This window comes from Mesorhizobium sp. M1322 (assembly GCF_040318085.1).
In the GTDB taxonomy this organism is placed as follows: Bacteria; Pseudomonadota; Alphaproteobacteria; order Rhizobiales; family Rhizobiaceae; genus Mesorhizobium.
In genome coordinates this window covers 1-57,671 of the sequence record NZ_JAMYLP010000010.1, presented here as the reverse complement: position 1 = coordinate 57,671, position 57,671 = coordinate 1, and the positions used below count along the sequence as shown (strand labels likewise).

Annotated in this window: 44 protein-coding genes and 2 pseudogenes (1 of these 46 running past the window's edge); 16 read left to right on the top strand and 30 right to left on the bottom strand. The window is 61.1% G+C overall.

The features are described 5' to 3' along the window. On the top strand, nucleotides 1–57 hold the 3' end of the coding sequence (locus NKH12_RS06240) for a hypothetical protein (RefSeq protein WP_352952328.1). It extends 216 nt beyond the left edge of the window; the window shows 57 of its 273 coding nt (coding positions 217–273); its start codon lies off the left edge, out of view; its stop codon occupies nucleotides 55–57. 184 nt (nucleotides 58–241) lie between these two features. Here NKH12_RS06240 and NKH12_RS06235 read toward each other — a convergent pair whose 3' ends face one another. Continuing rightward, on the bottom strand, nucleotides 242–838 hold the full coding sequence (locus NKH12_RS06235; RefSeq protein ID WP_352952327.1) for a response regulator: 597 nt from the start codon (nucleotides 836–838) through the stop codon (nucleotides 242–244). Between the two features lie 364 nt (nucleotides 839–1,202). On the opposite strand from NKH12_RS06235, the gene NKH12_RS06230 reads away from it, so the two are divergent. From NKH12_RS06230 to NKH12_RS06215, 4 genes are all read left to right on the top strand, one after another. Beyond that, nucleotides 1,203–4,295 carry a CheR family methyltransferase gene (locus NKH12_RS06230; protein WP_352952326.1) on the top strand — a complete coding sequence of 1,031 codons (3,093 nt, stop codon included), beginning with the start codon at nucleotides 1,203–1,205 and terminating at the stop codon, nucleotides 4,293–4,295. After that, on the top strand, nucleotides 4,292–4,651 hold the full coding sequence (locus NKH12_RS06225; RefSeq protein WP_352952325.1) for a response regulator: 360 nt from the start codon (nucleotides 4,292–4,294) through the stop codon (nucleotides 4,649–4,651). Before NKH12_RS06230 ends, NKH12_RS06225 begins: the two co-directional genes overlap by 4 nt. 197 nt (nucleotides 4,652–4,848) lie before the next feature. Beyond that, entirely contained in the window at nucleotides 4,849–5,067 is a 219-nt protein-coding gene (locus tag NKH12_RS06220) for a hypothetical protein (protein WP_352952324.1), read from the top strand. 1,344 nt (nucleotides 5,068–6,411) lie between these two features. Beyond that, nucleotides 6,412–8,931, top strand: coding sequence for a caspase family protein (locus NKH12_RS06215; protein WP_352952374.1), 2,520 nt, complete (start codon nucleotides 6,412–6,414; stop codon nucleotides 8,929–8,931). A 758-nt stretch (nucleotides 8,932–9,689) separates the two neighbouring features. On the opposite strand, the gene NKH12_RS06210 is transcribed toward NKH12_RS06215, so the two are convergent. Continuing rightward, a complete protein-coding gene (locus NKH12_RS06210) occupies nucleotides 9,690–10,271 on the bottom strand; it encodes a DUF6931 family protein (protein ID WP_352952323.1) in 582 nt (193 codons plus the stop codon). Nucleotides 10,272–10,459: 188 nt separating this feature from the next. On the opposite strand from NKH12_RS06210, the gene NKH12_RS06205 reads away from it, so the two are divergent. After that, entirely contained in the window at nucleotides 10,460–10,990 is a 531-nt protein-coding gene (locus tag NKH12_RS06205) for an OmpA family protein (protein ID WP_352952322.1), read from the top strand. Nucleotides 10,991–11,090: 100 nt separating this feature from the next. Here NKH12_RS06205 and NKH12_RS06200 read toward each other — a convergent pair whose 3' ends face one another. From NKH12_RS06200 to tagH (NKH12_RS06165), 8 genes are all read right to left on the bottom strand, one after another. Beyond that, a complete protein-coding gene (locus tag NKH12_RS06200; protein WP_352952321.1) occupies nucleotides 11,091–13,424 on the bottom strand; it encodes a M23 family metallopeptidase in 2,334 nt (777 codons plus the stop codon). Then, nucleotides 13,421–13,927 (bottom strand): DUF1036 domain-containing protein, encoded by a 507-nt coding sequence (locus NKH12_RS06195; protein ID WP_352952320.1) that lies wholly within the window; start codon nucleotides 13,925–13,927, stop codon nucleotides 13,421–13,423. The genes NKH12_RS06200 and NKH12_RS06195 overlap by 4 nt, the downstream gene beginning before the upstream one ends. 11 nt (nucleotides 13,928–13,938) lie before the next feature. Next, on the bottom strand, nucleotides 13,939–16,500 hold the full coding sequence (locus NKH12_RS06190; protein ID WP_352952319.1) for a serine/threonine-protein kinase: 2,562 nt from the start codon (nucleotides 16,498–16,500) through the stop codon (nucleotides 13,939–13,941). Between the two features lie 5 nt (nucleotides 16,501–16,505). Further along, on the bottom strand, nucleotides 16,506–17,273 hold the full coding sequence (locus tag NKH12_RS06185) for a PP2C family protein-serine/threonine phosphatase (protein WP_352952318.1): 768 nt from the start codon (nucleotides 17,271–17,273) through the stop codon (nucleotides 16,506–16,508). 18 nt (nucleotides 17,274–17,291) lie between these two features. Next, nucleotides 17,292–17,429: a hypothetical protein gene (locus NKH12_RS06180; RefSeq protein ID WP_352952317.1), complete on the bottom strand. Its 138-nt coding sequence runs from the start codon at nucleotides 17,427–17,429 to the stop codon at nucleotides 17,292–17,294. 1 nt (nucleotide 17,430) lies between these two features. Further along, complete coding sequence (gene tssM / locus NKH12_RS06175) at nucleotides 17,431–20,994, bottom strand: type VI secretion system membrane subunit TssM (RefSeq protein ID WP_352952316.1); 3,564 nt, start codon at nucleotides 20,992–20,994, stop codon at nucleotides 17,431–17,433. Between the two features lie 22 nt (nucleotides 20,995–21,016). After that, nucleotides 21,017–22,525, bottom strand: coding sequence for a type VI secretion system protein TssL, long form (gene tssL, locus NKH12_RS06170; RefSeq protein WP_352952315.1), 1,509 nt, complete (start codon nucleotides 22,523–22,525; stop codon nucleotides 21,017–21,019). Nucleotides 22,526–22,820: 295 nt separating this feature from the next. Next, complete coding sequence (tagH, locus tag NKH12_RS06165) at nucleotides 22,821–23,879, bottom strand: type VI secretion system-associated FHA domain protein TagH (RefSeq protein ID WP_352952314.1); 1,059 nt, start codon at nucleotides 23,877–23,879, stop codon at nucleotides 22,821–22,823. A gap of 202 nt (nucleotides 23,880–24,081) precedes the next feature. Between tagH (NKH12_RS06165) and NKH12_RS06160 the strand changes: the two genes are divergently transcribed. Genes NKH12_RS06160 through NKH12_RS06150 form a run of 3 tightly spaced genes read left to right on the top strand, consistent with a single transcriptional unit; the run spans nucleotide 24,082 to nucleotide 28,016 of the window. Beyond that, entirely contained in the window at nucleotides 24,082–26,409 is a 2,328-nt protein-coding gene (locus NKH12_RS06160; protein WP_352952313.1) for a type VI secretion system Vgr family protein, read from the top strand. Between the two features lies 1 nt (nucleotide 26,410). Beyond that, a complete protein-coding gene (locus NKH12_RS06155) occupies nucleotides 26,411–26,845 on the top strand; it encodes a DUF6484 domain-containing protein (RefSeq protein ID WP_352952312.1) in 435 nt (144 codons plus the stop codon). Then, nucleotides 26,823–28,016: a hypothetical protein gene (locus tag NKH12_RS06150; RefSeq protein ID WP_352952311.1), complete on the top strand. Its 1,194-nt coding sequence runs from the start codon at nucleotides 26,823–26,825 to the stop codon at nucleotides 28,014–28,016. Before NKH12_RS06155 ends, NKH12_RS06150 begins: the two co-directional genes overlap by 23 nt. 29 nt (nucleotides 28,017–28,045) lie before the next feature. Here the strand turns inward: NKH12_RS06150 and NKH12_RS06145 are convergent, their stop codons facing one another. The 18 genes from NKH12_RS06145 to tssA are packed head-to-tail and all read right to left on the bottom strand — an operon-like array spanning nucleotide 28,046 to nucleotide 48,004. Next, a complete protein-coding gene (locus tag NKH12_RS06145; protein ID WP_352952310.1) occupies nucleotides 28,046–29,104 on the bottom strand; it encodes a beta-ketoacyl synthase N-terminal-like domain-containing protein in 1,059 nt (352 codons plus the stop codon). After that, the gene (locus NKH12_RS06140) at nucleotides 29,092–30,180 is read right to left on the bottom strand and encodes a DUF2169 family type VI secretion system accessory protein (RefSeq protein WP_352952309.1); all 1,089 of its coding nucleotides are present in this window, start codon (nucleotides 30,178–30,180) and stop codon (nucleotides 29,092–29,094) included. The genes NKH12_RS06145 and NKH12_RS06140 overlap by 13 nt, the downstream gene beginning before the upstream one ends. 3 nt (nucleotides 30,181–30,183) lie before the next feature. Then, nucleotides 30,184–30,675 (bottom strand): hypothetical protein, encoded by a 492-nt coding sequence (locus tag NKH12_RS06135; RefSeq protein ID WP_352952308.1) that lies wholly within the window; start codon nucleotides 30,673–30,675, stop codon nucleotides 30,184–30,186. Continuing rightward, the gene (locus NKH12_RS06130; protein WP_352952307.1) at nucleotides 30,675–31,067 is read right to left on the bottom strand and encodes a hypothetical protein; all 393 of its coding nucleotides are present in this window, start codon (nucleotides 31,065–31,067) and stop codon (nucleotides 30,675–30,677) included. The genes NKH12_RS06135 and NKH12_RS06130 overlap by 1 nt, the downstream gene beginning before the upstream one ends. Nucleotides 31,068–31,077: 10 nt before the next feature. Continuing rightward, nucleotides 31,078–31,926: a DUF4150 domain-containing protein gene (locus tag NKH12_RS06125; protein WP_352952306.1), complete on the bottom strand. Its 849-nt coding sequence runs from the start codon at nucleotides 31,924–31,926 to the stop codon at nucleotides 31,078–31,080. A 2-nt stretch (nucleotides 31,927–31,928) separates the two neighbouring features. Then, nucleotides 31,929–32,471: a type VI secretion system-associated protein TagF gene (tagF, locus tag NKH12_RS06120; protein WP_352952305.1), complete on the bottom strand. Its 543-nt coding sequence runs from the start codon at nucleotides 32,469–32,471 to the stop codon at nucleotides 31,929–31,931. Continuing rightward, nucleotides 32,453–35,989, bottom strand: coding sequence for a type VI secretion system membrane subunit TssM (tssM, locus tag NKH12_RS06115; protein WP_352952304.1), 3,537 nt, complete (start codon nucleotides 35,987–35,989; stop codon nucleotides 32,453–32,455). Before tssM (NKH12_RS06115) ends, tagF begins: the two co-directional genes overlap by 19 nt. Nucleotide 35,990: 1 nt before the next feature. Beyond that, a complete protein-coding gene (gene icmH / locus NKH12_RS06110) occupies nucleotides 35,991–37,313 on the bottom strand; it encodes a type IVB secretion system protein IcmH/DotU (protein WP_352952373.1) in 1,323 nt (440 codons plus the stop codon). Between the two features lie 4 nt (nucleotides 37,314–37,317). Next, the gene (tssK, locus tag NKH12_RS06105) at nucleotides 37,318–38,652 is read right to left on the bottom strand and encodes a type VI secretion system baseplate subunit TssK (protein ID WP_352952303.1); all 1,335 of its coding nucleotides are present in this window, start codon (nucleotides 38,650–38,652) and stop codon (nucleotides 37,318–37,320) included. A gap of 39 nt (nucleotides 38,653–38,691) precedes the next feature. Next, nucleotides 38,692–39,144 (bottom strand): type VI secretion system lipoprotein TssJ, encoded by a 453-nt coding sequence (gene tssJ, locus NKH12_RS06100; protein WP_065006842.1) that lies wholly within the window; start codon nucleotides 39,142–39,144, stop codon nucleotides 38,692–38,694. Nucleotides 39,145–39,148: 4 nt separating this feature from the next. After that, entirely contained in the window at nucleotides 39,149–40,612 is a 1,464-nt protein-coding gene (gene tagH / locus NKH12_RS06095) for a type VI secretion system-associated FHA domain protein TagH (RefSeq protein ID WP_352952302.1), read from the bottom strand. Further along, entirely contained in the window at nucleotides 40,609–41,694 is a 1,086-nt protein-coding gene (gene tssG / locus NKH12_RS06090) for a type VI secretion system baseplate subunit TssG (RefSeq protein ID WP_352952301.1), read from the bottom strand. The genes tagH (NKH12_RS06095) and tssG overlap by 4 nt, the downstream gene beginning before the upstream one ends. Then, a complete protein-coding gene (gene tssF, locus NKH12_RS06085) occupies nucleotides 41,658–43,532 on the bottom strand; it encodes a type VI secretion system baseplate subunit TssF (RefSeq protein WP_352952300.1) in 1,875 nt (624 codons plus the stop codon). Before tssF ends, tssG begins: the two co-directional genes overlap by 37 nt. 1 nt (nucleotide 43,533) lies before the next feature. Next, entirely contained in the window at nucleotides 43,534–44,289 is a 756-nt protein-coding gene (gene tssE, locus NKH12_RS06080; protein WP_352952372.1) for a type VI secretion system baseplate subunit TssE, read from the bottom strand. Beyond that, nucleotides 44,276–44,731 (bottom strand): Hcp family type VI secretion system effector, encoded by a 456-nt coding sequence (locus NKH12_RS06075; protein WP_095519759.1) that lies wholly within the window; start codon nucleotides 44,729–44,731, stop codon nucleotides 44,276–44,278. Before NKH12_RS06075 ends, tssE begins: the two co-directional genes overlap by 14 nt. A 48-nt stretch (nucleotides 44,732–44,779) precedes the next feature. Then, entirely contained in the window at nucleotides 44,780–46,285 is a 1,506-nt protein-coding gene (tssC, locus tag NKH12_RS06070) for a type VI secretion system contractile sheath large subunit (protein ID WP_352952299.1), read from the bottom strand. 3 nt (nucleotides 46,286–46,288) lie between these two features. Next, nucleotides 46,289–46,828, bottom strand: coding sequence for a type VI secretion system contractile sheath small subunit (gene tssB, locus NKH12_RS06065; protein WP_145722232.1), 540 nt, complete (start codon nucleotides 46,826–46,828; stop codon nucleotides 46,289–46,291). A 6-nt stretch (nucleotides 46,829–46,834) separates the two neighbouring features. Next, nucleotides 46,835–48,004 carry a type VI secretion system protein TssA gene (gene tssA / locus NKH12_RS06060; RefSeq protein ID WP_352952298.1) on the bottom strand — a complete coding sequence of 390 codons (1,170 nt, stop codon included), beginning with the start codon at nucleotides 48,002–48,004 and terminating at the stop codon, nucleotides 46,835–46,837. A 332-nt stretch (nucleotides 48,005–48,336) separates the two neighbouring features. Here tssA and tssH point away from each other — a divergent pair, with 332 nt between their 5' ends. After that, nucleotides 48,337–51,087 carry a type VI secretion system ATPase TssH gene (tssH, locus tag NKH12_RS06055; RefSeq protein ID WP_352952297.1) on the top strand — a complete coding sequence of 917 codons (2,751 nt, stop codon included), beginning with the start codon at nucleotides 48,337–48,339 and terminating at the stop codon, nucleotides 51,085–51,087. Here the strand turns inward: tssH and NKH12_RS06050 are convergent. Both NKH12_RS06050 and NKH12_RS06045 read right to left on the bottom strand, forming a co-directional pair. Next, nucleotides 51,072–51,566, bottom strand: coding sequence for a hypothetical protein (locus NKH12_RS06050; RefSeq protein WP_352952296.1), 495 nt, complete (start codon nucleotides 51,564–51,566; stop codon nucleotides 51,072–51,074). The genes tssH and NKH12_RS06050 overlap by 16 nt on opposite strands. 236 nt (nucleotides 51,567–51,802) lie before the next feature. Beyond that, nucleotides 51,803–52,276, bottom strand: a complete 474-nt coding sequence (locus NKH12_RS06045; protein ID WP_352952371.1) for a MarR family winged helix-turn-helix transcriptional regulator — start codon at nucleotides 52,274–52,276, stop codon at nucleotides 51,803–51,805. A gap of 110 nt (nucleotides 52,277–52,386) precedes the next feature. On the opposite strand from NKH12_RS06045, the gene NKH12_RS06040 reads away from it, so the two are divergent. From NKH12_RS06040 to NKH12_RS06015, 6 genes and pseudogenes are all read left to right on the top strand, one after another. Beyond that, on the top strand, nucleotides 52,387–52,833 hold the full coding sequence (locus tag NKH12_RS06040) for a VOC family protein (RefSeq protein WP_352952295.1): 447 nt from the start codon (nucleotides 52,387–52,389) through the stop codon (nucleotides 52,831–52,833). A gap of 23 nt (nucleotides 52,834–52,856) precedes the next feature. Further along, nucleotides 52,857–53,459, top strand: coding sequence for an alpha/beta fold hydrolase (locus NKH12_RS06035; protein WP_352952294.1), 603 nt, complete (start codon nucleotides 52,857–52,859; stop codon nucleotides 53,457–53,459). A gap of 209 nt (nucleotides 53,460–53,668) precedes the next feature. After that, nucleotides 53,669–54,316 carry a class I SAM-dependent methyltransferase gene (locus NKH12_RS06030; RefSeq protein ID WP_352952293.1) on the top strand — a complete coding sequence of 216 codons (648 nt, stop codon included), beginning with the start codon at nucleotides 53,669–53,671 and terminating at the stop codon, nucleotides 54,314–54,316. Nucleotides 54,317–54,714: 398 nt separating this feature from the next. Beyond that, nucleotides 54,715–56,199 (top strand): annotated as a pseudogene (locus NKH12_RS06025) (ATPase domain-containing protein). A 24-nt stretch (nucleotides 56,200–56,223) separates the two neighbouring features. Continuing rightward, nucleotides 56,224–57,239, top strand: a pseudogene (locus NKH12_RS06020) (sensor histidine kinase). 86 nt (nucleotides 57,240–57,325) lie between these two features. Continuing rightward, on the top strand, nucleotides 57,326–57,671 hold a 346-nt coding region (locus tag NKH12_RS06015), incomplete at its 3' end, for a PAS domain-containing protein (RefSeq protein WP_352952292.1).

The window sequence follows — 57,671 nt, the reverse complement described above, 5'->3', positions numbered from 1 at the left end:
GGTGGGGGGAAAACCAGCCGATTTAACAAGTTCGTCGACCGCAACCAGAAAGGCTGAGGCTGCTTTAGTCGGCGGAGTCGGGCAGCTTGTAAAGCGCCTCACATTCTGACAGAGAACTTTACTCTAGCTTCCTGTTTGCACGACTTTTTTCGGAGTTTGAAAAACCAACCGGTCTTTCCAAACATTCAGACCTGGAAAGGAACCATAGTTAACGCTCGGCGGTTGCGGAACGGTCGCAGCATCAGTGCAACAGGCTCGGCCCACCAGATTTGGCAATGTTTCGCATGATGCCGTTCAGCCAATCTTCGGTCGACACGCCGGCCCGCCTCCTGTCAATCTCGCCGATGGCGCGCTCCAGCGTTCGTTCGACGAGCCGGTCGGAAGCACCGACGTCGCCGAGAAGCAGACGCGCCGCGAGCCTGAGCTTGGGCAGAAGTGAAAAGACATTGTCGGACAAGTTCACGCGAGGGCCACCAGCCAAGCCCAATCTTTCCGGAGGAAACAAGGCATCGAAGATGGCGTCGCTATCCGACGATTTTCGAAGACTGCTAGCGTGGCGCAGACGTTCGGGAATGACGATGTCCTCGTCACCGCTGAAAAACACGAAGGGAACGCCGCGGCGCATCAGTTCGTCTGCGATCGGAAACACCCGCCGGCCGTTCAGGTTGACGTCGAGGATCGCGGCCTCAGCCACCTCGGTATGCATAGACGCGTGTTCGACTGTAGCTGCCGGTCCGAGGACGACCGCGCCCATATTACCAAAATACCTCGCAAGATCCCCGGCCAATACCCAGTCATCCTCGACGATCAGGATGTGCACCCCTCTCAGATCGCGCACCTCATCGTCCTCTCTTCGAGCGAAATTTCCAATCCCCCGCATGGGCTTGTTCAGAATGTTCTCGCAAGGCTTCCTGCAATCGTTTCGCCAGAACGAGCATGCGGGGCGGAATGGATTCGTTTCCCGGCAAGCCCAGATAATCCGAGGAGTGCAACAACGCTCGTTTTGTCAGCTTTAGGTCAGGTGTGCGTTTTGTCATTGGAGTTCCACAATGGTCCGACGTTAACGCCGTCTGCACGGACTTGTTCCGGCCCTCTTGCACGTTATATGCTGGATGTTGCGTTCAGCCCAGTCGTGGGTTTTGGGTCGATTTGGCGGCCTGTCGTCTAGGCTGTTCAACCGAGGGCTTGCGGTGACATCCCAGATGAAGAGATTTCCCATTGTGGGCGTCGGCGCGTCAGCCGGCGGCATCCCTGCAATGGAGGGTCTGTTCAAAGGCATCACCGGCCAGCCCGGCATGGCGTTCGTCATCGTGACCCATCTCAGTCCCGGGCGCGAAAGCCTGCTTCACGAGGTCGTCAGACGTTACACGCAAATGCCGGTTGTCGTCGTCGAGGACGCCACCACTGTCCTGTCTGACCACGTCTATGTGATGCCGCAAAACGTCGTTCTCACGATTGAGAAGGGAGTGCTGCACCTGCGGCAATCCAACGTGCTCAGCCGCGAGCGTAAACCGATCGATATCTTCTTTAGCGCGCTGGCCGAGGATCAGGGCGAATACGCGGTGGGGGTCATCTTGTCGGGCGGCGATTCCGACGGCACGCTGGGCGCGAAGGCAATCAAGGAGCGTGGCGGCCTGACGGTCGCCCAGGCCCCCGACGGCTACGGTCCGCGCAACCCCGATATGCCGAAGAGTGCGATATCCAGCGGGCTGATCGATATTGCGGCGCCCGCGGAGGAAATCGGTGGGAAGCTCGAGGGATTCGCCCGCAGCTTCGATCTGCTGAACGGGGTTGCCGAGGACGGCCGCCAAGAGACAGCAGACATGGGTCGGATTCGCGATGAGATCTACGGCATTCTGCAGGGCCAGTCCGGCCACGATTTCTCCGGCTACAAGACCAAGACATTCCTGCGTCGCATAAAGCGGCGCATGCAGATCGCACAGCTTGATTCGATTGAAGAGTACGTCGAATGGCTGAAGAAAGACGCTCGCGAGGTGATGCACCTCTTCCGCGATCTTTTGATCAATGTCACCGATTTTTTCCGTGATCCCGATGCGTTCAAGCTGCTCGAGGAGAAGATCATACCGCAGTTGTTCGAGGGCAAGACTGCTAACGACTCTGTCAGGATCTGGGTGCCTGGCTGCGCCACCGGGGAGGAAGTGTTCTCCATCGGCATGCTGTTGCGCGAACACATGGAGACGCTTTCGGTCGTGCCACGGGTCCAGATATTTGCGACTGATATCGATGAGCCCGCACTTGCGGTGGCGCGCGCGGCGCGTTACCCAGCGGCATTGCTGCAAGGGCTCTCGGCAGAACGCAAGCAGCGTTTTTTCAGCAGCGACGGCGAGAGTTACGTGCTTGCCAACGAGGTACGGGAGCTGTGCGTCTTTTCTTCCCACAGCGTCGTTCGCGACCCGCCCTTTTCACGCATGGACATGGTTTCATGCCGCAACCTACTGATCTATTTCGGCTCGGACATCCAGAACCGGGTCATTCCGATCTTCCATTACGCGCTGAAGCCGGGTGGTTATCTTTTCCTCGGCACGTCCGAAAGCGTCGGCCAGCACGACGTCCTCTTCGCCACCGTCGACAAGAAGAAGCGCATTTTTCAGGCGCGCGAACACGCCTCGCCACACATAAGACTGCCGATGCTGATCGGCGAAGGCCGTTCGGGTGCCTTCCTGGCCGCGGAGCCGAGGAAGGGGACCGCCAGCTACCCGCTTCGGCAGACGGTCGAGGCACACGTGCTGGAGCGTTTCGCGCCGCCGCATGTTGTGGTGAATGGCGATGGTGACGTCGTCTACTATTCGGCGCGGACCGGCCGATATCTCGAAGCGCCGCAAGGCATTCCGAGCCGGCAAGTGCTGACTTTGGCCCGCGCCGGGCTAAGGCTCGACTTGCGCGCCGCGTTGCGGGAAGCCACCACGACGCGCCGCACCGTCGTGCGGGAGAATGTCGTCGTCGACGAGGACGACGAACAGGCCCAGTCGATCAAACTCACTGTCGAGCCCTTGGCGGAACGCGGCAAGGGCGAACGGTTTTATCTTGTCCTGTTCGAACCGTCAGGGCCGCTGCAGGCGCGGTCCGATGTGGAACGCGAAAATCGCGATGGCGAAGGCGCTGCTGATCTCGAGCGGGAGCTGCGCGAAACCCGGGAGCGACTGCAGTCGACGATCGAGGAGTACGAAACGGCGCTGGAAGAGCTGAAATCGTCGAACGAGGAACTTGTCTCCGTCAATGAGGAGGCGCAGTCGACCAATGAGGAGCTTGAGGCCTCGAAGGAGGAGATGCAGTCGCTCAACGAGGAACTCAACACAATTAATTCGGAGCTGACCAACAAGATAGAAGAACTCGACCGCGCCAACAGCGATTTGCGGAATCTGTTCGAAAGCACGCAGATCGCAACCATTTTTCTCGACCGCAATCTTGTGGTGCGGACCTTTACTCCGGCGGCCTCGTCTTTCTTCAGCCTGCGGCCATCCGACGTCGGCCGGCCGCTGACCGAGCTTTCGAGCCAACTCGACTATCCCGAGCTGAAACAGCACATCGATGCCGTGTTCGAAACCGGGGAGACCCTGAACCATCATCTGGCGCGCGACGACCAGGGCCGGTTTTATATGGTTCGCATCAATCCGTATCGCGACAATGACAACAGGATCCAGGGCGTCGTGGTCACGCTGGTCGATGTCACCACATTGGCCGAGACGGAAGAGCAAAACCGGGTGCTCATTTCGGAGCTGAACCACCGCGTCAAGAACATGCTGGCGGTAGTCGTCAGCATCGCCAACCGCACCCGTGAAAGTTCGGAATCGAAGGAAGAGTTCGCCGAAGCGCTGATCGGTCGCCTACACGCCATGTCGCGGGCTTACGGTCTGCTGTCGAAGGAACGCTGGAAAGAAGCTTCGATCAACGAACTGCTGCGTCAGGAGCTCGAACCTTTCAGCATTGACCGGTTCGAACTTGACGGCGCTGAGATGAAGCTTAGCCCGCAACAGGGCCTTTCCCTCAGCATGGCCATTCATGAACTGGCGACCAACGCCGCCAAATATGGCGCGCTGTCGAAGCCGCAAGGCAGGGTGGCGCTGAAGTGGTCGGCAGACGGCGACGTTTTCAGGCTTGCCTGGCGCGAGAGAGGCGGGCCGCCGGTCAGAAAGCCCGAAATCAACGGCTTCGGGCTTTCGCTGTTGCAGGGCGAGATCGGCTACCGGCTGGGCGGAAACGTCGAGACCGCCTTCAATCGGGATGGTCTTGAGGTCCAGGTCACAGTTCCGATGATGCGCAAGGAGACGCCGTGAGCGACCCGCTGCGCGTTCTGGTGGTCGAGGATGAATGGCTCATAGCCGAGGACATCGCTGCTTGTCTGCGCGCTTCGGGACATCAGGTGATCGGCCCAGCCCCTTCGGTGGCGGCGGGCCTTGGCCTTATCGGCGAAAATCACGTCGACGTGGCGCTGATGGATATTCAACTGCATGGCGAAACGAGCCTGGCGATCGCAGAAGAATTGCAAGCCCGCCACATTCCGTTCGCGTGTCTGACCGGATTTGGGCCGCGCGATGTTCCATCCGCCTTCGCCAACTTCAAATTTGTTCGCAAGCCGGCAGATCAGGCTGCCATTCTGAGTGCATTGGCTGAATTGGTCCGGGCGTCCTAGCTCGGTTCAACAGCCTGGTCGTGGATCGGCGCCTCGGCTTGTTCCGTCATTCGCCCAAAAAGGCGTGCGGTCCAGGACAATGTGCTACCTCAATCCCCGGTGGGACCGTTTGATCGAAAACGAACGCCGGCACTCGTTAATCGCTCGATGGGAACCATTTTCACTACTCGCTGTTCGGCTCCCAGAAGGAGCCGGACATGGAGCGACGTAACGCTGTACTTTCGCTGGTGATAGCAGCAATCATTATCATCGGCTTTCTCATTGGCTTTTTGTATGCCGATATGGGCTGGCGCACCTCGCCATTCAAAAGAGCGCCTGAGCAAAACCAAGGTGGGAACGCCCCGGCCGACACCTCGCCTGCCGCGGGCATCAAGAAGAACCCCAAAGAGAATACCGAGATGCCGGATCAGCAATAACGGCGATCCTTCGGGCATACAAACCGGGGAACCCATTGGCGACAAGCTGGATAGCCTCACCCAACGCCGGGAACCAATCGCTGGATCGGTTTTGCTGGTGATGTCAGACTTGCGTAGGCCGCTGGTTCCTGGCTGCCAACTCAGCGACCTCTTCGTCCGTCACGGAAATCTTCCCTGCGAGTATAAGCCACTTCTGACATTTGCGTATGGAACCACGCCGTGCTCAGGCTGCAGGGATGATAACCGGCCGACCCAATTGCTTCTCACCGATGCATCTTGATTGGCTCTCGCTGCGAGCCACTCCGCCCGCTCCCGTGTCAAGCCGATAAGGCAAGTGCCAGCGAAGTCCGCAGGCACATCCACAGTTGTATCGAACACGGCCCATGTGTTGGTCGGTTCCTGAACGGGCAAAAACCTCATAACAGCACCTGCTAATATACGGTACGAACTTACTGACGGAGCATTGTTCCGGCATCAACCAAACGAAGGAGAGTTTTTCGTTTTGACACGTGCGGCGCGTTGAGCCTCGGGCGGGCAAATTGGTCCAAGCGGCAGCGCTTTTGCGCGTCAGCTATCCGCCTTCGTGCTTCATCTTGCGGATAGTCGGCCTCAGCGTATCCCCCAAGGAACTGTCAGCTGGCTTGGGAGCGCTGCTCGGAACCAGGAAGCCACCCTTTAGCAACTCCAGGGCGTCGAGTGCCTCGTCATCCAGCAAATTTGTCAGAGCCACCCCATCTGCGAAGACAACCCTATCGTCGTCTATATCGTAGACCTCCCAAAGCCCTTGCTTATTTCTTCGAATGGCGTGCCGATGCTCCATAAGAAGACGCTAATTGAGTCTCGGAAATGGTGGGTAGAGAAAATCAGGGGTAGACCGATATTAGTAGTGGAAAACTCGGGGCGCTCTCTGACGCGTGGCGCGTGTACGGAGGTCAAGAGTGCAGGGCGGCGGTCGGGCCTGGCAGGCGGCAGCGGACGTTCGTCGCTGGGACGAAACATAGGTGCGCCAGCACGAGCTGTATTTTGTCGGGTGCATCGCAGACCACAACCGAGCTGCAACTTGCTACGATCAGAATGCCGGCCGCGCGTGGTCCGAGGGGATCAAGCAGCGAGGTCGAGAAACCGTCTGACAATCATTGCGGACACTCGGCCTCTGATGTAATTTAGGGTCTGATCAAGTGAGGAATATACCGCTGTCGCGACGGCTTTTCTCTCTTTTCTGTCTCGGCAGATAGCATGCTCTCTAACGGACCTTGGCACTGCAAGCTGCGTTCTTGTGGTCGCTAGGTAACAGCGGTTAAGGGATTTGCCATGCTCCGACGTTGCGGATTCGTTGCGGCCTTGATGCTCGCAAGCGTCACGACTTTCGAGGCTGCTGCAGTCGAACGAAGGGTCGCCTTTGTAATCGGCAACTCCGATTACAAAGAAATCTCGGCCCTCAAGAACCCGGCCAAAGATGTGGTGGACGTATCCAACACGTTTCGAGCGGCTGGTTTTGACGTTTTTGTCGCGAGCAATCTTACAAAGCTGCAGTTTGAAGGCCAGTTCCGCAACTATCTTGCCGCTGTGGACGGGGCGGATGTAGCTGTCGTCTACTATTCCGGTCACGGCTTTCAGATCGGCGGCGAAAATTTCCTGATCCCTGTCGATGCCTCGTTGAAAGATGCGGCGGACGTCGAGGTCCAGGCAATCAAGCTGAACGATGTGCTTCAGCAGATGCGTTCGAAATCGAAGATCCAGGTGATCATCCTCGATGCTTGCCGCAACAATCCTTTCCCTCGCAAGGATTATTGGCTCAGGGACCAGCTTCTTTCCGCCAGCGGCACGGGCCTTGCGGAAGTAAGAAGCTCGCTGAACACACTGATTGCTTTCGCCACCGAACCCGGCGCGGTTGCCTATGACGGCGCCGGCGACCTCAGCCCATTTTCATTCGCATTTTCTCGCCGCGCCTTGGCCCCGAACCAGGAGATCCGCACGGTCATGGCGGCCGTGCGCCGGGATGTGGTTGAGGCTACTAAGGGCCTGCAGGTTCCCTGGGAGAACTCTTCGCTGATCGATGAAGTCGTTCTGATGCGTCGCAGCAGCCGCCCCTCTCTACCGCCCGTGTTGGAGAAAATCGTGTTGTCCGGGGTCGGGCCTGTCGATCTGAACCTCCCGGAACCGGTGGAGGTCGACGGCGGATCAATCACCGTCAGCATCGAAAGACCGCCCGCACTGGGACGTCTCATGCTGAACGGCAAGGTTGTCCAGGCGGGGGATCTGATACAGGGCAAGGATCTGCCGCGTTTGCAAATGGATGTCCCGAAGGGAACTGGCGAGCCAGAAGAGATGGATATGCTGGCCTACGCCGCACGCGACAATTGGGGCGGCGAAGCCAGGGGCATGCTGGTGTTCCGGGTCAAGAGCGGCGAAGGAACCCAGGGCGAACAGGTGATGGCATCGCTCGAAGCCGAGCAGAAGCAGCAGGTGCTGCAGCGCGGCATTCATGTCACCGGTGCGGCCGAGGCGATCGAGAACCGGGAGGTCGACGTTCCGGTCGGCATCGGCGCGGTTGCCCTGAACCTGGATCTCCCGACAGACGATGCGGCGGTCAGCCTGAAAGTCACGAACTATCCGGCAACGGGAACGCTGTCCCTGCCGGATCGGACCCTGTCGCCCGAATCGAGCTTGACGGTCGGTGAAGTCGAGGGGCTGCGCTATGAGCCCCAGATCGGAGCCAGCGCACCGGTCGAGATCGCCTTCGAAATTCGGGCGGACAGTGGAATATCCAAACCCGCCAAAATGAAGCTCTCGCCAAGCGTCGATCCTTGCGACTTGGCTGCCGGCGAACCTCTTGACCTTCAAGGGGTCGTTCCCGGCCTGCTGCCAAATGAAATCGGCGCCGACGCGGTGAAGCTCTGCGAGGCTGCGGTGAAGGCATATCCCGATGTCGCCCGCTTCCGCTACGAACTGGGTCGCGCGCTGCTTGCGGCCGGCAAGGTGGACCAGGCCAGGAAAGCCATACAACAGGCCGCCGATGGGGGACACGTGCGCGCAGTGTTCGAACTCGGCTACCTCTACGCGACCGGAACAGGCGTGGCTGTCGACCGCAAGCAAGCCAACACCTTCTACGCGGCTGCGGCCGACAAGGGCGATCCTTACGGGATGACGTCGTGGGGCCGAGCCTTGTTCCATGGCTCCGGCGTCGAGCGCGATACGGCCAAGGGGCTGGACCTGCTGCTCAAGGCGGCGGCGATGGGTCACACATATGCCATGAACGATCTCGGCGCGATCTTCACCGAAGGCCGCAACGGTGTGACCGCAGATCAGGCCCGTGCCGTTGCCTTCCTGGAGGCTGGCGTCGAGCGGCAGGACATGTATTCGATGAACCTGCTTGGCCGGAACTATCTGTCCGGCGCGGGCGTCGAAAAAGATCCGAAAACGGCGCTGGCCCTGTTTCAGAAAGCCACCGAACTCGGCCAGCCCTACGCTCCAAGCAACCTAGCGCGCATGTACCGCGACGGCGTGGGCGTGGAGCGCAACCCGGCGGAAGCGCAAAGACTGTTCGAGATGGCGACCATGCGGGGCGATGAGTATGGTGCATTCGATCGCGCGGTTCTCGAAATGGAAAAGGGCGAAAAGGCCGACCAGGCCACCGCCGTCCGCTTTCTTGCATTTGCGGCCGCGCTGGATTTTCGCAACCAACTGCCAGAGGCCCGGACGAACCTCGCAAATTTCGGCACGAAGGTGAAAACGACGGCGTTGAAGCAGCTGCGCCGGGAACTCAAATCGAAGTTTCCTGCGTCCGGTTCGCTGGACGACCAACTGGTCGGCGCGGCCAGGCGGGTCTGGGAAGAAGCCAACCCGCGTCGGGACGTGTTTTAATCAATCAGGAGGCAAATGGTGCGCAGGACCTTCAAGCACGCAATCGTCGGAACAGCCCTGTCCGGCATCCTGGTGGGGCTCACAGGCTGCACGTCCTTGATGCCACCCGAACCAACGCCGCTGGTGGAGACGTCACCGCCGAGGGTCGTTCGCAGGACACCTGTAGAGCAGAAGGTCGTCAAGGCCGCTCCCAAACGGGTGGTGACGAAAAAAGTGATCAAGCCGGTTGAGGTAGAGCCTGTTGCCGCACCTCCTGTGATCGTTCCTCCTCTGCGAGGCGGAGGCGGAGGCGGAGGCGGAGGCGGCGGCTGGGGATAAGCCAACTTCCGTTTCGCTTTCACGAAAGCTCGCGCAACATCACGGGGCGGATCGGAGGATGCCGCACCATGTCGTTCTCGACCGCACCGCGAAGATCTAGGGATGACGTATAACGTTGATACACTGCCTGGCTTCGAAAGACCCTATTTTTTTCCGACCATCCTATAGACTTCGGCGATTCCGCAATCGACGGAAGAGCGATCAAAGGCAAGCCACGCTTCAGTCCGGTGGAAGGGCTCGACAAGGCAATATGGGACAGGCACTGCGATGGCTGCCATGAATGGAAGGAGGCTCGGTTGTGCGAACAGGACGTTTCGCCACCGACGATGTCTCGGTGCTGCGGCTGCAACATCCGCTGGGGACACGTTTCAGGGTGGCGCTGGCCAAATGGGTCCAAGACGGCCGCAAGTAAGGCAAGCAATCAGAATCCGCACTGCGCTCTAATTTGCATCCGCTGATTGGCGCAGCGCCTCGATCTCCGCCATCTGAATGCCCATTTCGACAAACGCGGAAAGAACTGAAAAGCGGTCCTCCAGTGCAACACGAGCCAGTCCGGCCAGAACCCCCGCACTCACAGCATGGGCGGCAGGCATTGGCTGCAAGGTCGTAACCGCTGACGCGTCCATAGCCGAACCATTGCCATGCCATCCTGCAGCCAGGGCAATCCAGGCGGCAGGCGTTGTTGGCGGCATTCCTGCCGCAGCCTTGCTCACTTCTGGGCGATGGTGAGGGCTATCCGGTTCGCTGACCCAGTCACGAACAAGCGCGAGCAATTCCTGATCCGTGCGATCGAGCAGAACGGTGAGGTGGCTCAGGCACTCATGGGCCCACCACACCGCAGCCCGCTCGGGAAGCAGATAGGCACAGAACGTAATCGCCTCCTCAGGCACCCGCCCGGCAAGGAGCGCGCGGCAAAATTCGATTGAAGGCTGTTCGGTCGGAAGTGCCACCATGTCCCTGGAAACAGCGGGGCAGGCCATGAAAAGATCCCGTGCCGTTTTGAATCGAAGCTCGTTGGCCATGGCGCCACGCTTTCACTAGGGAACAATCGACATTGAAGCCCTGGACAGGGTGAGGTCAAGTCTCAGTCACGGCAACATGGAACTGCCTTCACCACTCGTATGCTTGACGTTTATTGACAGACAATCGATTCGGAATTTGGTATTGTCCGCAGTCGATGAAATCGGATGCTCAAACGGGAGTAACCGTCATGCAGTTGGGCAGTTTAGCCTTCGTGTTTACGGTCGCGGTTTTTTCGACCCACGCTTTTGCTGATCCGCTTCAGAAATCAGAAGACATCGTGAAGTTTTTTGACAGGGCGAGCGAGTTCGGCCCGGCACGTGGAATTTGCGTCGGCACCGAAGAGGAGTGCAACAGCAAGAATAAAGCAGCGCCGGCCGAAAAACCCAGCCTCGACATGCTGATCAACTTCGGCCTGGATTCTGCGGAACTCGATGCGACTGCCCGCGCTGAACTGGACGAGTTCGCCAAGGCACTGAAGGACAGCCGGCTGAGCACTCTGAACTTCGTTGTTGAGGGTCATACAGATGCGACCGGCTCGGCTGATTACAACGAGGGACTGTCGGAACGAAGAGCCAGATCGGTAACAACCTTCCTGACCTCTAACGGCATCGATCCTGCCCGCATCAAAGCGACAGGCTTGGGCGAAGCGAGTCCGCGCAACCCCAACCCATTCGATCCGGTAAACCGCCGGGTGGAAATGCGGATAAGGACTGAGTAGCTGGAGCGGGTGCGCTAGGCTAAGACCCCGCGCGTCCTTTTCGACGCGAACCGAAGGTCAGCGTAGCAAACCCGATCCGATTTCCGGGCCATGCGCCGGCTCAAAGCGCGTTCTGAACGGAACTCACCATAGCCGTGATCGCCTGCTTGTATTTTTCGAACTCGGGCGATGTCTGCCGGACTTCCGTCGTTGTCGTTGTCCGTTGGCTCACTTCAACCATCGCCGGGCTCAGCTTCCGCCCCATTTTCCTTTCGGCCCAACTGACGACATAGCTGGCGGATTTGCCAGTGAGAAACGGGTTGGCTTGAATGACGGCCGACCCGAGCACGGCGCTCAATTGCGCCGAACCCGGCGACGACAACACTTGATGGGCGCCTTCCATTCCCAGGAAATGACAGAGATAAAGCCGGCCGGCTGTGATCTGGTGGCCGCGCGCCCGAAGATAGGCTTCGCCTTCGCGCGCCAGGTTGCTGACCATCTCGCGCGAGATGGTGGCGTCATAACGCAGAGCGAGCAGGTCGGCGGTTGATAATGTCCGCGCAAGTTCGGGGCGATAGGTGTTCATCATCCTGATCCAGGTCTTCGTTATGAACTGACCGGCGCCGGTCGCCGAAGAAAGTGGGTTCTTGGCGCGGGCTTTGCCGCCACTTTCGACTTGAACGATACGGTCGGTCAGCGTTTCGACAGCGGAAGCGTCCGTCGCGATTGCCGTAACCGTGCCCAGCGGATCGATCGCCTGCCCATTGCGATAGAGTTCGAAATGCAGGTGCGGCCCAGTTGAAAGACCGGTGGTGCCGATATAGCCAATGATATCGCCTGCCTTCACCTTCGCGCCGACACCGGCCTTGTCCGCGAATTTCTGCATATGCGCATAGCGCGTCTCGCTGCCGTCCCCGTGCGAAATCTTCACCAGATTGCCGTAACCACTTCCATCACCCTGAAAGACGATTTCGCCGTCGAAGGCGGCGGCTATCGGTGTGCCCAGAGGCGCCGCCCAATCCACGCCCTTGTGGATACGAACGGTTCCGAGGATTGGGTGCTTGCGTGGCCCGAAAGTGGAGGTCATGACTCCGTTGACCGGGGTGACCATGCCGTTGGCGACTGTCAGCGAGCGAACCTGATCGTCGCCGCTAACGCATGCAAACTGGCCGTCGGTCTGCTGAAACACGAAACAGTCGAGGCTTTTTTCGCTACCCTGGACGCCAACATACAGCACCCGCCCGGCCGTCTCTTCCTTGCCACGAGGCCTTTGCGAATAGATCAGGACCAGACGTTGGTCTTCGCTGGCGAAGGCATCCAGATCCTGTCCTCTCGAGAGATACATGATCGCTTCTCCGATCACGCCGGTCGGGACTTTGTTGCGTGCTGCTGTCGAGTAGATTGCGTCGAGCAGCCGGTATTGCCTTTTGTGCGTGCCTTGAGCCTGCGCACCTGAGTAGTTGAACAGATCTTCGCGGACCCAGGGGTCCACACCAGACACAAACACACCCGCGGCGTTGCGCGTCAGCGTGCCGACAAATACGTTCTTGGCGTAGATCGAAACCTGCATAAGGGACATGGTTGTCGTCTCGCGAGTCGGCCTGAAACCGCGCATGGCGACGACATAACCTGGCTCAAGGCTTTCCCGATTGAAAAGCGCCTTCAGGGCTTCGCCTGCCAGCTTGGCATCCTCGGCAGAGAAATGCGCATCCAGGGCAACGCTGTCCAAGCTACGGTCGTTGAGAATCTTTACGAACGTGTCCTCGGTAGCCTCGTATCGTTGATATTCGCTGATGACATTTGCAACTGTTGTGTTGTCTTCGATCTGGGTTTTCCGGAACGCGGGAAGGGCTGCCTCGCCTGCATCGATTGTTTCGCCCCAACCTGCTTCGGCATCATCGGCCTCCACCTGCGGGTCCGAAGCAACCGGAGCCTCGTTTAGAACGGGCGGTGGCTGGATATCGTTTTGCAGATCGTTGGATGGCGCCGGCGCGGTCTGTCGCTGTGCCTGGAAGAATGCGAAATCTTCTTGCGTGGACGGTATCGTTGTCATGAACTTTTCGCTGGCGCTAAGCATCACGTCAGACAGGATTTCGATCTGGGGAGAAATTCCAGCCTGATCGAGTTCTGCCGGGCGCGGGATCACTTGGCTCTTTGTTGCGGCGCCGGTGTCGGGCGCAAGGGTGATCCACATCGGGTCGCCTGCGAGATCGATGATGGCAGGCACATAGACCGATGCGTCGGCTGGTACATCGTCGGTTCCCTCGACCGCGTGCAACTCCTCATCTTCGTCGCCAAACGACCAATAGTCCGCGGTGAGATAGAAGCCGGCAGCGATCGACAACAGGACAACCACAGCAAGACCGGCAAGGAGTCTGCGCCAGAGCCGGCGTCTGCGCAGGGCGGCGCGCGCCTGCTTTTTCAACCTGAAGCTTGTGTCGATACTGTGCGTCACGGATTGCTTCCGGTCAGAAAAAAGGTCCACCGCACCTGTTCAAGCGTATCGACTTCCAGAAATAGTGCGGCGATATGGCCGCGCTGCCAGCATTCATCGATGCCGCGTATCGAGAAACGCCGCCGGTCGATGCACATTTCGGTCGACCCAGTCAGGGTCGCATGGCCAAAAACGTCCGTCGCATAGATGTAAATGTACCGGTTCGTGAGTTCCTCGCGGATGACGTTCACGCACTGATTTGCGCCGATGGTCCACCAGCCGTCGGTCTGGTCCGCATTGTCGACCTTTTGGCCGACAGCGAGATTGACGACGTCGAGCGTCTGATTGCATACGGTGAATTCGGCGCGCGCTTCGTGGGGCGACAGGAGAGCCAGCAATGTCGCGCCCAATATGACCGTAAGTTTGATACGGCCTCTCAGGGCAAGCAGGCCGCGAAGCCAGTTACGCTGATTATTGAGCGGGACAGCGGTCAGGAAGGAAAAACGCGGGCGGCGGCGGTCCATCGGCGTCCATGCTATCCGCCGAGCCGGAAGTACTTTGCCGTCGCGGAGAACTCAGATCGGTTGGCATCGATCTCTTCGAGAATCTTGGGCAACAGCAGCGCGGCTGGTGTCGGCGCGGAGAACGCCGCAGCCTGTATATCCTGTGGACCCGTGATGACCATTATGATCTGCGGCACGACCTTACCGGCGTCGGCTGCGCCGAGATCGATCGGAATGTTGAAGGTGGCCTTGTCGGCTTGCGCCAAGATACGATTGTCGAGGCTGAATGCCATGCCCCTGTGGTCGATCAGCAGCACGCTGGAAATGAGGCCGCCATGCGTCACCAGCGTGCCGCCGATCGGCGAACCGCTCTGCACCGTCGTTCGATCGAGAGCAAGCTGCGGCTTGTCAGCCGGCATCTGGTCCAGAAAGCGCAGAAAGTTGGTGACTTCGCATTGAGCCGGTTCGATCAGGCGGACGCTGATGTCCGGTTCGACATGGAACCTAGCCTGAAAATCGGACAGCATTCGTTCGAACGGCTGGACCTCTGTGCCCAATCCTTCGATTGAGACGGCGGTCTCGGTTGCCGACGTCAACGTCGCATAGAAACAGTCGCCGCCGTTGAAGTCGCGCACCCAGGAGACCCGTTGCGCAGCGTAGTCGGGGGCATTTTTCGGCGCTAGTTCTAGTTCCGGTTTCGGCACGTTCAAGGTGATGGTGGGTCCGTCCGGCTGTTTGCCTGCCGCCGGTTCGTCCTGCTGCCCCTTTGAGCTCGCGTCATCCGTCTGGCCTGCACCGGGTTCGGGCACCTGGGTGGCCTGCTGGCCGGCCGGCTGCTCGGGCCTCTCCATCACGTCGGGCTCGACCGCCGGGGGCGGCGAGACTTTGTCGGCCGGCGGCACCGGCGCGACCTGGACACGCGGCGGAACCGGCTCCGGGGTTTCCTCGGTTGGCGAGAGGACTTCGGCGGGCTGCATCGGCTCCACCCTTTGATCCGCCGCGGCATCTGCCCGATTTTCAGCTGGCGACTGCACCTCGGCTATCGACGGCTCCGGGGTTTCCTCGGTTGGCGAAAGGACTTCTGCAGGCCGTGCCGGCTCCAACTTTTGCGCCGCGGCATCTGCCTGATTTTCAGCTGGAGCCTCGGATGCCGCCGGCTCCGGGGCTTCTTCGGATGCCGCCGGCTCGGGGGTTTGCTCGGTTGGCGAAAGGACTTCGGCGGGCCGTGTCGGCTCCAACTTTTGATCCGCCGCGGTACCTGCCTGACTTTCAGCTGGCGGAGCAGTGGCGTCTGTTTGTGACTGCTCAGGTGGAACTGCCTTTGCCGGCTCATCGCCCGGCGAATTTGGGGCGCTGTCCGTCGGGGCCGGTTTTGATCCTTTTGGCGACAGAAACGATGGATCGCCGGCGGTCGGCGTGGAAGGCGTCATCAAGCCGCCCAGATAAATGCCTGCACCGGACGCGACAGCTAATGTCGCCACGGCAGCGATCGCGATGGATCGGGTCTTGGCGGACTTTCCAGGAACCTTTGGCAAGACCGCTCGAGGCCCGGCAACTGGCGAAGACCTTGGTTCGGACAGAAGCGCCGGCCGGACATGCGGAACGAAGCGCTGTTCACCGGGAGCCGCCGGAGGCTGACTTGGAAGCTTGGGGCCGGCCGCGAGGGTTGCCCGGGTTCGCGGCAAACCCGTCCGGTCGCGCGGTGTGATCGACGTTGGCGGCGTCGTCTCCTCGTCCGTATCGTCACGTGTTACCCTGGCGATGTCCGCCATGCTGATCGGCCGGTCTTGTGGATCCGGCTGCAGCATGGCTTCAACAATTCCACGAAAATCGGCGTCGATGTCGGACAGGTCCGGAACGGCTCGGCGTTTTTCCACGATCTCGAACTGGGAGCCGCCCATGTCGATCGGTTTCCCGCGCAGAGCAGCGGCCAGCACCAACCCCAGGCTGTAGATGTCGGATTGCTCGCTGACGTCGCCGCTGTACAGCCCGAGTTGTTCGGGAGAAACGTAGTTGTACTTTCCCGCGAACTTTCCGCCGATCAGCGTCTCTCCGCCGACGGTCGCCGACCGCGCGATGCCAAAATCGACGATCTTTGCGCGTTCGACCTGGCCTCCTGGCAGGATGATGTTATCCGGAGAGAGGTCGCGGTGTATTGCGCCCGCCTGGTGCACGGCGCTCAGGCCGGAAGCCAGGCGATGGCAGAGCTTGCGCACCTCTTCCGCCGGCATCGGGCCACGTCGCATGATATCGAACAGCGACTGGCCGTCGACGAATTCCATGGCAAGATAGGGGCGACCGATGCCGGGATCGATCGTGAAGACGTGATACCGCACGACCGCGTCGTGCGACAGGTGATTGAGGATCGACGCTTCCTTGCGGAACAGCGACAGGATCGTCTGATCGCGGGCGAACTCGGGCAAAACAATCTTGATCGCGACTTGATCGCCAGTCTGGATGTTGTGGCCACGATAGACTTCGCCCATGCCACCGAATGCGATCCGCTCGTCTAGTTCATAGATGCCGCTGAGTTGCGTGCCTACGGCTGTGTTGGCTACGTTAGGCGATATTCGCGTTTTGTCGTCGGCACTCATCAGCCTCAACCTTCCGCTCTGGCAGGATCAAGACGGGCCCCATTGCGCCCGTCTCCGATCTTCACGAGCACGATCGTGACATTGTCTGTTCCCCCGCGGGCCAGCACCGTTTGTAGCAGGTTTTCGCATGCCGCCTGAGGCGTCGCCGACACCGCCGCCGCCTCGATCTCGGCATCTGTGACATGCGCTGTTAGCCCGTCGGTGCTCAACACGAATATGTCGCCCGGCATGATTTCGCCTTGCTGGAAGTCAATGACGACCTCGTCGCTGACACCGACCGCATGCGTGATAACGTTGCGGCGCGGCCAGGTGAGCGCTTCGGCTGCGCTGATCATGCCCTTGTCGAGAAGTTCCTGAACTTCGGTATGGTCCTTCGAAATTTGGGCGATCGAGGCGTTGCGGATCAGATAGACGCGACTGTCGCCCGCCCACAGGCAGGCATACCGCCCATCCATCGCCAGCAGGGCGGCGACAGTGGAGCCAATGGTTACTCCGCGGGATTCCGATATCCTGCGGATTTCGGCGTTGGCGCGGCTCAGCCTGTCCTCGAAGCGGGCGCGAAGATCCGGTGCAGAGCTTGCAATGCCAATCGTTGCCAGATGATCGACGATACTGGCCGAAGCGACTTCCCCGGCATCATGTCCGCCCATTCCGTCGGCCACCACCCACAGGCCGGTTTCCGGCTCGACCAGATAGCTGTCTTCATTGAGCTCACGGACACAGCCTCTGTGGCTAACGCCGAAGCTTTCAAAGGGAAGGGCGACATTGTTCACTTTGCCACCAAGCGCTTCTCAAGCGTCCTTTGCGAAACCGTCAGGCGCTCGCTCGCGCCAGTTTGCCACAGGCTCGAATATTAAAGTATCGAAATCAACGTCCGCGCCTTTGTTGCCGATGGACAGTGTCGCCGTATTCAAAAGCTCAACGGTCATCTTAAAACGCCTTTGGACAGCTGAACCTGGAAAGCGCAGGAAGAAAGAGAGGATTGGGCTCCGAACTGGTCTGGATCGTATAGGCGACATCGCGTCCGCCGATCACGAAGCGGGCTTCCGTGTTGCCGCCGGTGCTGGTGATATCAGCCTTGTCCAGCAGGCGCTTCAGTGCCCACGGACCGTCGAACTTGATCGCGGACTCACGGCCCGGCATTTCCGGAATGAGGCTCAGGCTCGCGGACGCGGAAGCCATGCCGCTCGGCCAGGTCACCGTGCTTGGCGCGTTGCCCGCCTGGTTGCTTTGGATAATCTGGCCATCGACGTCGAGTTCCGCCGTATCGGCATCGCCATGCAGTGAAAACGGCGTAAAGGTGACGCTGACCGACGGCACCGAACCACCTGAAGGAAAGAAAGCGTTGCGGATTTCCGCGGCCAGCTGGAAGTTTTTCAACGTCGACTTCGACAGGTCGCGCCCAAAACGCGCATCCTGTTTCCAACTCCAGTCCTGGCCGGTCATGTCGATCAGCGATGCGAGATTCTGTGCGAAGAACCGGTCCATCAGTCCGCCTGGAGCGAACAGTTTGGCGAAATCCGCCATCGCAATGTCCTCCACGCCATCGCTGGCGAAAGGATAACGGCCCTCGACCATCTCCTCGCAGATGCGCGTGACCGTCTGGTCGAGCATCTGGTTCAAATTCGTTAGCGAGGTTTCTGCGACGTTGCCGTCAAGCTCGTCGGCGGTCGCGGTGACCATTCGGGCGAGTTGCTTGGGCAGACGCGAGACATTGGCGCGAAGGGTGGATATCTGCAGCTGCAGATTCATGTTGACGCGTTCCGTTTGCGAAGGGACGTCGGCCGCCAATTTCAGGCTTTGATAGATGTCGCGGAAATTCTGGGTCAACGCATCGATTGGGCGGCGTCCGGCGGCACCGTTCACCAAAGCCTGGAATGATCTGAATTGCGCTTCGATGTTCGCCCCAGGATTCTGGTTTGGCGCGCTAGCGGATCCTGTACCGGCCCGGCTTTGCGATTTGCCGCTGGCGATTTGAATGCCGATGCGGGCCAATCCCCTGGCGACATCTGCAGCGTTCTGCGGCTGGTTTTGAAGCATCTCGGCTTCGGCCTCGGAGCCGAAGTTTTTGCCGGAACCAGCTTCTCGCGTCAGAGCTGTTTCGTCGGCGATCGCCGTAAAAAGCTGGTCGATTGGCGAGGTTGGTGACGCGGCGGCGGACAGCGCGATATAGTGCGGCTCGTCCTTCAGCATCGCTTTGAACTTCAGCTTGTCGAGAACGCCGTTCCACGCCGCGGCGAACTCCCTCCCATAGCGCTCGACAAGTTCGGGACCGAGCTTAAGCAACTCCTGGTCGATGCCACCTTGCTCGCCGCCGCCGCCGAGGACCCAATGGTCATCGACAAGCATCTGCGCAATGCGCGAGAGTTGTCCGAGATAGAAGTTGTTGAAGCCGCTATAGGTGTAGATACCGGGAACGCGAAGGCCTGACAGATCGCCACCATCGACACGCTCGAACAACAGCTGCGCTTCTGGGCCGCCTTTCACGGAGACGGAAAAATCGTCCAGCGCAGCCGTATATACCGCCGACTTGACCAAGGCGGAGGCACGGTCGGCAAGGCTCATGCGTCCGAGCGAGCGTTGAGCGGCTTCGACAAGTGGCTGGTTGAGTTCGAAAACCGGATCATAGACGTCGTCCAACGCAAGCATGGCCCGCAGATGCTTTTCGAGTTGCGCCCGTCCCTCGCGGTTGTTTTCGCCCGGATACCGGTTCTGCTCCCAATCCTGCCTCATCCAGGAAACGATCAACTCGTCGTCGACCTTCGGCGCCTTGCCGCCAAGCATCAGATAGATCTTCAGCGGTTCGTAGAGCGCGGCGGGATCAGCCATCTTGGCCTGGATCGTCCGTTCGGCCTGAAGCAGCAGGCGCGAGCGGAACATGCGCTCCAGCGCTTGCCGGTAAGCTGTTTTTGATGCCGAAAGAAGTCTTTCCCGCTGACTGAGGCCGAACGTCGCCTCGATCGGTGTCGGCAAGTCACTGGTGTCGAACCCGGCCGGCAGCTCGCGCAACTGGTCGAGCGGGCCAATGACGTTTTCGAGGTCGACGTCGGCGACCGTCGGCGTTTTGAGTAGCGGGTCCGCCGTCTCGCGATAGCGGCTTAGAGCTTGCGTCGTAGAAGCGATCAGCGACCTGTTGGCCGTAAAGCTCAGGGCCAAGGTGCCCAGAGCCGCGGCAGCGATCAACGCTATTGCGCCAAGGCCACCATATCTGGCGATCGCTGCACGCCTTTCAGCCGATTTGTCATATGAAACCCACCCGGATTCCGCGAAAATGACGTCGGTCAGAAGATCATGCAAAAAGAAGCTTTTGCCAGTGCCGGAAAGATGGGCGCGAGAAGCGCTGCCGAAACTGCGACCGATTGCGCCCAGCACCTGGTCGATCGGCGTACCCTCCTGCGTGCCTGACGAAAAATAGAGTCCACGCAAGCTGACGTTCACCTGGCTGCGGGCCGGATCGAATATGCTGGCGATGAAACTGGCAATACGCCCCTTCAGCGCGCCAAACTGGGCTGGAAAGCCAAAGATGGATATACGTGCGACCGGATCGGTCTCTTCCTGCAGGCGGTCGGCCATCTCCTCCGCCAGGCGTTTTGCCAATGTGTCGAATTCGGCCGGTGCCTCACCGACCATGTTCTTGCTGCGATCGGCGGTCTGGAAAGTCGCGCCCCATACTTTGCGGCGGCGCGGCTCGTCGAAACCGCCAAAATAATCCATGAATCCGGCGACAAGGTCGGCCTTGGTGAAGAGCAGATACACCGGGAACTGGATTTTCAGTGTTTCGTGGATTTCACGCAGACGGCTGCGTATTTCAACGACATGGAGGTCAAGCTGCTGCTCATCGAGGCTGATGAGATCGGCAAGGCTGATGGCCAGAATAATCCCGTTTATCGGTTGCCTGGTGCGGTATCTCTTAAGCAGCGACAAGAAGGCGAGCCAGCTCTTCCTGTCGCTCTGCGCGTTGGCATCCTGCGTCGTGTAGCGCCCGGCGGTGTCGATCAGCACCGCCTGGTCGGTGAACCACCAGTCGCAAGATCGCGTGCCGCCAATGCCAGCGACCGGCTGGGCGTCCCCTGAACCAGCAAGCGGAAAATTCAGACCGGAATTGACCAACGCCGTTGTTTTGCCGGCACCGGGTGGGCCGATGACGACGTACCAGGGCACCTCGTAGAGGAAATTGCGCTTGCCGCTCGACCGCTTGAGCGCAGCGATGGCTTCACTCATACGTGCCTCGAGTACCTGCGAGTCGTCATCCCTGTCGTCGTTGCGGGCGACTATCGTCTCGAGCGCTTTTTGTGCCTTTCGCTTTTGCCAGAAACGTAGTCCATAGAAGAGCGTCACGATCGCAACGATCACGCCGATGATCGTCACGCGCAGCCAGACGGGTGCCAGCGGGCGGGTATCGGCAAAGCGGATCAATGGTCCGGCAAACCAGACGGCTGCCGCGAAACCGGCCAACGCGACCGCGCTGAATATCCGCAGCAGCCAACGCGTCATAGGCGTTTCCAAATGGCCGTGCTCACAATGTCTCCTCCTTGGGAATCATCACATCGACACGGCGATTTCTGGCGCGGCCTTCCGGCGTCGCATTGTCGGCGATTGGTTCGTCTTCGCCCTTGCCATCGACCGTGATCCGGGAAGGCTTGCTGAACCGCGGCGCCATCATCGCTTCGACAGCCTTCGCCCGGGCGACTGAAAGGTCGAAGTTAGATTTGAACGCGCTCGATTTTCGCGGCTTCACATTGTCCGTATGGCCGACGATCATGATCGGTCCAGGCTCCGGTTCCAGCGCGGCGGCGATGTCCGCGGCGATCGGTCCAAACTCCGGCTTTATCTCGGCCCTGCCGGACGGGAACAACAGGACGTTGTTGATCTCCACGATGATGAACCTGCCCTGCGTGCCGACGGTCAGCCCGCCGCGCGCGATAGTCTTGGCCAGTGCGGCATGGATGCGATCGATCTGGGAGCGGGTAGGGGCGACAGGCGGAGCGACCTTCACCGGCGCAGCCGACGGTACCACGGTGACGCGTTCGATGGCGATCGGCGTCGACGGATCGAGCGCCAGCAGCCTGCCGGCAAGGGCATCGCCCTCATTGGTAATGAACACCCGCAAGGCGAAGAATGCCGCCGTCAGCAGCGCCGACGCAGCCGCCGCAATCACCCAGAGCGGCAACCGGGCCGACGACTGTGCGCTTGACACCGCTAGGCTTTGCCAGTGCGGCGAGATGTCGTCGTCGGCGCGCGCCCTGAAGTAACGAAGCGCCTCGTAGACGTCGCGTCGAACGCGTTCGAGATTATTGTCCTCGCGGGCAAGGCCTCGATACTGGCCTTCGAACCCCAGCGACAGGCAGGCATGCATCAGTTCAAGCAAATCATAGTGTGCCTCCGGCGCGGCCAGTATCTTGTTCAGCGCTTCGTAAAAACCAGAGCCGGTGGGCACGACGTGAAAGAACTGTGACAGCATGCTGTGCTGTGCCCAGGTGTCTGTCTGGGGCCAAGGCAAGTTACCGATGAGGTCGTCAGCGGTTTCGCAGAGAACAAATTTTGCGATCCGTGCATCTTCTTCGGGAACACCGGCTTTCTCCATTGTCCGGTCGAATTTTTCGATCGCCTCGGCGACATGCTCCGCCAGTTGTTCCGCCTGTCTTTCGACAGGCATAAGCCTGAGCTGGCCAAACAGCATCAGCAAAGGAGCGGCCGCAGCGAGGATCTGATTTGCTGCGGAATATCTGACGCCGTCCGTGGCATTCAGCAGGGTTTCCTGCTCAATGCCCGGCGTCGCCGCAAAGGGGCCGGTTGCCGCCGCTGCACCGGGATCTGCACCCTGATAGATCACGGTTCCGGATGTCCAGCCCGGCGGTGCATGCCGACCGGGATCGAAAACCGTTGAATCCTTGACCCGCGGGCGACCGGGCTGCCCGTCGTTGGGAACAGGTCTGTGAGGGGCCGGCGCTGATTTTTCAGTGCGGCGCGGCGTGCGAATGACGGTCTTGCCCGCTGGGCCGAAAGGATCGTCCTTCGAGCTCATCGCCAAACGTCCGTCCAGGCGCGGTTGCTGCGTTTGCGCCACCGGAGGGCAAAACGATGCCTGGTCAGGCGCAGGAAGTGCAAGCGCTGCTGGCGAGGGCAGTATCTGGCGTAAGGTCGGCTATATCTTTCTATCCCGCCGTAACATGACATGTGCCGCAGACCCCCAGGTCAATCAGCCTTACCCGCTGGCGAACTGTCGTAAGTGATCGTAAGCTTAGAAACGGTCGATTGGAACCAGATGTAGCGCTGCGAAAGGATTTTTCTTCGCCAACGACAGGTTCAATCTCCCCGGCTTATTTTTGCTTATCGGCTTTGGCATAAGCCTCGCTGAAATAGGCCAGGAATATGTCCAGCATTCCGTTTTCGTGGGTTTCCTCCATGGTCCGCCATTTGGCGACAAAGGCATCCCAAGCCAGGCTCTTCTTCGAAGTGAATGACGTGGGTGGGAGTTTTTTGCCGATCGCCTCAGGCGACAGATCGTCAAGCAGCCGCGAGAGCGCAGCTTGCATGGCTGCATAGGTGGCAAATTCGTGCGTCTTGAGATCGCGGAATGCGTCTTCGACACTGTGCCTGGCATCAAGGTAGCCGGCTCTGCGACGTGCGAACATGATTTCGAGGATGTCATCGGTCCCCGGGACGAACTTCAAGGGGTTGTTATCAGCGGCGCTTATCATCGTCCGGTGTGTGCTCTTGGCCAGTATTTTCGCAGCCGCACGTGCCTTCAGCAGCAAGGCCAGTTCCTCGACAACCGTTCGAAGCACCGCGCCGATTTCGGCAGCAACTTCATGCGGATCACGCGATTGAAGCAATTCCGGCGAGATGCCGGCTCCGATCGCGATTTCCCGAAGCACCTCGTCTCTCGCAGAAGGGAGAGGCGCGGGCGGCGAAGGCGTCGACGCCAATGCCCTCTGCCCGGGCCGTTGCTCAACCGGATCGAAGAAGGGCTGGTCTCCGAAGTCCAGCGGCCGGCCTGTTGCGACAGGCATTTGTCGCTGCGTCGAACCATGGCTGCCTCGAGGATGCCCTGCCGTGGCGCGCTCGTCATCAATCGAAACGAAGACCACATAACGGCCGATCAGCAACCGGTCGCCTTGGCCGAGCCGGTGAGGGCCGGCCATGCGCTGGGTCGATCCGTTGATGAAAGTTCCGTTCCGCGAGATATCGTGCAGCCAGAACGAGCCTGCCTCGTAACGAACTTCGCAGTGTCGGCCGGAGATGAACTTGTCGGGGTCGGGCAAGGTCCAGTCACAGGCCTCGCGGCCGATTTCGAAGCTGCGGTCACGAGCGGAATAGTCGGTCGACATACCGGCAGGCAGGGAGACGACATTGTTGATCTGCAGCCTGATGAACATTCAAAATCGCCGTCGATCGCCTGCCGGGAAACTCACCCAGGACACCCCATTATACCAGCAATTTGTGAGCGCGCGGCACAGAAGCGTCCAAGTTGATGAATCTGAACGTGACCACGCTGCAGTCAGCAAGCGGTCCTCTTTGGTCGCTGGAAGACATGTGCTAGGCTTAAGCAGAAACGAGCGGCGGGAGGGGGCGCGACCCATGCCGAACGAACGTGCTACGGTTGTGCAGACGCCGGTTGGCGCTGACCTGTTGACCTTCACGCATCTTATCGGGCGCGATGAGATCAGTCGTTGTTTGGCCTATACGGTCGGGTTCGTGAGCAGCAGCCCCGACATCGATCCGCTGAAGATGCTGGGCGGTGCTGTTTCGGTCGAAGGTGAATCCGATCCGAAACGCTGGTTCAGCGGTCTTGTGTCCGAGTTCCGGCTGACCCGGATCGAGGACCGTCTGGCTTATTACGAAGCCGTCATCAGGCCATGGCTCTGGTTTCTCGGCAATACCACCGACTGCCGCATTTTCCAGAACATGAACGTCATCGAAATCGTCGAGGAGGTTTTCTCGAAATACAGCACGGCAAAGTTCGAGAAGCGCCTGCAAGGGTCTTATCCGCCGCGCGAATACTGCGTCCAGTATGACGAGACCGACCTCGATTTCGTGCAGCGGCTGCTCGAGCACGAAGGCATCCTGTATTTCTTCGAGCACGACGAGGGCAAGCACACGCTTGTGCTGGCCGATGCCATGAGCAAGCTCAAGCCGGCGCCGGGCTATGAGAAGGTGCCTTATCACTTTGAAGGGCAGGGCTCCCGGCGCGATGTCGAATACATCACCGAATGGATTCCGGGCAGTTCGGTGCGGCCGGGCGCCTATGTCCATACCGACTATGATTTCGAGAAGCCGGGCGCCGACCTGATGGCCAAATCCGCCCAGCCGTTCAGTCACAAGCTGGCGGCGGGCGAGAATTACCGCCAGCCCGGTGCGCATCTCGACGTCGGCCGCGGCGACAGCCTGGCCGCGATACGGCGCGAGGAAATCCAGGCCGTGCATCAGCGCATCGCTGCAGTCGGCACCGTGCGTGGCCTGTATTCGGGCTGTACGTTCAAGCTGGACGGCTTCCCGCGCGAAGACCAGAACCAGGAATATCTGGTGGTCAGCGCCGAATACAGGCTGTTCGATCCCGGCTACAGAGCCCATGCCGACGTCGAAAGCGAGAACTTCAAGGCGATCCTCGGCGTGGCGCCGACCGCCTTGGCCTATCGCCCGCCGCGGGTCACGACACGGCCGATCATGCGCGGTCCGCAGACGGCGACGGTGGTCGGGCCATCCGGCGAAGAAATATTCACCGACAAGTATGCACGGGTGAAGGTCCAGTTCCACTGGGACCGTCTGGGCAAGAAGGACCAGAACAGCTCCTGCTTCGTGCGCGTGTCGCAAACATGGGCCGGCAGCGGCTGGGGTTTCATCCAGATACCGCGCATCGGTCAGGAAGTCATCGTCGACTTCATCGAAGGCGACCCGGACCTGCCGATCATCACCGGCAGGGTCTATAACGCCTCCCAGATGCCACCCTACGGGCTGCCGGGCAGCGCCACGCAATCCGGCTGGAAATCCGACTCATCGAAAGGTGGCGGCGGCTACAACGAGCTGATGTTCGAGGACAAGGCCGGCTCCGAACTGGTCAATTTCCAGGCGCAGAAGGATCATAACCTTCTGATCAAGAACGACCGCACCAAGCTGGTGCAACACGACCAGTCCGACCGCATCGACCACGACGCCAAGCACTCCGTCGGCCACAACCTCGACGAGGACGTCGGCAACAACAAGACGGTGAAGGTCGGCGTCGACCAGACAACGGATATCGGCAAGAACGATACCGAGACGGTGGGCGTGAACCGTTCGCTGACCGTCGGATCGAACGAGACGATCGGTATTGGGGCGAACTCGACGGAGACGATCGGCGCCAATCACACACAGACCGTCGCGCTCGTCCAGACGGTGACCGTTGGCGCGGCTCGGGTCGACAGTGTTGGCGCTGCCGAAACCCGAAGCGTTGGAGCCGTCCAAACCAATCAGATCGGCGCATCGAGGTCGATGACGGTGGGGGCCGGACAGACTCACACAATCGGAGCTGCGGACAACTGGACTATCGCCGCCGCCCAGAGCGTGAAGATCGGCGCGGACCAGAGTTTCGCCATCGGCGGCGCGCAGTCGTCGCAGATCGGCAAAGGCAGGTCAGCAAAAATCGGCGCTGACGACGCAACCGATGTCGGAGGCGGGCACGCGCTCAAAGTCGGCAAGGGCAGCGGAATCCAGATTGCCGAAGGCAGTTCGATCAAGGTCGGCAAGAAGCTGATGATCGATGCCGGCGACGAGATCACGCTGAAATGCGGCGACGCCTCGATCAACATGAAAAAGGATGGCACGATTTCCATCAAGGGCAAGAATATCCGCATCCAAGGCAGCAGCGATGTCCAAGTCAAAGCTGACGGCGACGTCAAGATCAAGGGTAGTAATGTCTTTAATAACTGAAGTGACTGGACGCGACGAATCGGTCGAACGCATCGACGGGGTCGTCATCGGGCTGTTGATCGGCTTCGAGGATGGCGCGCCGCTCGTGGTGTTCGTCGGCAATCCCGGCGAGACGGCACTCAGGGCCCGCAGCCTCGCGAGCCTCGACTCCTCTGCCGTCGGCGCGGAAGTGGCGCTGCTCTTCGAAGGGGGCGCCCCGGGTCGCCCCCTCGTCGTCGGACGCATTGTGGATCCAACACACACGCGCGAACAAGTGCAGGTGGTTCGCGACGGGGAAACGGTGACGCTGAACGCCAATGAGCGCATCGAGCTGCGGTGCGGCCTGGCTTCCATCATTCTGGAGAAGAACGGCCGCATCTCGATCCGCGGCAGCCAGTTGAACAGCCAGGCAAGCGGAGTGAACCGTGTTCGGGGTGCGGCTGTTCACCTCAACTGAGAAGTCCATGCAGCGGATTGCGACAATCCCGGCGATTATAGAGCAGCATGTCGAGGACGCTGCATTCCTGTGGCACCGTCGTGCGCGGGAGATCGATGGCCCCGTGATGGGCGCCTTCGACATCGGCCGCATCGACCAGCGGCTCGACGCCAACCTCGACGGACTGTTCGCGGCCGGCCAGGCGGGGTGGGACCTCGCGACGGCACGCTTTGCCGACTACCAGGAGCCGCCCGAACTGTTTCTGCTGGGGGCTCTGGCGTTCGAATGGCAATCCGCGCCCGCCATCAAGTTTGCCCTTGAGAGCGCGGGGCCACTTGGGAAGCCCGGGCTGTCTGCGCTGTCCGGCGCGGTTGCGCGCAGCTCGCCGGACAGGTTGAAGCCGTTCGTTGCGCGCTGGCTGGATTCGGCAGTCGCAATGGAGCGTGCCTTGGGGATCGGTGCGCTGCATCACCATGGAGTCAATCCCGGGCCTAGGCTCACGGAGTTGCTGACCGACCGAGATGCCGAAGTGCGCCGCAGGGCGCTGAGGCTTGCGGGTGCGCGGCGCCGACGCGACGTGATCGCCGAAGTTGCGGCATGCCTGGAGGCACACAGCGCGGAGGAGCGCCTGGAGGCGGCGGTAGCGGCCTGCCTGCTGAGCGAGGCGCGGCTGGCGCATCCCGTGCTCGACAAGATGCTGGTCGGCAACCCGGAGCTCGCGGGAGCCGTCATGGAAATCCGGCTGCTCACCACACCGTCGATTGCGGCGCGGTCATGGTGGCAGCAAATCGTAGCTTCCGCAGCAACGCGGGAGACGGCAGTCGCGGCGAGCGGACTGCTGGGCGACATGGCGATCATGCCCTGGCTGATCGAGAGGATGCAGTCGCCAGAACTCGCTTATGCGGCGGGGCTCGCGTTGCGCGACCTGATCGAGATTGACTTTAACGACACCGACGTGTTCGTCACGGATCCGGCCAAGCTCGGGCCGGAGTTCGAGACCATAGAGGCGACGCCGCTGCCCTCCGCTTCGCAGGCCCAAGCTTGGTGGGACAATGGGAGAGGCCCGGCGAGGTTCGACAATTTCCAGTCGATGCGGCGGCTGAAACTGGACGCCATGAAGGATGCGCTTGTCAACCCGGAGATCGCGCTGGCCAACTGGCGGCGGTCACGCCCGATCCCGGCGTGGATGTGAAGACCTATCCACGACACCGGGAGACGCGACTAACTAGGCGATGACGACCGCGCGCTGACAAGCGCGGCGGCGCGCATGCCGGCTTCCGATGCGGCTTCGCACATGGCGACACGGCCAGGGGCATAGCCCTTGGCGAAGCTGTCGGCGGCAATGAGCAGTGTGAGCGCGCCGGCACCGGCGCCGATTTCGCCCACCGTCATCGCCGGATAGGCCATTGGAAGGGTCTCGCGGCGCGTCCGGTAAAAGCGGGAGCGGCCGATCAGCGCCTCCCAGGCGCTATAGCGCTCGCCATTGTCGTTGCTGACAATGAAATTGATATCAGACTCAGTCGGGCCCTTGCCGTCGATCGCGGCACGGCAGGCAGCGAGCAATGCCGTGCCCTGGCTGTAGTTTTCCGACAACACCGAGTTTTCCTCCAACGCAACGCCGACGCCGTGAATGGCGCATTGCGCCGGCAAGTTGCGGCTTGGCGCGCGGCGCAGGCAGACGACGGCAGCGCCTTCGCCCGGCACAAGACCTTGCGCATTATCCTCCGCCTTCAGGCGGTTGGCCGCACTGAGGCGAGCGATGTCCTTGTCATTCACCAGGCTGTCGACGCCGCCCAGCAGCACTTGTTCGACTTCCTGTGTTGCGAGGAGGTCCGCCGCCTGATCCAGCAACCCGATACAGGCTGCCGCACCCCCGCCGACAATCCGCGAGGTGGGATGGAAGCTCTCACCGAGCCTGGCCTGCAGGCCGGTGAGAAACTCGGCGGCTGGGGTCTCAGCGAAAGCCGGGTGCTTGCGAAAGGCCTCCGGCGCTACCAACAGCAGTGCACTAACGCCGGCCGCGACGCCGCCTTTCTCCAGCGCCTCGCCAACCGCACGCGCGGCCATGCTGGTGAGCCAGATATTCTGCGTGTGGCGTAGCGAATAATGCGACGGGATACGGGAGACGGTCTGTATCTGGCCGAAGGGGTCGGCAAGGATGTGCTGCTCGTAAGCGGAGAGGCTGGCGCGGATCGCCGCCAGTGTTTGGCGTGCATTCAGGCCCGCAGGCGTCACGGCACCGCCGCCTATCACGTAGATGGGCACCCTCAGGCCAGCCATGTCGCCCTCTCTGCGATGGCGCCGCTGCCGCCGCGCGGGTTCAGATAGACCTTGCGCTTGCGCCGCGCGAGGAGAAAGGCCGGCGTCACATGGCCGAAGACGATCTCCCTGAGCGCGGGCGTGTTGCGCCTGGTGACCATGGACAAGCGCGACTTGAGCGTGACGCGGCGCAAATCCGGCTCGATGATAACCGTGTCGATGCGGAAGGGGCGATCCTCCGCACGGTCGTCGTAAAGAAGGCGGATCGGAGCCATGACACGCGGCATGCGGAAGTTCCAGCGGCCATCCGGCGTCATGCCGATGACGCTGACCTCCTCGCCTTCGTTCAGCTGCTGCAACTGCTGATCGGCGGGCGCGCAGAGATTGTGGCGCGGATCGAAATCCCTTGGCGGAAGAGGCCACTGATTGTCGATCCAAGCCTGATCGTAAGTGCCTGCTAACGGCAGCCTTGGATGCCAGCCGCGGCCGATCACCCCAAACCCGGCCGGCCTTGGCTGATCGGATGGGCTAAGGAACGGCTCACTCGCATAGGTGACGTTGGGTGCATGCGTCTTCACTGCTTTGTCCGCGGAGCGGGCATGATGGAAACCGACGCCGAGCGGATTACGCGGATCGGCCTTGCCGTTATCGTCGGTACCCCCAAAAGCGCGCTCGTATATGATCGGCATCTTGGCGAAAGGATGGGGCTGGCTATAGCCCCCCGCATCGTAGAGGCGATCGCCGGTCACGTTGAGCACCTTGCGGATGCTGGCGAGCTTCAACCCGACCTGCATTTCCTGGACGCGGCCCTCGCGCGGCGCATGTGCTTGGGCGTTCAAGATAACGTCGATCCCCGGCTTGGTCCACGCGATCTCCCCTTCATACCGGGTTGACGAGCAGGCAGGATCGCCGAACGGCACGTCGCCGAAGCTTACCGGCAGTTGCTCCGCGGCCGGCTGAAACTGCGTGGTATCTTCTGGCATAGCGAAGCTAGCCGAGAAAACGGCGAGGAACACCTCGTTGCCATCGGAATTCGTTTGGACAAAGGTACCGGCAACGAACGGCGTGCGATTCTCGATCCAGACAGCGAACGTCATGGATCAGCACCAGGCTCCGTTCTCGTCCTGACCGATCGGCCAATAGGGCATGCAGGCGATCAGCTTTGCCAGCTCAGTCTCGCCAGCGTCGATCAGCCATTGCAGCAAGAAGGTCTCAGCCGCGACCCCCTCAGCTTCTCCGGCCGTGACGTTCACCGTCACGCATTTCAGCCAGTAGCGACGCACGACCCAGACGACGTGCGGATTGGAGGCCGCCCCAGCGACGCGATCGTTGAAGGCTTCTTCCAGCGCCCTTTCGCGGCTGCCGTGACGCTCTTCCTCTGAGGCGATGATGCCTGCCCACCATGACGTCGCGATGTCGAAGGCGTGTCTGAGGTCCGTCAGATACGCGCCGAACAAGGCCTGATACGTGGCGCTTGCTTCGTCGCGCCCACGGGCCACCCGAATGTCCCCAGCCGGTGCGACATAACGCGGCTGCGTCAGCAGGCGGCGCGTGCCGAGATCGTTACTGTAAAGCGTGATCAGCGGAGCCATCAGACCACCTCGTTTTTCTCATCGAGCGCGATGGGCAGAAAGCAGATGCCTTCCGTGACGTCGGCGAGATCAGGCGCGAATGACGGAAGATCGAAGAGAAGGACATTGGCTGGACGCATGAAGACCATTTCCTCACCCATGCTATCGATGCCCCATTTCTGGGCTGGCTCTTCTTCCGGCATGGATTGTTCGCGATTCATGGCATCAATCTCGAGATAGTATTTGCGGAAGATCGCCAGCACCCGGGGGTGCCCGGCCAGGCCGGTCGGCCAACGCTTCCATACCACTTCGCCTTCATCAGCTTCCATCTTGTCCCACCACGCCTGCAACGTGGGCAGCACCCGGCGAAGTTCTTCGATGTAGCGGTCACGGATCTCGGCAATGTCGGCCATGTGGCGTCCCTCACAGCGCTGTTGCGCTACCATTAAAGTTCTTCGCGTATTTGCGGGCCCTCGAGCCTTGGCTATTCGAGCATTTATTGCAGTGGGGCATGACAGACTCAGGAGTGTCGAAGTGCTTCTGAAAATTCTCCAGCCCCATGTGGCAACCACCCATATGCCATGCCAGGACCTGCGGCGGCTGATGGTCATGGGTCATGTACGGCTTGTCTTTCAGCGGTTTGTCGGGCCCGGTCGGCTCTACCTTTCCCGGTTCTGATGCTTTCCAAGTGGTGTTGCTCGTTCCAGTGTCCTGTTTGCACTGCCAACATTCATGGCCGTTCACCTTGTCGCGCTGGGCAGCCGTTCGCTTTTCGGTCCGCTCAAATTTCGGGTCATCTGGACATGGACCCAGGATGTAGTTGTCCATCAGATACGCGAGGAATGCGTTGAATGCGGCGACATTGACGCAATTGGGCGGTGGATCGCTGGCGGTATTCTGATCCATCATGTCGCCATGACGGTCGACGCCTTTGCCTTCCGCCTTTACGGTGAAAGACCACAGCTTGAAAACGCCCTTCCCCTTTATCTTGTGGGTGATGACCCCTGCGCCGAGGCCCTGTGTGGCGGGCTCGTCGCCGGTACTGGTCGAGATTTCCGATGCATTCTCGATAGCCGTCGGCTCGCCATCGATCTTGACGCTCTTGGTGCCCTTGGTCAGGTCGGATGACGACAGCATATTGACGTATGGCACCGGAACCGGGCCTGCAGGTGGGGATGGCGGCGAAAGACAGACGTCGATCGGCGCGATACCTTGGCCGTTGCTGCCCTTGTGGAAGAAGCCCATTTTTTCCGCGTAGACGCTGAGTGCCATGATCAGAATCCCCGGGACATGGCACGCGCCGCCCGCATGGCCGGTAGCGCATTGTCCGCAAGGTCATGGATGTCGGCGAAGGCGAATTCCTGGACTTCCCAATCATCGGTCCAAAATGCGATACGTTTGCCCGTGGAGAATGAGGTGGGCGGATCGAGAGCCTGCAGGGTGGCGGCGATACGCTCCTGGTCCCAATACTGCTCGACGGTCAGCTTGGCGATCAGCGCTATGCACTCAAACCAGGGGTCGGTTGCATCAGGCGTCGCACCCAGCGCCGCCACCACTAACGGGTAACGCCGGCCAACACGGTCTTGGCTCATGCGCCAGGCCCCGGCGCAGGGTTGTTCGCCAAAAATTGCTCCCTGGACGACGAAGCGCCAGACTCGGTCGTCGAGGTCCCCGTGCTCATCGGGTCGGTCGCGCAATTCCATCGACATCCACCGGTCCCAGCGGTCGATGAAAGTCCGCGGCAGGTTCCAGGCGACAAAGTCGCCCGTCGCCGGGATCTTGCCAAAGAAGCCGGTGCTCATATCTGCGGCGGACATGAGAACTTCTTGAACATCTGCAGGTTGTAAGGGTTCTCGACGCTTGCCGCCTTAAGCTCGAAATCGGCGTACATGCCTTGCGTGCCCAGTCGCAGGCTGTAGACGTCGGACAGCGAGGTGCCGGTGAAGCGGCCGCTGCGCAGCAGCCTCAGCCAGGCCCAGCTGCCGGTCTCGTTGAGCATGATTTCGGGCGAGCCGTCGATCGGCTGGAAGGCGAGCGAGATGACGCCGGTGCCGTCCTTGCCGGGCCAGGTCATCGGTTGCGGCCGCGTCGCGTTGTTGTAATAGACGAGATTCTGGCCATCGAGGTTGAGCGTCACGCGCGTGACGTTGGGAGACAGGTCCTTCGGTTCGAGCGTGAAGCTCATCACCGGGCCGGTACCGCCTGGAAAGAGATCGTCGCGGATCCGCCTGGCCTGTTCGAACGCCGCCAGAGCCGCCGGGTCGAGCCCAAAATCGGCGCGCCATTTCCATGGCTGGGTGGCGGTGTCGACATAGCTGATCAGATGATCGTTGATGAAGGCGTCGATCATCCCGGCCGGTCCGAACAGGCGGGCAAAATCGCGGACATTGACATCCACGGCGCTTTCGGGGCTGAACGGATACCGGTCGTTCAGCGCCGCCTGGCAGAACGGCAGGATGTCGGCGCGCCAGATGGCATTAAGCTCCGAGGTGACCGCCTTCTGGGTCAGGCCGCTGGTGTCGCCGGCGATGCCGCCGAGCCAGTCGTCGACCGGATCGGGCAGGATCTGCGCTTGCCTGGCGACCGCTCCCGTCAGTTCGGCGAGGCCGCCCTGTTTCTTGATGGCGTCCTGGGGGTCAGGATTGGCCGTGACCGTCTGCAGCACGTTCGAAAGTGCCGTCAGAGCCACCACTGCGGCGTCGAGTGCCGGCGGCTGGCCGTCGACCTCGGCGATTGCGCCCTTGAGCGGCTTGAAGTGTTCGGCCACCAGACTGCCGGTAAGGTCCACCTCGTTGGCGGATCCTGCGCGTGGCAGCAGTTTTGCCCCTGTCTTGGCCAGCTTGCCAAGCTTGCCGAGTTTGCTGAGCAGTTTCGAGCCGCCCTTGGCTGCTGCCTTGTTATCGGCCGGCGCTTCATCCGACCGGGTAAGCTCGGTCTCCTGAACAACCGCCGTAAGCAGGCGCTTCAGCGCGGAGTCGGCACTCGAAAGGTCCTTGAGGTTCTCACTGGCGACATTCAGGTCGGCCAATGGCGCGAGCCTGATATCGCGCAGGATGCTGTCCCATTGTGCGATGTAGTCTTCGTAATAGAGTTTTAGAATATCCTCCGACAGCGCCGAGACGGAGGTTTCGGAATTTTCCGAACAGCCTCCGGCAAAGACCGCGCGATCGAGTGCGGCCTGGGCGGCGACATCCTCGACCCGGTCGAGAATGGCATCGTGGAAGCCGGAATAGGTGAACGCACCTGAAATGCCGACGCGCAGCGTCTTGTCGGAACGCCGTGCAAAAACCTTGGCGCCGTTGGGACCGGCGAAATTCGCAGGGATCCATTCCTTGAGCCCGGCCACCGCCGGGTCGGCCAGCAGCTGTCTGTACGCACGCGCCGGCAGCGAAATCGTGCAAACTGTTTTCAGCGCCTCGGCAACGAGCGCCTGATCCGCGGCGATGTAGCTGTCGTCGACCGCCATGCGGCGGATCGCGGCAAGCTGGTGCTCTTCCGCGTCGGCGGTCGGAAAGGGCGCCGCCGGTGCGAATTCCGGCAAATCATTGACCCACCAGTTCTGGACGAAATCGGCGTCCATCTGCGACAGGCCCGTCATCATGCGATAGGTCTTCAGCGCCCCCAGCATGAAATCCGGGTCGCGGATCTGCCGCCACATGGTCGCCTCGAGCAGAGCGACCATGTGCGGCTCGAGGACGTTGCGCAGAGCGTGGTCGTAAGTGTCGGCCTGCGCCCGCAGCAGCTCCGCCGATGCCGATGGCCCCAGCAGATCCTGGGCACTGCTCGGCGGTGCCGTTCGGGCATTTGCGACTTCGGCCATCGCATTGAGCGCGCTGTCGATGGCGGGCTGCTCCACCGATGCCGGGCTCGCGGCTGCCGCGGTCAATGGCGCCTGCAGCGCTTCGAACTGGCTCGCCTGCGCTGCGATCGCATTGCGGTTGTCATAGTAGGACCAGGTGAACATCGCACCGGCCAACAGGGCGGCGGCGGCACAGGCTGCCGCGGCGCCACGCCAGATCCAGGCGCGGCGGCGCTGCGCCAGCGGGTCGAAGGTTCCCAGGCCTGCTTCCCTGAAGATGACCTCGGTCAGCAGATTCTTCAGGAAAAAGCTGCGTTTTTCCACGCGCGGCGCCGGCATCGCCCGTCGCGGCGGAAGACCGAAGGATGACGACAGCGCCGCGGTCAGCCGGTCGATGGGCGCCCCTTCCTGGGTCGCTGACGTCAGATAGAGGCCGCGCAGCCAGGCGGCTTCTTCGTACCGGCTTTCGCCAAACATCGCCTCGATCAGCATCTGGATCGGCTCGGACAGGCTCGTGAGCTGGGCGGGAAATCTGAAAATCTCGGCGCGGGCGGCGAGTTTGTCCTCGTCCTCCAAGCGTGGCACCAGCCGCCGCTCGAGTTCCGTCGCAAGGGTGGCGATTTCCCGCTCTATGGTCTTTGCGTCGACACGCGCATCGAGCGCGAAGGTCGTCCCCCACACCTGCTCGCGCGAGGCTGTCGACAAGCCTCCGAAGAAAGCCTCGAAACCCCTGATCAGATCGGCCTTGGTCAGCATCAGATAGACCGGAAGGCGGATTTCGAGCCGGTCGTTGAGCTCTGCCAGCCGACGGCGGATCTTGCGGCCGTGAGCCTTGATGGCTTCGTCGCCCTCTGAAAGCGCATCGATCGAAAGCGCGACGATCACGCCGTTCAGCGCCCGGCGGCCGCGGTGCTTTTTCAAGAGGTCGAGGAAGCCCAGCCATTCCGCCGCATCGACGTCTGGCTGGCTCTCCTGCTGCACATAGCGGCCCGCAGTGTCGATCAGAACCGCGTTCTCAGAGAAAAACCAGTCGCAGTTGCGCGTGCCGCCAACTCCCTGCAGGTCGTCGGTGAGATCGATGGGAAAGTTCAGGCCGGACTGGCGCAAAGCAGTGGTCTTGCCGGTGGCCGGCGGCCCGACGATCACGTACCAGGGCATCTCGCGCAGGAACTTGCGTCCGCCCAGTTTGCGGCGCTTCAGTTCGGCCATCACCTCGGCGAACTTGGCGCCGACGGCGGCGACGTTCTCTTCGCCGGGGCTCGGCGGTTTCTCCACCGCTGGCGCAGCGATTTCGGCGACGAACATGCGGTTGGCTCGGATCGCCCGGCGCTGCGCGACGATCAGCCAGATCAGCCAGAAGATGACCAGCAGCGCAATGATGACGATGCGCACATTTTCCGAGGCGAAGGGTTCGTAAGCACCGACCCTGACGATCGGCCCGAACACCCAGATGACCAGAGAAAGCAGCGTAATGCCGATCAGCGTCCACAGCCAGCGCGATGTCAGGACCGCCCAGAGGAAGCGCAGGATGAACATCTCACAGCCTCTTTTCGACCAGCACCTCGACGCGGCGGTTCAAGGCCCGTCCCGCGCGGGTGCTGTCGTCGGCCACTGGATCGGTAGCTGCACGTCCTTCGAAACGAATGCGGTCCTGCGGCACACCGTTCTGGACCAGCATCTCGGCAATGGTTGCGGCGCGCGCTTCAGACAACCGCTGGTTGGTGGAAAGCGGATTGGACCGTTGCAAGGGAACACTGTCGGTATGGCCGACCACCGTGATGTTTCCGATCAGTTCCTGATTGGCGAGGATCACTTTGGCGATTGAACCGATCAGCGGCTCGAAGCCTTCCGTCAGTGTCGGCCGCGACGACTGGAACAGTTCGGGGTTGGAGGCCTGAATGATCAGCCTGGCCAGCGAAACGCTCTCGGTGCCGCTTAGCGCGGCTCTGAGATTTGCCGGCGCTCCGGCCTGAAACTCCGGCACCAGCGCGAAATCCACTGCCTCTGGCGGCGGCGCGTCGACCGGTGGCGATGTGCGGCTGATATCGCCGCGCTCCGGCGGCGGCAAAGCACGAACCAGCGTCGAAAGCTCGACCGCCTGACTGCTCAGTCCCATCGACAGGCCGAGATAGATCGCCGTGGCGAGAACCGCCGCGCCGAGCCCCATCACCCAGATCGGCACGATGAAGCGCTGCGGCTCGTCGGATGCGATCACGCCTTTCCAGTTCGGCGACAGCGGCGCACCGTCGGCGTCGGCATCGCGCAGAAAGCGCGCCGCAGCGACGCGAACCGCATTGAGCGAGCGGTCGCCCGACCGGCCTGGCACACGATATTTGCCGCGGAAGCCGAGCGCCAGGCAATGATATTGCAGTTCGAGCAATTCGCGATCCCGGTTCGGATGCCGTTCCAGTTCGTCGAGACGCGTGAAGAACTGCGTGCCGGCATCGACATCGCCTCGCAGCATCACCACAAGCGGCTGGCGCGGCCATGCGCTGGCGCCACCCCATGGCGTGTTCAGGGCCAGATCGTCGAGCAATGCCGCTACCACCCAGGCTGCCTGATCGGCGCGCTCCAGAGAGGACCCCGCCGCCATTGCCGCGTCGCGTGCCCGAACCAGCTCATCGAGCAGCCGGGTGCGCAACGCTTCCGGGTTTTCCGGCGGCAGCGCGCTTTCAAGCTCGGGCGCGAACTCGAGCAGGGGCGCGAATGCGTTGACAAGCGTGTTCGGATGCGTACGCGACCGTTTGATTGGCACACCCGACAGGAGTGGCGTCATCGGTCGCGGCATCGGCGCGCCGGTCAGTCGTATGCGAGTGCGTTCGCGATCCTCCGACAGTCCGAAAGGATCATCCCGGCTCATCATCTCACCTGTTTACCGAATAGCAGTCCACCTGCGGCTCGCTCGGCAGTACGCCCGACACGCCAATGACGAAACCGGGGGCATCAAGCAGCGACGCCCAGTGCTCGCTTTTCTGATCCAGTTCAAGGCACAGCCGATCGCCATCGTAGGGGATTTCGCGGGGCTGGGAATGAAGCGGTTTCAGTGGAATACCGGGTAGACGGGATTTCCACAGGCCCTCGAACTGATCGGCCGAACCGACAGTCGCCTGGTTGACGAATATCTTGCGCAAGGCATCTTCGGACAGCTCGGAGCCGACCCGGATGACGATCCGGCTGGCCACCAGCAGTTTCGGGTTGTCGATGCGGATTTTCCATACGTTGGTCGAATGCCGCATGACAGGTAGCGCGCGTGATTTAGGCTCGATATAGCGTAGGCTCAGAATGAGTGAGCGCAAGGCGTCCGCCAGCGCCGTATAGGCGGGGCCGGGTGCCATGTGATCGTAGGCCGGCAACTCGCTCAGCCGTCGCGCGCTCGAGCCATAGGTCGCCATTGAACCGGCAAGACCGGCAAGCTCCAGGTAAAGCTCGGCCGGATGGAAAACGTCCTGCGCCAGCATGTGAGCCAGTCGCGGACGCGCCGCATTGGCGAGATTGAGCATCAACAGGTCTTCGACGCTGCGCCCTGGCCCACCCATGACCATTTTGCCATGCGCCTCGGCGATTTGGTCGAGGCCGGTGACGACTTCCAAAAGCAGCTGCCGGTACCAGGCCACCGCTCCGGTAACCAGCGTCGGCGGCAGGAACGTCTCATCCAGGGAGACGCCGCCATCGGCTCGAACCCCTTTGACGTCGGCTATCGGCAGGGCGGTGTAGCCACCAACCGATTTTCCGGGTGCAAGCAGCAGCGCCTGCGGACGGGCGATTTCGATTTCTTCGGGATCCGAACCGCCCTGGACGGCGTCGCGGACCGCAACGATGCGCCCATAATAGCGCGCGCCGGTGGATGCGGCGTGCGCCGGATCGAAGCCGACACCGCCGGCAGGCTCGAGCGGCAGGGCGACCAGCACCGGTCCGGCGCCGGTATCGGCGGTGACCGGCAGCGGTCGTGGCGCGTCCATCATGTCTGGGATGGAGAAGGGGGTTCCATCCGGAAAGATACCCCGGGCCGACAGGATGGAGACCTGGCCGGCATCGAGCATTGCCTGGTCCAGCGTCAGCTGCTGAAAGCCGAACGTGTGGAGCTGCCCGGCCTGCAACGCGCCGCGCACCGTCGCCTCGAAAAAGCGATCCTGCTGCTGAAAATGCTGGGTCCGGAGAAACAGGCCTTCGGACCACAGCACCCTGTTTGCATCGCTCATGCCGCTACTCTCTGCATCGAGCACCCCTTGCCGTGGCCGCTAGGCGGAAATGCCGCCGCTGCCAAGCGTGACGTTGACGGTTACTTTTGACCCCGGCGACACCGACTTGGTTGTACGCCAGCTCCGGCCGCCAGGCTCGCGAACGAGGGCAACGAAGCCCAGCGCAGCCGCGTCCGGCTCGACCGTGATGGTTTTGGATGCGGTCTTTCCAGGTCCGATGGAGATCTGGTCGGATCCAATGAGATCGCCTCCGAGTGCGGAGCCGGCATCCCCCTGCAACGCGAAATAATCGGCCGAGTTGAATTTACCGGTGCTGCGCAGCCGCATCACGAGGACCGTCACGGGCCGGTCGCCGCCACCTGGTCCCGGGTTCATGCCGGCCGCGCCGGTCAGGTTGACGGTGACCGCGGATGGTTTCGGCGGACCGCTCTGGCAAGCCGCAAGCAGCCCGGTTGCGCCCAGGGCAACGATAAATTCGCGGCGATCGATCATTTTTTCACTCCTCCTCATATGCATCCCGAAAATCAGCGCCGATTTCGCCGAGGAAGCTCGATTCCGCACTCTGGGCGATTTCACGATGGCGTTTCTGATATAGCTCCCACAGCTTGGCGCTACGCCCGCCCGAAAGCAGGCTGCTGATCGCAGAACTCGACTTGAGCTCTTCCTCGATCGCTGCCGGGTCAAAACGATCAATCATTCGCCGCAAGGCCGACTGCACGCCTCGCCAGGCGCGCACGTGATGTTGCGCGAGATCGCGGACCGAGTCGGCGATTGCCGCTTCGCCGGCCAGAAATCCGGGGCTGCGCTCCGCGATGATGGTCACGATGGCGTCGTCGACCGTCGGCAGAAACTTGAGCGGATTGACTTCAGAGGCCCCCACCACCGTCTGGGCGACGCGAGCGTTTCCCTTTTCCTCGGCTCGCTTGCGCAGCAGCTGCATCAAGCCTTCCATCATGAGCCGATACTCTCGACCGAACTTCTCCATTTCCGCGACGCTGTCGCGTCCGGGAAAATCGGCTTCCTCAATGCCCATGCCACGCAAGAACGCGGTGCGAAGGGCCGTGTTCGCCTGTTGCGCCGCTGCCGGGGAGGGGGCGGGTTTGGGAGGAACGCCGGCACGTGGCGGAGAAGGGATATCTGCCGTCTGGCCAGGCAAATCCCAGGGATTGGCCGACTGCGGCCTTCCGGCAATGTGTTGGCGTTGACCGGTCGAGCCGGCGCCGTTTCTCAAATCGGGCGATGCGGCCGGCCCGAAACCGAAATCGTCATCGAATGACCTTCTTGGAGCGGACTGGCCTGGAACGGGCTCGGTTGCAGCGGAGGTCGTCGGATCGAGGCTGAAGGGGTCTGCGGGATCCCGCGCATCACGCGGTTCGGGATAGGCGCCGTTCGGCGCGGGCGTTGCTACCGGGTCGAGGCTGAACGGGTCGTCGAAGGCCGGCGAACTGCGCTGGTTGGCGCGCTCGAATGCTCCTGGAATCGGCTGCTCGAACGGGTTCGGCAGATCGGCCGGACGCGGTCGGCGCGGCTCTTCTTCGACCGTGGCTGAAAAGAAATCATCGCGGCCGATGCTTACCGGCGCTCGTGATGCCGGCGGCGACGGTTCCGCGAACGATTGGCTGGCTGCTGGTGCTTGAGCGGCCGGCGTCTGCAGATCGACGCACACGATGTAGTCGCCCAGCCTCAGCCGCATGCCGTTTTGAAGACGGACCGAGCTGCCCGCGCCGAGCGGGCTATCGGAGTCGTTTATGAACAAGCCGCTGCTTGATGTGTCGGTGACGAAATACCCATCCCGCCCGCCGGTTATCCTGCAATGGGCGCGTGAAACGAACATGTCGGGATCGTCGATCTGCCAGCCCGCGTCCGCGCTACGGCCGATCACCAGTTCACCCTCGTCCAGCCGGGTCTGCCGTACCGCCTGGGTGCGTGGCCCGTGCTCCAGCGTCAGCAGCAGAGTCATGCCGCGACCCCCGCCATTTCCGGCCGCCATCCGACAATTGTCCGCAGCCGCATATCGTCAGCATCGCCCCTTTCAGCGGGCCGCGCAATCCAGGTGGTACGGCCGAGCTGTACCGCTCCGATACGGGGCTGCGGCACTGCTTCGCGCGCGAGCACGATCCGCAGATCGACGTCGAGCGATTCCCCGACCATGTCGCGAACCGCCTGCTTGAACATCTTCAGGCGTTGACCGCCCGGCAGGAACGTTTTGAACTCCTCATACCCGAGCGGGCCGACGCGGAGTTCGATCCTGCTTTGGCGGCTGAAAACGCGCGGGCCGATCGTCGCCCCGCGACCCAGCACTGCGTAAGCTTGGGCAAGGCGGGTCTGGAGCGTCGCCGGTATGGTCATCCAGGTGGCAACGAACTCCTTGATCTGGACCGGCACCTTGAACGCTTCCGCCAGGAACAGCGTCAGCCGCTCCGGACCGTCGACCTGGCTGGCGAGCGACGCGGCCTGGCGAAGCTTCACGGCATCGAGATCGGGATTCTGAGTGCCGGGTAGTCCGATGCCCGCCATGGCTTCAAGCATGGCCCTTACCCGGCCGCCGACCGCACGTTCGACCTGTACCGCCGGGTGCGCGTCGGCCCAGGCCCGATAATACAGGGCGATCATGCGGTGCTGGAGAATATTAACGAAGTCCACGAACGTCGTGTCGCTGGTCTGCCGTGCGTCGGCGCCGGTGAACCAGCGCTGCGACAGACGATCGAGCACCCAACGTGTCAAATGAAGCGGCATCGGGCCTTCCGGTCCCATCAGCCCGAGATTTGCAACCGTGACCCGGGCCGGCGTCCCGATCTTCCCCGGCGTCTTGTCCTCGGCTTCGCGGAACGCAACCACGTCCTTGGCTGAAAAGCTAAGACGCACATGCTGCCCGAGCCTTGCCGGCTCGCGATCCGCGTGGCCGGAATAGCCGAACAGCCCGCCCCTGCGTTCGAGACGGCGCAACAGTTCGAAAAAATCGAATGTATCATCCAGCTCTTCGACCCGGTCCAGGTCGAATTTGTCTAGATCAGGTAGCGATTGCCGGGCGTCATCGGCCATGGCACATCCTCCTGCTTCTGCAGCAGCCGCGTGCGGGTCCGCACAAAGCCGTTTAGTCCGGCGTGACGGGCAAACAGCCGTGCAAGCAAGGCTGAAAGCAGCAATGTGCTTTGCCCCGCCAGGACCGACTGGTCCACATGCAACGTCACTTCCGTGCCCCGTCCGAAGCACATGGGCCCATCGATCTGCAGCCGTTCGATGGCGGAGCGCGAGTCGATGCGAACGATCGAGTGCACATTGCGGGCGAGGCTCGGATCTCCCCGGTCGGCATAAAGATCGAGCAGCGCATGCAGCGGGTCGACACCGCGACCTTCCTTGGCAAGGCTGAGAAAGTTGAGCGCCAACTGCGCCACCAGCCGCCAGGCGAGATTATCGGCTCGGGATTCGCCTTCGGCGCCCGCCGGCCGCGCGGCCGGGATAGCCGGCTGGGGCGGGCGCAACGCACCGATAAGCCGGACCGTTTCGACCGGATCGCCAGTCTCCAGCGTCAAGGTAGGACTGTCGTCGAGGATCGGCAGGTCGCGGTTGGTGCAAAGCGCCATGATGTCGAGACGCTTCAGCGGCCGGTTCGCCGGACTTCCGACCGGCCGTGAAACCGATAGGAAAACGTCGTCTCCGGTATACGAGGTGCGGGTCAACCCGTCGCGCCGTTCATCTTCGGTGGCCCGGCGAGGCCGCCGTTCGGTGGAATAGACCCAGCCATTGCTGCGGTTTTGCCCCAGGCTGAAGAGCTCCGGAATTTCGGCGTCGGGACCCTCGGCGTCGGCGTCCTCGACGTGGGTCACCCGATAGATTTCAAAGTCTCGCGCCCGCGTGCGGTCGGCATGCAGCACTTGCCGCGTTCTGCGCGGATCAAGCTCGATGACGTTGCAGTCACGCTCGAAGAGGTTGATGATCGGTGTCGCAAAAAGTTCGAAATCCGCCGGCGTGACATCGGCAAGTTCGGGTACTGGGCGCCGGAACATGAAGATGATCTCGAGCCCGGCGTCGCATCTGCGCACGACCGACTGCAGTCCTGAAACCCGCACGTAGTGAAAGCGCTCGGGCATCATGAAATATTCGCGCAGCAGACGGTACCCTTCGAATGTCGGACGGGTACGAGGCATCAAGGCCTCGTCGTCGCTGATGCCGACCATTTCGGGCCCTGGCAAACGCGCTATCGGATTGGCCTTGCCTTCGGCCCGTGCACCAACGGCCGAGCAGGCGCCGAAAATCGCGTCGAACAGCAATGGCGCTTTGGTGCGCCCGGCAAAATAGAAATCAAGCCGGTCAAGCGCCAATTCGTCGAGCTTGCCTTTTCCGGCCCGACCCAGCGTGATACGCAGCGCCGCCTCGCCGCCAACGCCGCCGATCGGTGTTATGCCGGCCGCTGCCAACCCGCTGCGATCCTGGAAATAGCTGACCGACGTAATCGTTATCGGCCACAGCGTCATTTCCTGCGCGGTGGTGAATGTGCAGCGCGTCGACAGGCCGGGTTGCAGACTGGACACCAGCCGCGTGTTCCGCTTGACGACATGGCCGGCAATCATCGACTGGACCTGCTGGCCGGGTTTCAGCACTGCCATCACCGTTGCCGGAGCCGGCGTAACCAGATCGGGATAGAGGACATCCAGGACGCTGCGTGAAAACCGCGAACGCTCGGCATCGACTTTCAACCGGGTGCGCGCAGCAAGGAAAGCGACGCCGTCAAGCAGCCGCTCGACATACGGATCCGGGCAGGGGACAGTATCCAGCGAAAGATTGCGCGCCACCGCCGGATGCATGTCGGCGAATTCCGCCGCGAGTCCGCGGATATGGGTCAGTTCCTCCTCGTAATATTCTACGAAGACCCGATCCATCTCAGCTGTCCCTAAATTCGGTCCGCGCCAGGCCGTTATCGAGATTGATCGTGGTGCGCAGGCGCATGCGTTCCGGCGTCGGCGTCATGATCAGCACGGCGTCTATCTCGATCTTCAGGCCCACACTTTTGTCACCGAGGGTTACCGTTACCTTGGTTGCGCTTTCCTTGAGACGGGGCTCGAACGTGGCAAGGACCGAGCGGATCTCGCGCGCCAGGGTCTCGCGATCGAAGTCGCGGGACGAACGGCCCGAAAAGGAAGGCACGCCGTAGTTGACCACACTTCGGCGCACCTCCGGAAAATCGGCCAGCGATGGCGGATTGTCTGCGGCCTGTTCGCTTTCGAAATCGGAAAGAAGCGGAACAGCTTCGAAACGCTCGGTGTTGAACAAGGCCTCGATGTCGCGCCGCACGGCCTCCTTGAGGACGCGGGCCGATACGACCACGCCACGGCTTTCGATCTCTGCGCGGTGTTGGGTCTGAAAGGCCAGGCGATGCAGACGCCGCTTCTGATCCGGTGTCAGCTCCGCGTCGGCATCGATAAGCCGCGTGCTGTCCGCAAGCAGGGTATCCAGCCGGTCTGCGCCAAGCTCGTCCTGTAAGGTCTGGCGCAGCCCGTCTATCTCGGACGTCACGCCCGGCAGGTCGTTGACGAGGCGGTCCCAAAGCGAGGGCTGGACCGCTTCGCGTTTCGCTCGCGAACTGCCGGTCACCTGTAGCTTGTCCGCGCCCGGCCGCCGCACCTCACTTGCCGACATAGACATCCATTTCGATTTCGTCATCCTTGTCATAGACGAACTTGATCTTCTTGTAGGCGAAGCTGACCTCCTCCTCGATCAGGTCCGCTTCATCTTCGGCCTGTTGCATGTCGTATTCCATTATGGAAGCGTCGGTCAGGGTAACGACCAGGTAATCGCTGGTCTCGCCATCGATGGTCCGGCGGGCGGAGAACACAACTTCGTCCAGCGCCTTGTTGTCGAACAGCGCCTTTTTCAGATAGGGCGAGGACTTGTCATAGTGCTTGGTGAACTTGATCATCCCCAAGGACACACGACCGCGGCGTGAGAGCGAATTCGGATCGTACGGCGCGATTATCTTGTAATCGACCCCATGCACTTCGATTTCATCTTCATGGCCGTCTCGAACGCTTGGGCCTTTGATATCCGGAACCTTTAGAAAACCATCGATTTTCACTGGCATTGTCTTTCTCCACCGCTTTCAAACAGAACAAGGTGTGGTTGCTGCGAATCAAGTCTTTACGGACGGGAGTTCCGACACCAATCGGAGCGAAGCGTTGATGCCCTCCAGCTGGTAATGCGGACGCAGATAGAAGCGAGCATTGTAGTAGCCCGGCCGTCCTTCCACGCTGTCCACCTGGACCTCGGCCGCAGCAAGCGGGCGCTTGGCGCGCGCCTTGTCGTCGGCAAAGGCCGGGTTGGCCAGCACGTATCGGTTAATCCACTCGGTCAACCAGATCTGCATGTCGGAGCGTTCCTTGAACGACCCGATCTTGTCGCGCGCAATGGCCTTGAGGTAATGCGCAAAGCGCGACACCGGGAAAAGATAGGGCAGGTTGGCGCTTAGCCGCTCGTTCGACTGTGCGTCGGGATCGACCAGCCGCCCGGCACGTGTCTCGTCGTCCTGCAGCGAATGCGCACCGATGAAAGCCGCGAGATCCGTGTTTTTCCTGTGCAGGATGGGCATCAGCCCCAGCTTGGCCAGTTCTGCCTCGCGCCTGTCGTCGATGGCGACTTCCGTCGGACATTTCATCGCGATCGACCCGTCATCGGTCGGGAAGCTGTGCACCGGCAGGTTGAGCACCGTGCCGCCATTCTCGACGCCGCGGATCTGCGTGCCCCAACCGTAGAGCTTATGGCTACGGTTGATGTTGACGCCCATCGGGAAGGCGGCATTCATCCAGACATATTTGTTGTGGTCGCCCTGCACCTCTTCCTCGAAGGTGAAGCCCTTCACCGGAACGGTGTCGGTGCCGTAGGGCAGCCGCGCCAGCACACGCGGCATGGTGAGGCCGATATAGCGCGCGTCCTCGCTCTCGCGAAGCGATTGCCAGGAGGCGTAGGCCGGGTTCGACACGATCATCTGCAGGTCCTGCGGGTTCGGCAGTTCCTGCCAGCTGTCCATGCGGAACAGGCGGGGCGAGGCGGCCGCGATGAACGGCGTATGCGCGGAGGCACACACACCCGACATATTGCGCAGCAGGCCGACGTCGCGCGGATGGTTCGAGAATTCGTAGGCGCCGATAAGGCAACCGATCGGCTCGCCGCCCAGCATCGAATACTCGTCCGTGTAAACCTTCTTGAAGATCGGGCTCTGGTCCCACATCTGGCCTTCATAGTCTTCGAGCGTGTCGGCCAGCTGTTCCTTGGAAATGTTCATCACCCGGATCTTCAGCTTCTGATCCGTCTCGGTGTTGTTGATGAGGTACCACAGGCCACGCCACGTGCCCTCCATCTCGCGCACTTCCGGCGCGTGCAGGATCTCGTTGACCTGCATCGTCAGCATCTTGTCGATGCCTGCGATCAGCGACTTGATCGACTTGATCGCATTGGACGAAATGGTGGTCGTGTCGGAACGGGATTGCGCGGCCAGCGCAAGGTTGCGCACGAGTTGCTGCAGCTTCTCGCTGTCGTCCTTCTTGACCTTGAAATCCTTCTCGAGGAGCCCGCTGAATTCTCCGAGGTCGATGGCTTCCGCCTCAGCGGCAACGGCTGCGGTTTTTTGTTGTTCGGCCATGATTTACTCCTGAACCTTGTCGTCGTCGGATAATGCCTGGTTGGCGATCTTGCCGAGAAGCGGCTCGTTGTTCAGAAGTTGCGCTATGCGCTTTTCGGCGTCGACACGGCCGTCCATGAAGCCGAGCAGTTCCTCAAGCTGACGACGCATCTTGAGGATTTCGGCTAATTGCGGAACTTGCTCGGCGATCTTGTCCGGCGCGAAATCACCCATTTTGGTGAAGGTGAGGTCAAGCGCCAGTTCCTCGTCCCGTTCGGCGCCTTCAGCCTGGGGCAGTGTATTCTTCACTCGGGCTTTCACGCGCGGCCCGAGTGCCTCCATGAACTTGGGGAAGCGGTTGGCGTCGGTCTCGACAAAGGCGCGGTCCAGCACCGATTTCGACGCTTCCTTGGTCTGTGAAGCGCCGGAAAGGTCGGCCATCACGCCCATGACGAACGGCAATTCGATCGTCGTCGGGCTGCCGTAGGTTTCCACGTCATAGGCGATCTGCACGCGCGGTGCGCGATTTCGTTCGATGACCTTCGCTTTACTTTCGGCTGGCATGGCTTGTTACCTTTCATCCTTCTGGGCCGTCTTCTTGGCATCGGGAACGCCGGCAAGAAGCCGGAATTCCTTCAGCCCCGACGGGGCGAGATCTTCCATCAGTTCAACAAAATCCATATGCACCATCCGGCGAACGCGGCGGGCAAGGTGCGGGATCGGGCTCGACGGTTCGGTGCGGTCATAGAAGGCGACTACGAGGTCGAGGCATTTGACGACGTCGTCGCGCGAGGAAATCCGATCAGGGAGCCCCGCGCTCGGCTCCGCGTAACTTGCCATACTTGCCATCGTATCGGCTCCATTACCGTTTCGAACAGGCGTTGCTGGTTCTGCAGGCGCGAAAACAGGCTTTGCGGCGCCATTCGCGGTGGCGCCGGCGGCCGAGTTTCGTTCGAGGGTCGTCAGCAAACGCTGCAGAAACCGCTTTAATTCCGGAACGGTGGCGCCGCTGCCCTCGATGCGGGCATTGAGGGCGGACTCCACCGCCTCGAGGGCCGCGATCGCGGCGCGCGCATTGGCAAAGAGCGACGTCATCTCCGCGCCGGCCTGATCGATCTGTGCGACGCATGCGCTGCGCACCCGGTTCACCAATTGGCTGTGCGCGCTCGCCAGAGCCGCCTTTTCGGTCGCGTTCAGTCCCGAGGCCGCTTCCTGAAGCATGACACGCTCGTCGAGCGCGCCCTTCTCCAGATCCTCGCCGAGGATCGGGCCGATTGCACGCGGCGCGAAAAATGTCATTTTCCGCAAATCCTTGATCAGGCCATCCTGACTGTTCTGGAGGTCAGTCAGCGCATTAATGCGGCGCAGTGCGGCGTCGCGCGGCGTAGCACCGGGCCGCAGGGCCGGGTGCATGGTTGCCCAGTGCTGATCGAAGGTCTGCGCTATGAGGGTAAGGCCCTCAGCCAGCCCGGCCAGCCGATACTCGTTGGCCAGAGCACGCGTAACGATGACGAGGAGGCGCAGGTCCCGGCCGTGTGGACGCAGCTCTTCGGCCTTGGTGAGCACGGTGGACCAGTCGATCGGAACGGCAACTTCTAACTTGGCGTTCCCTTGATACTCGACCTTTTTCTGCTGTTCCGTCAGACGTGCCAGCTCATGAAAGGCTGGATCGTTGCGCAAATCCTCCCCTGACGGATTTTCACCGTCCAGCGGATTCAGCCAGAGTGCGAGATCAAGCACACCATCCCCCAGCGAGCGGCTCTTGGGCCGTGCGTGACCCAACGTTACCACACCGCGACACTTTACCACAATTTAGTTGCTGCTCAATCTTAATGGAAGCTTGCAGACCGGGGCCTGAGCTCGAAATCGCTGGCGCAATTGCCGAACCCTGTACATGAAGGCATCGCAAAGAGCCGGGCACTCACGGCCGTTTGTAGCCGATGGCGTCGGCTTTTGCCGGGAGGAAAGAAGTCGACTGGTTCGAACACCCAGGCGACCCGTCGATAACGCTCTTTGTCAAGTCGCTGCTTATGTGGCAGTTTACTGACTGGCAGATTGGAGGAGCAAGTTCGATGGAACAGCGCCGGTCGTCGCAGAGCTTTAAACGCAAGGAACTGGTCGGCAAGCTCAATCCCGTCTGTTTGCGCGCCTTCAAGGCTGCGGCCGACACCGCCAAACTGCGCGGCAATCCTTACGTCGAGCTCGTTCACTTCGTCGAACAACTGGTGCTTTCCGAGCGCTCGGATGTGCAACTGATGCTGGCCGACGCCGGGGTGGATGCGAGCCGGCTCACGGCCGATATGACCCGCGCCGTCGACAAGCTGCCTTACGGCGCCACTTCGATCGAGGAATTTTCCGATCACATCTTCCACGCGATCCAGGAAGCCTGGAGCCTGGCGGGGCTGGAGTTCAGCGTCGAGGAAGTCCGCAGTGCGCATATTCTGCTCGCCTGCCTGAAGACGCCGGTGCTGGAAGGACTGCTGTCAAAGATCAGCGGCGAATTCGACAAGATCGATGCGCAGGCCGTCATCGCGCGGTTCGCCGATGTCATCGAGGGTTCACTCGAAGCTGGCGCCTCGACTGCGGTTCCCGCCGCCGAAACACCGCGGCGGGCTCCGGGGGGGGATTCGGCGCTGGCGAAGTATGCGACCGACCTGACCCAGCGCGCCCGCGACGGCAAGATCGATCCGGTCGTCGGGCGCGATCCCGAGATCAGGCAGATCGTCGATATCCTGATGCGACGCCGGCAAAACAACCCGATCCTGACCGGCGAGGCCGGGGTCGGCAAAACCGCGGTCGTGGAGGGCTTTGCCTTGCGCATCGCCGAGGGCGACGTGCCGCCGACGCTGCAGGGCGTCAGCGTACGCATGCTCGATGTCGGCCTGATGCAGGCGGGCGCAAGCGTAAAGGGTGAATTCGAAAAACGGCTGAAGGCGGTCATTGACGAGGTCCAATCCTCAGAGACGCCGGTCATCCTCTTCATTGACGAAGCTCACACCTTGATCGGCGCGGGCGGCGCGGCAGGGACCGGTGATGCGGCCAATCTGCTGAAGCCGGCGCTGGCGCGCGGTGAGCTTCGCACGATCGCGGCAACGACCTGGGCCGAATACAAGCAGCACATCGAGAAGGACCCTGCGCTCACTCGTCGCTTCCAGGTCGTCAAGATAGATGAGCCGTCGGAAGCGGTGGCTGTTCTCATGCTGCGCGGTGTGGCCGGTGTCCTCGAGCAGCATCACAAGGTGCAGATACTCGATGAGGCGATCGAGGCGGCGGTCAGCCTGTCCCACCGCTACATCCCGGCGCGGCAACTGCCCGACAAGGCCGTGAGCCTTCTCGACACCGCCTGCGCCCGTGTCGCCATTTCGCAGCATGCCACCCCGGCCGAGGTGGAGGACATCATGCGCCGCCGCCAGGCGCTGGAGGTCGAGCGCGCCATCATCGGCCGTGAGGCAGCGATCGGCATCGGCGTGGCCGACCGGCAGGCTCGGGTCGAAACCGGGCTTGCCGAGACCGAACTCACGCTTGCTGCCGCGCAGCAACGTTGGGATCGGGAAAAGGCGCTGGTTGGCGAAATACTCGAATTGCGCGCCAGGCTGCGCGGCGAGGGTGTGCCGCTCGATGCCGTGAAGCCTCCGGAGGCGGTCGCCGAAACCTCAGCCGCCGATGTATCTGAGATCAAAGCGCCCGAAACCGATGCGGATCAAACGGCCACTGCCGATCCTTCTCCACCCGATCCGGCTGCCGATCTCGCGCGGCTGCGGGAACTGATGGCCGAACTCGCAGAAGCGCAGGGCGAGACGCCGCTGATCCTGCCGTCGGTCGACCGCAATGCCGTGGCGGCCGTTGTGCAGGACTGGACTGGCATCCCGACTGGCCGGATGCTGTCGAGCCAGACCGAAAAGGCGCTGCGGCTCGCAGCTACCCTGTCCGACCGCGTGGTCGGTCAGGATCACGCCATGGAAATGATTGCCAAGCGCGTGCAGACCAGCCGGGCCGGGCTCGGCGCGCCCGAAAAACCAGTGGGGGTTTTTCTGCTCTGCGGTCCCTCGGGCGTCGGCAAGACCGAAACCGCGCTGGCCCTGGCCGAGACGCTCTATGGCGGCGAGCAGAACCTCATTTCGATCAATATGTCCGAGTTCCAGGAGGCGCATACGGTCTCTACCTTGAAGGGCGCCCCACCCGGATATGTCGGCTACGGCAAGGGCGGCATCCTGACCGAGGCGGTCCGGCGCAAGCCCTATTCGGTGATCCTGCTTGACGAGGTCGAGAAAGCGCATCCGGATGTGCATGAAATCTTCTTCCAGGTCTTCGACAAGGGAATGATGGACGACAGTGAAGGCCGGCGGATCGATTTCAAGAACACGCTGATCCTGCTCACCTCGAACGTCGGCTCCGAAGTCATCATGGACCGGACCAGCAGCGGCACGGTACGGGCGGGGCTCGACGATCTCGACACAGCATTGCGCGCTCCGCTGTTGAAGGTTTTCCCCGCGGCCTTCCTTGGCCGGGTGGTGACCATCCCTTACTACCCGCTCTCGGACACGATGATCGAAGCGATCACCCGCCATCAGTTCGCCAAGATCGCCCGCCGGCTGCGTTTAAGCAACGATGCCGAGCTGGTGATCGGTGACGGCGTCATGGATCTGGTCAAGGCCCGCTGCACCGAGATCGAATCCGGCGGGCGAATGATCGACGCCATTTTGACGAACACGCTTCTGCCGGAATTGAGCCGCGGCGTGCTGAACCGATCGCTCGAGGGTGAAAAGATGACAAAGGTTACTATCGGAGCCTCCGAAGGAGGTTTCACCTATTCCTTCGAATAGCTCAGCACTGTCTTCCGCATCGCCTGCGCGATCAGTCCGCCGGCAGTCAAGCCCAGAGCAAGGGCGACGTACGTGGCGGCAATGGAGCGCTTCGAAAGCACGGTCTCCCAGCCTGGGGTGAGCCCCTTCGGCACGACGAGATAATCCACGACGGCTGCAATCATGGCCACCGCCGAGGCATCGCGCAGCATCAGCAGCGGCGACCGCTGAGGGTTTCGGGCGAGCCACGCCTCGAACGGCGCGGCCCAGAACATGGCCGAGGCATGGTGGGTGCCGAAGCCCAGCGCAGTGTGTGCGAGGTCGGCTTTCCTGAGCGCACCGGCTTTATCGCCGTGCAGCCAGTGGCTGGTGGCGTTGGTCGGCTGCAGTGCGGATTTGCCTTCGGCTTTGGCCAGAAGGGCTAGAACCGCCGCCGTCACAAAGCTTGCGACCGTGCCCGTCACGGCCGTCGAAAGTCCCACATTCAAAAACCCGTTCACCTAAACCTCCGTAAAAACCAGTTCGCCGTCCCTAAATCACCGAACCTGACCTCGGTTCCGTGTCGGCGATGCTGCGGGCTGAGTTGCTGGACCGCCTTCTCTCCGGCGCCAATTCTCCGATATCCCTATCACCCCTGGACAACATGAACATCATGCTGGCAACGTATAACCGGCGGAGGATCAAGACGGCAGCACATTGAGCACCCATAGACTGCCGCCTACCATTTCCACACTGCTTATATGCTTTTGAGCCCGGCGACGCCGTCAGATCTCGAAAGCAGGCTCAATTCGGAGCGCAGATGGTTCGGGTCGGACAGCGCCGTTTCGATCGTCGCATGGAGATGCCGCCAGATCGGCACCGCGTCGGCCAGAACCGCCCGGCCGGCTGGCGTCAGCCGCAGCAGTCGAGCGCGCCTGTCCGTTGGATCGGGCACCGTATCGACGAGGCCACGACGCTCCAACGGCTTGAGATTGGTGGTCAAGGTTGTCCTGTCCATCACCAGCAGCGCCGCCACGCTGCCGAGGTTCGGTGGTTTCGGCCGATTGAGCGACATAAGGAGAGAGAACTGTCCGCTGGTGATGCCGGCGGGCTTCAGCGCGACATCGAAATGGCGCGCGAGCGCACGCGCCGCCCTCTGCGCATGCAGGCACAGGCAGGTCTCACGCACCAGAAGGGTGGTTTCGAAGGCAAGGTCGGCAGGAGCGTGCATCTGAAAGGTTGACATCCATAGGCTCCTTACGTTGATATCAACATAGATGAAGAAGGGTCAATCGTCGGCCGCTTTCCCAAGGATCTGAGACCAATCAAATGGAGACGACCATGAAGATCGTGACCAGCCTGAGCTTCCAGGGCCAGTGCCGCGAGGCATTCGAGTTCTACGCCAAGGTCCTGGGCGGAAAAATCACTGCCGCCATGCCCTATGGCGATGCGCCCCCCGGCATGCCGATCACTGATGAAAAGTACAAGACTTGGCTGATGCACTGCTGGCTCGATGTCGGGGATCAGGCGCTGATGGGTGCCGACATGGACGTCGGATGGGCACCCAACATCGACCAACCGAAGAACGGCTTCGACGTCACCCTGCACACCGAGGACAAGGCCGAAGCCCAACGCTGGTTCGATCAACTGTCTGACGGCGGCAAGGCTGTCATGCCATTCGGCGAGACCTTCTGGTCGCCCGGCTTCGGCTCCCTGGTCGACAGGTTCGGCGTCCCGTGGATGGTCAACGTCATTCCATCGGCTGACTGGAGGCCGTCGCAGGGCTGATCTCCTGCCCAAAGGACCCGGACGTGGCCGGCGTTCTCGATGCGCTCAAGATCGATCGCGCCGATCTCGTCACCCACGACATCGGCAACATGGTCGGTTACGCCTTCGCGATCCAGCATCCCGGGCGGACAACACGCTTTGTCCTCATCGACGCTCCGGTGCCGGGGGTGGGGCCGTGGGAAGAGGTTCTAAAGAACCCGCTGTTGTGGCATTTCCGCTTCGGTGGACCCGACATGGAACGCCTCGTCGCCGGCCGCGAGCGCATTTATCTTGATCGCTTCTGGAACGAATTTCCGCCACCCCCAGCCGTTTCACCGAGGCCTCGCGCGAGCACTACGCCAAGCTGTACGCTCTACCTGGCGCAATGCATTCGGGTTTCGCGCAATTTGCAGCATTTGATCAGGATGCGCTCGACAACCAGGAATTCATCGCCACTAAGGGCAAGCTCACCATGCCGGCTGGCGATCGGCGGAGAGAAGTCATTTGGATCTATGATGGCGACCATCATGCGCTTTGCCGCCAGCGACGTGACCGAAGGCATGGTGCCCAATTCCGGACATTGGATCATGGAGGAGAATCCCGAGGCGACGATCGCCATCGTCCGCGACTTCCTCGCTTCCAAGTGAACGGCAGCCGAACTCTGCCACCCAATCGCCATCCTAGAGGCATTTGCCGCCCGGCAGTCCGGGCCGAAACCTGACCGTCCGTGATTGGGAGCCATATGGCTAAAGCGGCCGATCCGGTACCGCCCGACTACCGGAACCGCTCAGTTGTCCGGTTACGTCGCGTTTAGCTCTGCCATGTAAGGAATTCGGAAGCCGGAGGCCGCACGCTAATGTTGGACAACTACGAGGTAGACGGGTTTGGCGTAATCCACCAGATCGACTTCACACCGATCAAGTACGACAAGCAATACATTTCCTATTACGAGGATCTGAGTGACCGGACCATCAAGCTCGGATATCAGCGACTTGGCTGGGTGCTGGGAATCACCGGCCAAATTCCTCGGTCCGTGCTGGAGATTGGATATGGCACGGGCACATTCGTCGAAGCGGCGAAAATAACCGGGGTCGCCGACTGCGCCGGCTGCGACATCGCAAGGTTTCCGCTGCCCAAGGGCGTCCGCTTTGTCGATTGGGACGAGGCTCTCGCCAGCTCGTGGGATCTCGTCGCCATGTTCGACGTGCTTGAGCACATCCCGGACCTGGGTTTCCTCGCCCGCCTTCAGGCCCGCTACCTGGCCATCGCCGTCCCTTACTGCCGCTGGCGCGAACTCGGCACCGCCGGCGACGGGTGGTTCCGAACGTGGCGTATGCGTCTCCCCAACGAGCACCTGCACCATTTCGACCGTGACTCGCTGGTGGCACTCCTCGCACACAGCGGCTTCCAGTGCGTGACGCTGAACTGCTTCGAGGATGGGATTAGACTGCGGCCCGGCGAAGTGGGTCCGAATATTCTGTCCGGCTTCTTTAGAAAACCATAGGCCAGTTTCCCGCGGGCTCGACCAAAGCGATAGCGCTCGTGCTGTTTTCCCGCCCCCAAAGCCGACTTGGTCCTTTCTCGTCCGGATTTGATCCTGACTGTGCGAAAACGGGCGAGTCAGGTAAGGTTTTGGCATATTGCTTTTTACTAAAACTACCGACGCTCAGCTTTTGGCATGATGCTTAGCAAGCGGCCGTTCAGTTGACGCCCGCTTTTGACCTTCGTGGTGATGCCGTTGAACGTCCGCTACGAACGGCTGGGCCGCGTGGAGGCGAACTGCGACTTCGTCCGCCGCAATAGTCCGTCCGACCATATACGGGCGAGAGAACGGGTTATCAGGCGTACGGAACTATTGAAAATGCTGGCCGTTAGGGTGTTCACCAGTGCGAAGGGGCCAACGTGGAAACTGACGACGCTTCACCGATAGTCACAGGGGTTGAAGCCTCGATTATGTCCTTCGCGGTGGGTACGCCAAGTTCCGATCTCATCTCGTCGAAGGCAGACCCGGCTCGGGAAAGACCACACTCGGGCTGCAGTTTTTGCTCAATGGCGCGCAAAACAAGGAGAGATGCCTCTACATCACGCTATCAGAAAGTAAGCGCGAGCTGCTTTCGGTCGCGAGCCGACATGGCTTGAGCCTCAATGGCATAGAGATCCTAGAGCTTGTCCCTCCAGAGCTTAGCCTCGATCCATCCCAGCTCCAGACATTGGTTCATTCTTCCGATCTGGAGCTTGGTGAGACCGTGCAATCAGCGCTGGCTGAAATCGAGCGCCTCAAGCCAGACCGAGTCGTGTTCGATTCGCTATCCGAAATCCGTCTCTTTTCACAAGGCTCGTTGCGCTATCGGCGGCAAGTCCTGGCACTTAAGAGCTTTTTCCTGCTCAGCAACGCAACTGTCCTATTGCTCGATGACCTGACCGCAGAACATGACGATCTAATTTGCACTCGATCAGTCACGGCGTCATCAGGTTGGAACAGCTGTCGCCGGTGTACGGCGGAGAGCGACGGCGGCTGCGCGTCATCAAGATGCGTGGGGTACAAATCCGCGGTGGCTACCACGATTTCGTCATTCGGCCGGGCGGCCTGACCGTGTTTCCCAGGCTTGTCGCTTCCGATCATGAGATGGTCGAGTATGGCCCGCCTGCCTCAAGCGAAACTGCAATTGACAACCTGGCTGGCGGAGGCTTGGAGCGCGGCACCAGCACCCTGCTTATGGGTCCCTCCGGGGTGGGAAAATCAACCATTGCCAGCGCTTATTGTCATGCTGCGCTCCTCCGAGGCGAGAGCGTCCTGGTGCTCTTGTTCGACGAGACAAAACGAATCTTCATGGCGCGCGCTTCAGGTCTCGGCATGAATCTGGAGGCGTTTGCCGAAGAGGGCAGATTGTTGCTGGAACAGATCGACCCGGCGGAGCTCGCCTGGTGAGCTGTCGGCGCGCATACAGTCCGCCGTCGAACGGTCCAATGCAAGGATCGTCGTCGTCGACAGCCTCACCGGCTACCTTAACACTATGTCTACAGAGCAGCATCTCGTGCTTCAAATGCACGAGATCCTTACCTATCTCAATCACAAGGGAGTGGTTACAATTCTGGTTTTTGGCCAATCATGGATTGATTGGCCAGGTGGCAGCTCCTGTCGAAATGACGTATCTCTGCGATTCCGTCATGCTTTTGCGCTTCTTCGAGAGTGGCGGTCGCTTGAGGCGCGCTATTTCGGTCGTAAAAAGGCGCGTAGGCCCGCACGAAGACACCATTCGTGAGTTTAAAATCACCGCCGCTGGATTGGCTGTGGGTGAACCACTGGAGGATTTCCAAGGCATCCTTACGGGCGTGCCCTCATTCGAGGGCAAGAAGGCCGACCTTCTCGAAGATGAGCCGTCGTGATGAACACTTGACCCGGAAGTTCTTCTGCTTGCGCCGATAGGGCGTGATGGCAAGATTGCAAGTTCGATCCTCGCTGCCAATCGGATCAGTTCATGCATCTGCTCGAGTCTCGACGAAGCAATGCCGCTTCTGGACCGTGCACATTGCCTTGTCGTTGCCGAGGAGGCACTGATCAGCGCCGATCGCAGTCTGTTTGCAGCTTGGCTCGAGAATCAGCCGGCGTGGTCAGATTTTCCAATCGTGCTTCTGACAATGCGTGGCACCGAGTTCGACAAGCGTCTTGCGTTTCTCGATCGTCATCTGATTGTGCTTGAACGGCCGTTTCTGGCCTCGAGTTTGGCCAACTCTGTGCGATCTGCTCTGCGCGCCCGCGCCCGCCAGATCGAGGTCAAGTCCTTTATCGAACAGAAGCAGGAAGTGACCCAGCGGCAGAACCTGCTGATCCGGGAACTGCATCATCGCGTCAAGAACACGCTGGAAATGTTAGGGCCATGATGGGCGCAACGGCCAGGTCAACCGATAGCGTTGAGGAGTTCGTGCGTAATTTTTCGGCCAGGATCGTCTCACTGGCCCAAACGCATTCGATTTTGACGGACGACTACCGGCAGACCGCCTCTTTGAACAAACTTCTTGAGGGGGAACTCCGACACTACGACACAGACGACAGCCCACGTATACGGCTTGAAGGACCGAACGTCGCGCTCATTGCCGACGTTGCCGTACCGGTCGGCATGGCCCTCCATGAGCTTGCCTCCAATTCGGCGAAATTCGGGGCGTTGTCTCGGCCTGAAGGTCAGCTTGCCGTCTGTTGGTCAGTCGGCAGTTCTGGTGCTGGGCAGACGCTCAGCCTCGCCTGGCAGGAGCGCAACGGACCCCCGGTTCAGACGCCGACGCGGCGGGGTTTTGGCACCGCGCTTCTAGAAAAGGTGGTACCCGTGCAATGTGATGCCAAGGTTGAACTCGACTATCAACAAGATGGCCTGCGCTTCACCTTGGTCCTACCGCTGCGCGAGACAAGGCTCGTGCCTTCCTACTCGTAAACCTCACCGCGGCCTCAAATTTGGCGATGGTCGGTTGAGCCCATGACTGGTACTGTGCTTTTCAGGGAAAAGAACGGGCCCCCGAGATGACATCGGATTCAGAGAAGGCCGTTGAGCAGTTGCTCGATACACCCGATCTTGCCACCGCGCTGGAAAGCGATCAGTTCAAAAAATTCCTCGACCAGGTGCCAATCGCGATTGCTGTTTCGGACTTGAGCGCGAAAGAGCGCGTGGTCTATGCCAATCCGGAATTCGAAAAACTGTCAGGTCTAACGGCGAACGCGCTTACGCGGCAGAATTGGGCAGCACTCCCTGGTATCGGCCTCCATCAGCACCAGGACCGGCCACTTGGCGAAGCCGTGGTTGAGGAGACCGATTTCGTCGGCACCTTCCGGCTGGAGCGCGAAGCGGACAGGGCCGTAATAACTGACG

What these genes read in the sequence shown, in the direction of transcription:
- NKH12_RS06145 (WP_352952310.1), bottom strand. Translation starts at nt 29,104, where the DNA reads ATGGCTGGCCTGAGGGTGCCCATCTACGTGATAGGCGGCGGTGCCGTG.
- NKH12_RS06180 (WP_352952317.1), bottom strand. Translation starts at nt 17,429, where the DNA reads ATGACCGTTGAGCTTTTGAATACGGCGACACTGTCCATCGGCAACAAA.
- tssL (WP_352952315.1), bottom strand. Translation starts at nt 22,525, where the DNA reads ATGAGCTCGAAGGACGATCCTTTCGGCCCAGCGGGCAAGACCGTCATT.
- tssF (WP_352952300.1), bottom strand. Translation starts at nt 43,532, where the DNA reads ATGGATCGGGTCTTCGTAGAATATTACGAGGAGGAACTGACCCATATC.
- tssH (WP_352952297.1), top strand. Translation starts at nt 48,337, where the DNA reads ATGGAACAGCGCCGGTCGTCGCAGAGCTTTAAACGCAAGGAACTGGTC.
- tssE (WP_352952372.1), bottom strand. Translation starts at nt 44,289, where the DNA reads ATGTCGGCAAGTGAGGTGCGGCGGCCGGGCGCGGACAAGCTACAGGTG.
- NKH12_RS06135 (WP_352952308.1), bottom strand. Translation starts at nt 30,675, where the DNA reads ATGGCTCCGCTGATCACGCTTTACAGTAACGATCTCGGCACGCGCCGC.
- NKH12_RS06190 (WP_352952319.1), bottom strand. Translation starts at nt 16,500, where the DNA reads ATGAGTGCCGACGACAAAACGCGAATATCGCCTAACGTAGCCAACACA.
- tagH (WP_352952302.1), bottom strand. Translation starts at nt 40,612, where the DNA reads ATGACTCTGCTGCTGACGCTGGAGCACGGGCCACGCACCCAGGCGGTA.
- NKH12_RS06220 (WP_352952324.1), top strand. Translation starts at nt 4,849, where the DNA reads ATGGAGCGACGTAACGCTGTACTTTCGCTGGTGATAGCAGCAATCATT.
- NKH12_RS06215 (WP_352952374.1), top strand. Translation starts at nt 6,412, where the DNA reads ATGCTCGCAAGCGTCACGACTTTCGAGGCTGCTGCAGTCGAACGAAGG.
- icmH (WP_352952373.1), bottom strand. Translation starts at nt 37,313, where the DNA reads ATGAGCCGGGATGATCCTTTCGGACTGTCGGAGGATCGCGAACGCACT.
- tssC (WP_352952299.1), bottom strand. Translation starts at nt 46,285, where the DNA reads ATGGCCGAACAACAAAAAACCGCAGCCGTTGCCGCTGAGGCGGAAGCC.
- NKH12_RS06045 (WP_352952371.1), bottom strand. Translation starts at nt 52,276, where the DNA reads ATGCACGCTCCTGCCGACCTTGCCTTCGAAACCACCCTTCTGGTGCGT.
- tssK (WP_352952303.1), bottom strand. Translation starts at nt 38,652, where the DNA reads ATGAGCGATGCAAACAGGGTGCTGTGGTCCGAAGGCCTGTTTCTCCGG.
- NKH12_RS06210 (WP_352952323.1), bottom strand. Translation starts at nt 10,271, where the DNA reads ATGGCCAACGAGCTTCGATTCAAAACGGCACGGGATCTTTTCATGGCC.
- NKH12_RS06230 (WP_352952326.1), top strand. Translation starts at nt 1,203, where the DNA reads ATGAAGAGATTTCCCATTGTGGGCGTCGGCGCGTCAGCCGGCGGCATC.
- NKH12_RS06125 (WP_352952306.1), bottom strand. Translation starts at nt 31,926, where the DNA reads ATGGCACTCAGCGTCTACGCGGAAAAAATGGGCTTCTTCCACAAGGGC.
- tssM (WP_352952316.1), bottom strand. Translation starts at nt 20,994, where the DNA reads ATGACGCGTTGGCTGCTGCGGATATTCAGCGCGGTCGCGTTGGCCGGT.
- NKH12_RS06075 (WP_095519759.1), bottom strand. Translation starts at nt 44,731, where the DNA reads ATGCCAGTGAAAATCGATGGTTTTCTAAAGGTTCCGGATATCAAAGGC.
- NKH12_RS06040 (WP_352952295.1), top strand. Translation starts at nt 52,387, where the DNA reads ATGAAGATCGTGACCAGCCTGAGCTTCCAGGGCCAGTGCCGCGAGGCA.
- NKH12_RS06160 (WP_352952313.1), top strand. Translation starts at nt 24,082, where the DNA reads ATGCCGAACGAACGTGCTACGGTTGTGCAGACGCCGGTTGGCGCTGAC.
- NKH12_RS06195 (WP_352952320.1), bottom strand. Translation starts at nt 13,927, where the DNA reads ATGGACCGCCGCCGCCCGCGTTTTTCCTTCCTGACCGCTGTCCCGCTC.
- NKH12_RS06205 (WP_352952322.1), top strand. Translation starts at nt 10,460, where the DNA reads ATGCAGTTGGGCAGTTTAGCCTTCGTGTTTACGGTCGCGGTTTTTTCG.
- tssJ (WP_065006842.1), bottom strand. Translation starts at nt 39,144, where the DNA reads ATGATCGATCGCCGCGAATTTATCGTTGCCCTGGGCGCAACCGGGCTG.
- tssG (WP_352952301.1), bottom strand. Translation starts at nt 41,694, where the DNA reads ATGGCCGATGACGCCCGGCAATCGCTACCTGATCTAGACAAATTCGAC.
- NKH12_RS06130 (WP_352952307.1), bottom strand. Translation starts at nt 31,067, where the DNA reads ATGGCCGACATTGCCGAGATCCGTGACCGCTACATCGAAGAACTTCGC.
- tagH (WP_352952314.1), bottom strand. Translation starts at nt 23,879, where the DNA reads ATGTTCATCAGGCTGCAGATCAACAATGTCGTCTCCCTGCCTGCCGGT.
- tssM (WP_352952304.1), bottom strand. Translation starts at nt 35,989, where the DNA reads ATGTTCATCCTGCGCTTCCTCTGGGCGGTCCTGACATCGCGCTGGCTG.
- tagF (WP_352952305.1), bottom strand. Translation starts at nt 32,471, where the DNA reads ATGTCCGCCGCAGATATGAGCACCGGCTTCTTTGGCAAGATCCCGGCG.
- NKH12_RS06030 (WP_352952293.1), top strand. Translation starts at nt 53,669, where the DNA reads ATGTTGGACAACTACGAGGTAGACGGGTTTGGCGTAATCCACCAGATC.
- tssB (WP_145722232.1), bottom strand. Translation starts at nt 46,828, where the DNA reads ATGCCAGCCGAAAGTAAAGCGAAGGTCATCGAACGAAATCGCGCACCG.
- NKH12_RS06140 (WP_352952309.1), bottom strand. Translation starts at nt 30,180, where the DNA reads ATGACGTTCGCTGTCTGGATCGAGAATCGCACGCCGTTCGTTGCCGGT.